The sequence below is a fragment of the Pseudomonas sp. JV241A genome, assembly GCF_900275665.1.
Lineage (GTDB): Bacteria > Pseudomonadota > Gammaproteobacteria > Pseudomonadales > Pseudomonadaceae > Aquipseudomonas > Aquipseudomonas wadenswilerensis.
Window position 1 is genome coordinate 1 of record NZ_OPYO01000020.1, and the last position, 54,565, is coordinate 54,565.

General features: G+C 64.4%; 62 protein-coding genes (1 of these 62 cut by a window edge). 40 read left to right on the forward strand and 22 right to left on the reverse strand.

Features of this window, described 5'->3' with window-relative positions; translation table 11 throughout:
• Positions 1-590 (reverse strand): aldehyde dehydrogenase family protein (locus tag JV241A_RS12160; protein ID WP_134062735.1); only part of this gene is annotated, 590 nt, incomplete at its 3' end.
• 150 nt (positions 591-740) lie between these two features.
• Here JV241A_RS12160 and gcvA point away from each other — a divergent pair.
• Both gcvA and JV241A_RS12170 read left to right on the forward strand, forming a co-directional pair.
• Complete coding sequence (gene gcvA / locus JV241A_RS12165) at positions 741-1,658, forward strand: transcriptional regulator GcvA (protein WP_115086913.1); 918 nt, start codon at positions 741-743, stop codon at positions 1,656-1,658.
• Positions 1,659-1,737: 79 nt separating this feature from the next.
• Positions 1,738-2,988 (forward strand): aspartate aminotransferase family protein, encoded by a 1,251-nt coding sequence (locus tag JV241A_RS12170; RefSeq protein WP_134062737.1) that lies wholly within the window; start codon positions 1,738-1,740, stop codon positions 2,986-2,988.
• Here JV241A_RS12170 and JV241A_RS12175 read toward each other — a convergent pair.
• Positions 2,985-3,620, reverse strand: coding sequence for a metalloregulator ArsR/SmtB family transcription factor (locus JV241A_RS12175; RefSeq protein WP_115087124.1), 636 nt, complete (start codon positions 3,618-3,620; stop codon positions 2,985-2,987). The two genes, JV241A_RS12170 and JV241A_RS12175, sit on opposite strands and share 4 nt — an antisense overlap.
• Before the next feature lie 75 nt (positions 3,621-3,695).
• Here JV241A_RS12175 and JV241A_RS12180 point away from each other — a divergent pair, with 75 nt between their 5' ends.
• Positions 3,696-4,184 carry a DUF2938 domain-containing protein gene (locus tag JV241A_RS12180; RefSeq protein WP_115086915.1) on the forward strand — a complete coding sequence of 163 codons (489 nt, stop codon included), beginning with the start codon at positions 3,696-3,698 and terminating at the stop codon, positions 4,182-4,184.
• A gap of 9 nt (positions 4,185-4,193) precedes the next feature.
• On the opposite strand, the gene JV241A_RS12185 is transcribed toward JV241A_RS12180, so the two are convergent.
• A complete protein-coding gene (locus JV241A_RS12185) occupies positions 4,194-4,481 on the reverse strand; it encodes a hypothetical protein (RefSeq protein WP_115086916.1) in 288 nt (95 codons plus the stop codon).
• A gap of 173 nt (positions 4,482-4,654) precedes the next feature.
• Between JV241A_RS12185 and JV241A_RS12190 the strand changes: the two genes are divergently transcribed.
• Entirely contained in the window at positions 4,655-5,086 is a 432-nt protein-coding gene (locus JV241A_RS12190) for a hypothetical protein (RefSeq protein ID WP_177414868.1), read from the forward strand.
• 113 nt (positions 5,087-5,199) lie between these two features.
• Here JV241A_RS12190 and JV241A_RS12195 read toward each other — a convergent pair whose 3' ends face one another.
• A complete protein-coding gene (locus JV241A_RS12195; RefSeq protein ID WP_134062741.1) occupies positions 5,200-6,144 on the reverse strand; it encodes a LysR family transcriptional regulator in 945 nt (314 codons plus the stop codon).
• Positions 6,145-6,227: 83 nt separating this feature from the next.
• Here JV241A_RS12195 and JV241A_RS12200 point away from each other — a divergent pair, with 83 nt between their 5' ends.
• Complete coding sequence (locus JV241A_RS12200) at positions 6,228-7,280, forward strand: Gfo/Idh/MocA family oxidoreductase (protein WP_134062743.1); 1,053 nt, start codon at positions 6,228-6,230, stop codon at positions 7,278-7,280.
• A gap of 59 nt (positions 7,281-7,339) precedes the next feature.
• The gene (gene aroQ, locus JV241A_RS12205) at positions 7,340-7,810 is read left to right on the forward strand and encodes a type II 3-dehydroquinate dehydratase (RefSeq protein WP_115086920.1); all 471 of its coding nucleotides are present in this window, start codon (positions 7,340-7,342) and stop codon (positions 7,808-7,810) included.
• On the opposite strand, the gene dsdC is transcribed toward aroQ, so the two are convergent.
• Entirely contained in the window at positions 7,803-8,735 is a 933-nt protein-coding gene (gene dsdC, locus JV241A_RS12210) for a DNA-binding transcriptional regulator DsdC (RefSeq protein WP_115086921.1), read from the reverse strand. The genes aroQ and dsdC overlap by 8 nt on opposite strands.
• 2 nt (positions 8,736-8,737) lie before the next feature.
• On the reverse strand, positions 8,738-10,090 hold the full coding sequence (locus JV241A_RS12215) for a D-serine ammonia-lyase (RefSeq protein WP_134062745.1): 1,353 nt from the start codon (positions 10,088-10,090) through the stop codon (positions 8,738-8,740).
• A 179-nt stretch (positions 10,091-10,269) separates the two neighbouring features.
• On the opposite strand from JV241A_RS12215, the gene fusA reads away from it, so the two are divergent.
• The 8 genes from fusA (at position 10,270) to JV241A_RS12255 (ending at position 20,490) form a co-directional block, all read left to right on the forward strand.
• Positions 10,270-12,375: an elongation factor G gene (fusA, locus tag JV241A_RS12220; RefSeq protein ID WP_134062747.1), complete on the forward strand. Its 2,106-nt coding sequence runs from the start codon at positions 10,270-10,272 to the stop codon at positions 12,373-12,375.
• A 197-nt stretch (positions 12,376-12,572) separates the two neighbouring features.
• The gene (ligD, locus tag JV241A_RS12225) at positions 12,573-15,053 is read left to right on the forward strand and encodes a DNA ligase D (RefSeq protein ID WP_134062749.1); all 2,481 of its coding nucleotides are present in this window, start codon (positions 12,573-12,575) and stop codon (positions 15,051-15,053) included.
• Complete coding sequence (locus JV241A_RS12230) at positions 15,053-15,325, forward strand: hypothetical protein (protein WP_134062751.1); 273 nt, start codon at positions 15,053-15,055, stop codon at positions 15,323-15,325. Before ligD ends, JV241A_RS12230 begins: the two co-directional genes overlap by 1 nt.
• Positions 15,326-15,380: 55 nt before the next feature.
• Positions 15,381-16,145, forward strand: a complete 765-nt coding sequence (locus JV241A_RS12235; RefSeq protein WP_134062753.1) for a PIG-L family deacetylase — start codon at positions 15,381-15,383, stop codon at positions 16,143-16,145.
• Between the two features lie 279 nt (positions 16,146-16,424).
• A complete protein-coding gene (locus tag JV241A_RS12240) occupies positions 16,425-17,519 on the forward strand; it encodes a serine hydrolase domain-containing protein (protein ID WP_205125911.1) in 1,095 nt (364 codons plus the stop codon).
• 238 nt (positions 17,520-17,757) lie between these two features.
• A complete protein-coding gene (locus JV241A_RS12245; RefSeq protein WP_166675685.1) occupies positions 17,758-18,720 on the forward strand; it encodes an alpha/beta hydrolase in 963 nt (320 codons plus the stop codon).
• 13 nt (positions 18,721-18,733) lie between these two features.
• Positions 18,734-19,942 (forward strand): saccharopine dehydrogenase NADP-binding domain-containing protein, encoded by a 1,209-nt coding sequence (locus JV241A_RS12250; protein ID WP_115086928.1) that lies wholly within the window; start codon positions 18,734-18,736, stop codon positions 19,940-19,942.
• Positions 19,939-20,490, forward strand: coding sequence for a hypothetical protein (locus JV241A_RS12255; protein ID WP_166675686.1), 552 nt, complete (start codon positions 19,939-19,941; stop codon positions 20,488-20,490). The genes JV241A_RS12250 and JV241A_RS12255 overlap by 4 nt, the downstream gene beginning before the upstream one ends.
• A gap of 10 nt (positions 20,491-20,500) precedes the next feature.
• On the opposite strand, the gene JV241A_RS12260 is transcribed toward JV241A_RS12255, so the two are convergent.
• Positions 20,501-21,145 carry a TetR family transcriptional regulator C-terminal domain-containing protein gene (locus JV241A_RS12260; RefSeq protein ID WP_166675687.1) on the reverse strand — a complete coding sequence of 215 codons (645 nt, stop codon included), beginning with the start codon at positions 21,143-21,145 and terminating at the stop codon, positions 20,501-20,503.
• Positions 21,146-21,235: 90 nt separating this feature from the next.
• Between JV241A_RS12260 and JV241A_RS12265 the strand changes: the two genes are divergently transcribed.
• Positions 21,236-22,762 (forward strand): NAD(P)/FAD-dependent oxidoreductase, encoded by a 1,527-nt coding sequence (locus tag JV241A_RS12265; protein ID WP_240047858.1) that lies wholly within the window; start codon positions 21,236-21,238, stop codon positions 22,760-22,762.
• Here JV241A_RS12265 and JV241A_RS12270 read toward each other — a convergent pair.
• Positions 22,732-23,646 carry a LysR family transcriptional regulator gene (locus JV241A_RS12270; RefSeq protein WP_134062761.1) on the reverse strand — a complete coding sequence of 305 codons (915 nt, stop codon included), beginning with the start codon at positions 23,644-23,646 and terminating at the stop codon, positions 22,732-22,734. The genes JV241A_RS12265 and JV241A_RS12270 overlap by 31 nt on opposite strands.
• 113 nt (positions 23,647-23,759) lie before the next feature.
• On the opposite strand from JV241A_RS12270, the gene JV241A_RS12275 reads away from it, so the two are divergent.
• Both JV241A_RS12275 and JV241A_RS12280 read left to right on the forward strand, forming a co-directional pair.
• Complete coding sequence (locus JV241A_RS12275; protein ID WP_134062763.1) at positions 23,760-24,956, forward strand: MFS transporter; 1,197 nt, start codon at positions 23,760-23,762, stop codon at positions 24,954-24,956.
• Positions 24,957-24,965: 9 nt separating this feature from the next.
• Positions 24,966-25,361, forward strand: coding sequence for a nuclear transport factor 2 family protein (locus tag JV241A_RS12280; RefSeq protein ID WP_134062765.1), 396 nt, complete (start codon positions 24,966-24,968; stop codon positions 25,359-25,361).
• On the opposite strand, the gene JV241A_RS12285 is transcribed toward JV241A_RS12280, so the two are convergent.
• Entirely contained in the window at positions 25,362-26,225 is an 864-nt protein-coding gene (locus JV241A_RS12285) for a Ku protein (RefSeq protein WP_115086934.1), read from the reverse strand. It abuts the gene before it with no gap.
• 55 nt (positions 26,226-26,280) lie between these two features.
• On the opposite strand from JV241A_RS12285, the gene JV241A_RS12290 reads away from it, so the two are divergent.
• The 3 genes from JV241A_RS12290 (at position 26,281) to JV241A_RS12300 (ending at position 27,744) form a co-directional block, all read left to right on the forward strand.
• Complete coding sequence (locus JV241A_RS12290; RefSeq protein ID WP_233674788.1) at positions 26,281-26,547, forward strand: DUF4142 domain-containing protein; 267 nt, start codon at positions 26,281-26,283, stop codon at positions 26,545-26,547.
• Positions 26,548-26,561: 14 nt separating this feature from the next.
• On the forward strand, positions 26,562-26,849 hold the full coding sequence (locus JV241A_RS12295; RefSeq protein ID WP_115086936.1) for a hypothetical protein: 288 nt from the start codon (positions 26,562-26,564) through the stop codon (positions 26,847-26,849).
• Positions 26,850-27,129: 280 nt separating this feature from the next.
• Complete coding sequence (locus JV241A_RS12300; RefSeq protein WP_115086937.1) at positions 27,130-27,744, forward strand: Yip1 family protein; 615 nt, start codon at positions 27,130-27,132, stop codon at positions 27,742-27,744.
• A 20-nt stretch (positions 27,745-27,764) separates the two neighbouring features.
• On the opposite strand, the gene JV241A_RS12305 is transcribed toward JV241A_RS12300, so the two are convergent.
• Entirely contained in the window at positions 27,765-28,037 is a 273-nt protein-coding gene (locus JV241A_RS12305) for a DUF1652 domain-containing protein (RefSeq protein WP_115086938.1), read from the reverse strand.
• Between the two features lie 293 nt (positions 28,038-28,330).
• On the opposite strand from JV241A_RS12305, the gene JV241A_RS12310 reads away from it, so the two are divergent.
• The 3 genes from JV241A_RS12310 to JV241A_RS12320 all read left to right on the forward strand — a co-directional run bounded on the left by JV241A_RS12310 (position 28,331) and on the right by JV241A_RS12320 (position 29,441).
• The gene (locus JV241A_RS12310) at positions 28,331-28,504 is read left to right on the forward strand and encodes a KGG domain-containing protein (RefSeq protein ID WP_080764720.1); all 174 of its coding nucleotides are present in this window, start codon (positions 28,331-28,333) and stop codon (positions 28,502-28,504) included.
• A gap of 49 nt (positions 28,505-28,553) precedes the next feature.
• Positions 28,554-29,114 carry an ATP-dependent Clp protease proteolytic subunit gene (locus JV241A_RS12315; RefSeq protein ID WP_115086939.1) on the forward strand — a complete coding sequence of 187 codons (561 nt, stop codon included), beginning with the start codon at positions 28,554-28,556 and terminating at the stop codon, positions 29,112-29,114.
• A 99-nt stretch (positions 29,115-29,213) separates the two neighbouring features.
• Positions 29,214-29,441, forward strand: coding sequence for a DUF6555 family protein (locus JV241A_RS12320; protein WP_115086940.1), 228 nt, complete (start codon positions 29,214-29,216; stop codon positions 29,439-29,441).
• 1 nt (position 29,442) lies between these two features.
• On the opposite strand, the gene JV241A_RS12325 is transcribed toward JV241A_RS12320, so the two are convergent.
• The 4 genes from JV241A_RS12325 to JV241A_RS12340 all read right to left on the reverse strand — a co-directional run bounded on the left by JV241A_RS12325 (position 29,443) and on the right by JV241A_RS12340 (position 32,847).
• Entirely contained in the window at positions 29,443-30,360 is a 918-nt protein-coding gene (locus JV241A_RS12325) for an AlkA N-terminal domain-containing protein (RefSeq protein WP_134062767.1), read from the reverse strand.
• Between the two features lie 142 nt (positions 30,361-30,502).
• On the reverse strand, positions 30,503-31,129 hold the full coding sequence (ycaC, locus tag JV241A_RS12330) for an isochorismate family cysteine hydrolase YcaC (protein WP_010223830.1): 627 nt from the start codon (positions 31,127-31,129) through the stop codon (positions 30,503-30,505).
• A gap of 51 nt (positions 31,130-31,180) precedes the next feature.
• Complete coding sequence (locus JV241A_RS12335; protein ID WP_115086942.1) at positions 31,181-31,867, reverse strand: hydrolase; 687 nt, start codon at positions 31,865-31,867, stop codon at positions 31,181-31,183.
• Positions 31,868-31,956: 89 nt separating this feature from the next.
• Positions 31,957-32,847 (reverse strand): pirin family protein, encoded by an 891-nt coding sequence (locus tag JV241A_RS12340; protein WP_115086943.1) that lies wholly within the window; start codon positions 32,845-32,847, stop codon positions 31,957-31,959.
• A gap of 96 nt (positions 32,848-32,943) precedes the next feature.
• Between JV241A_RS12340 and JV241A_RS12345 the strand changes: the two genes are divergently transcribed.
• Together JV241A_RS12345 and JV241A_RS12350 are read left to right on the forward strand one after the other, a co-directional pair.
• On the forward strand, positions 32,944-33,852 hold the full coding sequence (locus tag JV241A_RS12345; RefSeq protein WP_166675694.1) for a LysR family transcriptional regulator: 909 nt from the start codon (positions 32,944-32,946) through the stop codon (positions 33,850-33,852).
• 97 nt (positions 33,853-33,949) lie between these two features.
• Positions 33,950-34,732 (forward strand): helix-turn-helix transcriptional regulator, encoded by a 783-nt coding sequence (locus JV241A_RS12350; RefSeq protein ID WP_134062771.1) that lies wholly within the window; start codon positions 33,950-33,952, stop codon positions 34,730-34,732.
• Here the strand turns inward: JV241A_RS12350 and JV241A_RS12355 are convergent, their stop codons facing one another.
• The 7 genes from JV241A_RS12355 to JV241A_RS12385 form a co-directional block, all read right to left on the reverse strand.
• On the reverse strand, positions 34,733-36,247 hold the full coding sequence (locus tag JV241A_RS12355; protein ID WP_134062773.1) for an MDR family MFS transporter: 1,515 nt from the start codon (positions 36,245-36,247) through the stop codon (positions 34,733-34,735).
• Positions 36,237-37,364, reverse strand: coding sequence for an HlyD family secretion protein (locus JV241A_RS12360; protein WP_115086946.1), 1,128 nt, complete (start codon positions 37,362-37,364; stop codon positions 36,237-36,239). Before JV241A_RS12360 ends, JV241A_RS12355 begins: the two co-directional genes overlap by 11 nt.
• On the reverse strand, positions 37,361-38,818 hold the full coding sequence (locus JV241A_RS12365; protein WP_134062775.1) for a TolC family protein: 1,458 nt from the start codon (positions 38,816-38,818) through the stop codon (positions 37,361-37,363). The genes JV241A_RS12360 and JV241A_RS12365 overlap by 4 nt, the downstream gene beginning before the upstream one ends.
• 105 nt (positions 38,819-38,923) lie before the next feature.
• Complete coding sequence (locus JV241A_RS12370) at positions 38,924-39,796, reverse strand: alpha/beta hydrolase (RefSeq protein WP_115086948.1); 873 nt, start codon at positions 39,794-39,796, stop codon at positions 38,924-38,926.
• A gap of 17 nt (positions 39,797-39,813) precedes the next feature.
• The gene (locus JV241A_RS12375; protein WP_177414870.1) at positions 39,814-40,443 is read right to left on the reverse strand and encodes a LysE family translocator; all 630 of its coding nucleotides are present in this window, start codon (positions 40,441-40,443) and stop codon (positions 39,814-39,816) included.
• 98 nt (positions 40,444-40,541) lie between these two features.
• Complete coding sequence (locus JV241A_RS12380) at positions 40,542-41,132, reverse strand: 2-hydroxychromene-2-carboxylate isomerase (protein ID WP_115086950.1); 591 nt, start codon at positions 41,130-41,132, stop codon at positions 40,542-40,544.
• Between the two features lie 47 nt (positions 41,133-41,179).
• Positions 41,180-41,911 carry an SDR family oxidoreductase gene (locus JV241A_RS12385; RefSeq protein WP_115086951.1) on the reverse strand — a complete coding sequence of 244 codons (732 nt, stop codon included), beginning with the start codon at positions 41,909-41,911 and terminating at the stop codon, positions 41,180-41,182.
• Positions 41,912-42,002: 91 nt separating this feature from the next.
• Here JV241A_RS12385 and JV241A_RS12390 point away from each other — a divergent pair, with 91 nt between their 5' ends.
• Together JV241A_RS12390 and JV241A_RS12395 are read left to right on the forward strand one after the other, a co-directional pair.
• On the forward strand, positions 42,003-42,557 hold the full coding sequence (locus tag JV241A_RS12390; protein ID WP_115086952.1) for a TetR/AcrR family transcriptional regulator: 555 nt from the start codon (positions 42,003-42,005) through the stop codon (positions 42,555-42,557).
• Positions 42,544-43,140 carry a DUF4157 domain-containing protein gene (locus JV241A_RS12395; protein WP_134062777.1) on the forward strand — a complete coding sequence of 199 codons (597 nt, stop codon included), beginning with the start codon at positions 42,544-42,546 and terminating at the stop codon, positions 43,138-43,140. Before JV241A_RS12390 ends, JV241A_RS12395 begins: the two co-directional genes overlap by 14 nt.
• Before the next feature lies 1 nt (position 43,141).
• Here JV241A_RS12395 and JV241A_RS12400 read toward each other — a convergent pair whose 3' ends face one another.
• The gene (locus JV241A_RS12400) at positions 43,142-43,738 is read right to left on the reverse strand and encodes a TetR/AcrR family transcriptional regulator (RefSeq protein ID WP_115086954.1); all 597 of its coding nucleotides are present in this window, start codon (positions 43,736-43,738) and stop codon (positions 43,142-43,144) included.
• 110 nt (positions 43,739-43,848) lie between these two features.
• Here JV241A_RS12400 and JV241A_RS12405 point away from each other — a divergent pair, with 110 nt between their 5' ends.
• The 13 genes from JV241A_RS12405 to JV241A_RS12465 all read left to right on the forward strand — a co-directional run.
• The gene (locus tag JV241A_RS12405) at positions 43,849-44,904 is read left to right on the forward strand and encodes a sugar phosphate isomerase/epimerase family protein (protein WP_115086955.1); all 1,056 of its coding nucleotides are present in this window, start codon (positions 43,849-43,851) and stop codon (positions 44,902-44,904) included.
• Positions 44,905-44,931: 27 nt separating this feature from the next.
• Positions 44,932-45,798 (forward strand): alpha/beta hydrolase, encoded by an 867-nt coding sequence (locus JV241A_RS12410; protein WP_115086956.1) that lies wholly within the window; start codon positions 44,932-44,934, stop codon positions 45,796-45,798.
• Between the two features lie 92 nt (positions 45,799-45,890).
• On the forward strand, positions 45,891-46,937 hold the full coding sequence (locus JV241A_RS12415) for a class I SAM-dependent methyltransferase (protein ID WP_115086957.1): 1,047 nt from the start codon (positions 45,891-45,893) through the stop codon (positions 46,935-46,937).
• Between the two features lie 209 nt (positions 46,938-47,146).
• Positions 47,147-47,737: an amino acid synthesis family protein gene (locus tag JV241A_RS12420; protein ID WP_115086958.1), complete on the forward strand. Its 591-nt coding sequence runs from the start codon at positions 47,147-47,149 to the stop codon at positions 47,735-47,737.
• Between the two features lie 26 nt (positions 47,738-47,763).
• The gene (locus JV241A_RS12425; RefSeq protein WP_134062779.1) at positions 47,764-48,597 is read left to right on the forward strand and encodes an alpha/beta fold hydrolase; all 834 of its coding nucleotides are present in this window, start codon (positions 47,764-47,766) and stop codon (positions 48,595-48,597) included.
• Positions 48,594-50,075 (forward strand): aldehyde dehydrogenase, encoded by a 1,482-nt coding sequence (locus tag JV241A_RS12430; protein ID WP_134062781.1) that lies wholly within the window; start codon positions 48,594-48,596, stop codon positions 50,073-50,075. The genes JV241A_RS12425 and JV241A_RS12430 overlap by 4 nt, the downstream gene beginning before the upstream one ends.
• A gap of 12 nt (positions 50,076-50,087) precedes the next feature.
• Positions 50,088-50,573, forward strand: coding sequence for a flavin reductase family protein (locus JV241A_RS12435; protein ID WP_115086961.1), 486 nt, complete (start codon positions 50,088-50,090; stop codon positions 50,571-50,573).
• A gap of 18 nt (positions 50,574-50,591) precedes the next feature.
• A complete protein-coding gene (locus tag JV241A_RS12440; protein ID WP_100783306.1) occupies positions 50,592-50,981 on the forward strand; it encodes a carboxymuconolactone decarboxylase family protein in 390 nt (129 codons plus the stop codon).
• 44 nt (positions 50,982-51,025) lie between these two features.
• The gene (locus JV241A_RS12445) at positions 51,026-51,778 is read left to right on the forward strand and encodes a GntR family transcriptional regulator (RefSeq protein ID WP_115087128.1); all 753 of its coding nucleotides are present in this window, start codon (positions 51,026-51,028) and stop codon (positions 51,776-51,778) included.
• A 2-nt stretch (positions 51,779-51,780) separates the two neighbouring features.
• Positions 51,781-52,347 (forward strand): NUDIX hydrolase, encoded by a 567-nt coding sequence (locus JV241A_RS12450; protein ID WP_134062783.1) that lies wholly within the window; start codon positions 51,781-51,783, stop codon positions 52,345-52,347.
• Positions 52,348-52,439: 92 nt separating this feature from the next.
• Complete coding sequence (locus tag JV241A_RS12455; RefSeq protein WP_115086963.1) at positions 52,440-53,111, forward strand: GntR family transcriptional regulator; 672 nt, start codon at positions 52,440-52,442, stop codon at positions 53,109-53,111.
• Positions 53,112-53,357: 246 nt separating this feature from the next.
• Positions 53,358-54,290 (forward strand): 4-hydroxyproline epimerase, encoded by a 933-nt coding sequence (locus JV241A_RS12460; RefSeq protein ID WP_134062785.1) that lies wholly within the window; start codon positions 53,358-53,360, stop codon positions 54,288-54,290.
• On the forward strand, positions 54,287-54,565 hold the 5' portion of the coding sequence (locus JV241A_RS12465; RefSeq protein WP_134062787.1) for an FAD-dependent oxidoreductase. Its footprint extends 837 nt past the window's final position; only the first 279 of its 1,116 coding nucleotides appear in the window; it begins with the start codon at positions 54,287-54,289; its stop codon lies beyond the right edge, outside the window. The genes JV241A_RS12460 and JV241A_RS12465 overlap by 4 nt, the downstream gene beginning before the upstream one ends.

The window sequence follows — 54,565 nt, forward strand, 5'->3', positions numbered from 1 at the left end:
CCAAAGGCTTTCAGGGCTTTTTCGAACAGCGCCTGGCAGGCCAGCGCGGTCAGCGGGGTTTTCTCCGACGGCTTCCACACCACGGCGTTGCCACACACCAGTGCCAGGGTGGTGTTCCAGGCCCAGACCGCGACCGGGAAGTTGAAAGCGCTGATCACCCCGACCACCCCCAGCGGATGCCAGGTTTCACGCATGTGGTGGCCCGGGCGCTCGGAGGCGATGGTCAGGCCGTACAACTGACGCGACAGACCGACGGCGAAGTCGCAGATATCGATCATTTCCTGCACTTCGCCCAGGCCTTCCTGGGTGATCTTGCCGGCTTCGATCGACACCAGTTCACCGAGTTCGGCCTTGTGCTTGCGCAGCACTTCGCCAAACAGGCGCACCAGTTCGCCACGGCGCGGCGCCGGCACATCGCGCCAGTGCAAAAAGGCCGCATGGGCGGCGTCGATTCGGCGGGTGACCGCCTCTTTGCTCTCCAGGGTAAGCGCTGCGATCTGGCTGCCGTCGATGGGCGTAAAAACAGCATGAGTGCCGCCGTTATATAAACTTTCGGGCACGCCCAAACGGGTAAGTAGTTCAGCAACCATCTTATTATTCTCCTACAGCGGATACGGGTTGAAATCATTGATGCAGGTCAGTATTAATCTATAGGGCCGCTGCTCACAAACGACCTTTTAGAAGCACATGATTCCGTAACGGAATGACCTTATCTCTTTTTCGCCCGGTTGATCCCGCCCATGTCCAAACGCCTGATGCCCTCCACCACCGCCCTGCAGTGCTTCGAAGCCGCCGCCCGGCACCTGAGCTTTACCCGCGCCGCGCAAGAGCTGCACCTGACCCAGAGCGCGGTGAGCAAGCAGGTCGCGCAGCTTGAAGAGATGCTCTCGCACCCGCTGTTCCAGCGTATCCGCCGGCGCCTGCACCTGACCCCGGCCGGCGCCCTGTACCTGGCCGAGGTGAACAAGATCCTGGTGCAACTGGACATGTCCAGCCGCTACATCCTCAGCTACGGCGGCGAAACCGAGGTGCTGCGCATTGCCACCCAGCCGACCTTCGGCGAGCGCTGGCTGGTGCCCAACCTCAAGGGTTTCGGCGAGCGCCATCCGCGAATCCACCTGGACATTCGTAACGAACTGGAGCCCTTCGACCTGGTCCAGGCCAAGGCCGACATCGCCTTCTTTTTCGGCCAGGGCACCTGGCCCGGGGCAACCTGCATCGAGCTGTTCAAGGAGCAGGTGGTGCCGGTGTGCGCGCCGGAGCTGCTGGCCCGACAGCGTTTCGACAGCGCCGAATCGCTCACCGAACACCGCCTGCTGCAGTGCACCTCGCGGCCCGAGGCCTGGCACGAGTGGTTCCTCGGCCAGGGCCTGCACACGCAGAACAGCTACCACGGCCCGCGCTTCGACACCTTCTACATGTGCATCCGCGCCGCCCAGGCCGGCTGCGGCATCGCCCTGATCCCGCGCTACCTGGTGGCCGAAGAGCTGGCCGAGGGCAAACTGGTGATCCCCTGGAACCACCCCAAAACCAGTGAAGGCTCGCACTTCATCGCCCATGCCGAGCATGCTGCCGAGGTGCCCAAGGTACGTGCCTTTGTCGAGTGGATTGCCGCACGTGTACGTGTGGCCGGGCAAGTTCCCGACTTGAAGGAATGATTGCAATCCTTTATTTCGTTTGCACTCAATTACCGTGCCTCGCTTAGATAATAAGAAACTGCAGCGAGGGCACGGGTAAATGAGTCACGAAACTATCAGCCAGTCTATTTCCGTAGTTCACCCTATTACACTGTCCCACGGTAAAAACGCGGAAGTCTGGGACACCGACGGCAAACGTTATATTGATTTCGTTGGCGGCATTGGCGTGTTGAACCTGGGCCATTGTCACCCGCGGATTGTCGCCGCCATCCAGCAGCAGGCCACGCGTCTGACTCACTACGCTTTCAACGCCGCCGGGCATGAACCCTACCTCGAATTGATGAACCGCCTGGCGCAGTTCGTACCGGTGTCCTACCCGCTCAGCGGCATGCTCACCAACAGCGGTGCGGAAGCGGCAGAAAACGCCCTGAAGATCGCCCGCGGTGCCACCGGCAAGACCGCGATCATCGCCTTCGACGGCGGCTTCCATGGCCGCACCCTGGCGACCCTCAACCTTAACGGCAAGGTTGCGCCCTACAAGCAGCGGGTCGGCGTGTTGCCGGGGCCGGTGTATCACCTGCCCTACCCCAGCCGGGACACCGGCGTCAGCAGCGAGCAGGCGCTTCAGGCTTTGGCGCGGCTGTTCAGCGTCGAGATCGACGTCAACGATGTGGCTGCATTCATCTTCGAACCGGTGCAGGGTGAAGCCGGCTTCCTGGCAATGGAACCAGACTTCGCCAAAGCCTTGCGCAGCTTCTGTGACCAGCACGGCATCCTGATCATCGTCGATGAGATCCAGTCGGGGTTTGGCCGCACCGGCCAGCGCTTCGCCTTCCCGCGCCTGGGCATCGAGCCGGACCTGCTGTTGCTGGCCAAGAGCATCGCCGGCGGCATGCCGCTGGGCGCAGTGGTCGGCCGCAAGGCGCTGGTCGACAACCTGCCCAAAGGCGGCCTTGGCGGCACCTACTCCGGCAACCCGATGGCGTGTGCGGCGGCCCTGGCGACCCTGGATGAAATGAGCGACGCCAACCTTTCGACCTGGGGCGAACGCCAGGAAGCCGCACTGGTCAGCCGCTTCGAGCGCTGGCAGGCCAGCAAGCTCTCGCCTTACCTGGGCCGCCTGACCGGCACCGGGGCCATGCGCGGCATCGAACTGCTCAAGGCCGACGGCACACCGGCCACCGAGCAGCTGGCGCAGCTGTTGGCAGCGGCCAGGAGCGCCGGCCTGCTGCTGATGCCCAGCGGCAGGGCCCGGCACATCATCCGTTTGTTGGCGCCACTGACCATCGAGCCTGAAGTGTTCGAAGAGGGCCTGGACATCCTCGAACGCTGCCTCGCCGAGCTGGGCTAGTCCTGCAGTAGCCCCGGCCACTGTTCGACACCCTGAAGATAGTGCCGCGCCCTGAAGCCCCCGGCTTTCAGGGCCGTCACCGCATCACGGGAAAACACGCACCAGGGCCCGCGGCAATACGCGACCACTTCGTGGCTGGCCGGCAACTCGCCCAGGCGCTGCTGCAGTTCAGTGAAGGGAATGTTGATCGCCCCCGGCAAATGCCCCTGGGCAAACTCCTCGGCCGGGCGCACATCGAGCAGGGTCACGCTGTGATCCTGCAAACGCTCCAGCAGCTCTTCCCTGCTGATCGCCTCCAGGTGCTCGGGCGCGCTCACGCTATCGCTCATCAGCTCACGGATCGCCGCGCGGTTGAACGCCGCCAACTGGCCGAGCGCCGCCAGCACTTGCGGGATCGGCCCGGGACTGAGCCGGTAGAACACACGCTTGCCATCGCGGCGGGTCTGCACGAAGCCGGCGCGACGCAAGTGCTGCAGATGCTGGGAAGCATTGGCCACCGACAGCTCGCACTGCTGGGCCAGTTGCTCGACGGCAAGCTCGCCGGCGGCGATCTGTTCGAGCAGGTTGAGGCGATGGGCGTGGCCAAGGGTCCGCGCCAGTTCGGCGATGTGCTGGTGCTGCTGGGTTTTCATATCGGTCATTGACAGGAAGGTAGCATTGGCCAATCATTCAATCAATCTATTGAATGAAGACAACTGGAGCACGCCATGCTTGAAGGATTAACCCTAGCGGTACTGATTGGCCTGACGGCCACCGCCCTGGCCGACCTCTGGTCGCTGTTCCAGCAGCGCGTGCTGGGCATGGCTGGGCCGAATTGGGGTTTGGTCGGACGCTGGATCGGCCATATGCCACAGGGGCAGTTCACCCATCAGAGCATCGCCAAGGCGCCGGCACTGGCCAATGAACGGCTGATTGGCTGGAGTGCGCATTACACCATCGGGGTGATTTTCGCCGCGTTGCTGCTCGCCCTCTGTGGGCTGGAGTGGGCGCAGCAGCCACGCTTTGTGCCGGCGTTCGTGCTTGGCCTGGCGACCGTAGCGGCGCCCTACCTGATCATGCAGCCCGGCATGGGCGCGGGCTTCTTCGCCTCGAAAACCCCCAAGCCAAATGCGGCGCGGGGCCGCAGCCTGCTGGCTCATGGGGTGTTCGGCGTGGCCTTGTACCTGGCCGGGTTGTTCTGGGCTGCTGTGCTGTAGCCCAACGGATTACAGGCCCAGTTCTTGCGGAGTAAGCATGTCGCATTCAAAGGCGATCCAGCCGCCTTCCAGCTCGGCATGGCCGTTAACGATCGGGCCGTAGTAGCTCAGGCCGTTGTCGAGGGTCACGCAGATGTGCGTCGCCTTGTCCGGAGCGGCCAGGGCACCGACAAAGTGGACCTTCTTCAGCGACTCGGTAACGGCTTCAAGACCCACCCGAATCGCAACGTTTTCCACGGCTTCAACGTCTGCATGCAGGTCGTCGCTGACGGTCACGGTGGCTGTGTAGTTGTACATGGTCGAACTCCAACGACAATTCTATCGGCGTCTGCTGACGCTCACGGGCGCATAGGGTAATGGAGCAGCACGGAAAAAGCCCGCGCCCTTCGACGAGGCGACGCACGAAGGTACCCTCGGCCCGCCCCGGCTGGTATTGTGCCCCCCGGTAAAAACCTGTCAGAGGAATGACATTGAGTGCTGAACAGAACCTGACCTCGGACATGTTCGAGGTCGACAAGCGCCTGGGGCTCAAGCCCGTGGTGGATTTCAACAACTACCTGGGCAAAGCCTTCGGTGATGGTCCGTGCACCTGCATCCGCTGCCGCACCAGCAGCGGTGACGAAACGGGCTACGAGTACCAGCATACCTTCGTCCTCGACGGCCAGACCCTCAACCGCCGCTTTGCCAACACGGCGGGCAGCGATGTGCTCAATGCGTTGAAGAAAGCCTGGCTCTCGTACACCAAGGCCGACCTGCCGGCGCTGGGTGCGCTGGACCTGACGGCAGTGAAAGGCTTCGTCGAACCGCAGCTGCACAATCGCTTGCTGCCGTTGTTCCTGGCCAGCGGCCTGGTGCGTGAGGTTGACGGGCAATGGATGCTGCAGGTGCAGGCCGGCGATTGAGTACCCGGGGCTGCTCTTCGCAGCCCATCGCCGGCAAGTCCGGCTCCCACAGTTCTGTGGCACCTGTGGGAGCTGGCTTGCCAGCGATTAGGCCTGTCCTGCCAAATGCGCCCTCACCCGCCCACCGCCAACGCAAACGGCCCCTCAGCCAGTTGCTCACGCAAGAACGCCACGCAACTGCGCACCTTCGCCGAACTGCTCGAACGCGCCGCCGTCACCGCCCAGACATCCGCAGGCTGGTGATACGCCGGCAGCACCCTCAGCAATGAGCCCTCCTGCAAGCTGCCAGCCACGTCCCAATACGAGGCCATGATGATGCCGTGCCCGTCCATGGCCCACTGGCGCACGATATCGCTGTGGTTGGCGGCCATGGGCCCGGTAACCTTGACCGTTTCCGGCCCGCCCGGGCCAACCAGCCGCCACACGCCGAAACGATCGTCGCGGCTGCGAAACAGCAAGCAATCATGCTGGGCCAGTTCCGCCGGTACCCGCACCGGGCCGCGCCGGGCCAGGTACTCCGGCGATGCCGCCAGCACCCGCTTGTTCTCGGCAATGCGATGGGCGATCAGGTGTTTTTCCTGCACCTCACCGACGCGAATGTCGATATCGAAATTTTCGCCAATCAGGTCAACCCGCCGGTCGAGCAGCTCCAGCCAGATATCCAGGGTCGGATAACGCTTGCGCAACAGCGACAGGATCGGCGCGATGTGCTCACGGCCCAGGCGCAGGCTGGTGCTGATGCGCAAGGTGCCGCGCGGCTCGCTGTGGGTCCCGGACAACGCCTCGAGCATCGACTCGACGTTCTCGAGAATCTTCTGCGCCCAGATGAACGCCGCCTCGCCATCGCTGGTGATGTTCACCCGCCGCGTGGTGCGGTTGAACAGCTTGACCCCGAGCAACGTCTCGAGGGTGGCGATGCGCTTGCTGACGTGGGCCGGCGACAGGCCGATCTCGGTAGCCGCGGCGATGAAGCTGGAACGCCGCGCCACTTCGCAGAACAACTGCAGGTCGCGCAACAGCGGTTCATTATTCGCTAGTAGCGCATTCTGAATCTTCATCTGGCCCGATTATCTCCTGGGATTTTTTTATTAGCCTCTCACAAAACCGCTGTCGCGGTCCGCATAACAATAATGAGAGCGCCATGCACAAGATCCGTATTGCCGTCGCCGGTGCCGGCCTGATCGGCCGCCGGCATATCGAACTGATCCAGGCCAGCGCCGAGTGCGATCTGGCCGCCCTGGTCGACCCGGCCCCGGCCGCCGCCGAATTGGCTGCCGCCCACGGCGTTGCCCTCTACCCTTGCCTTGAGCAGTTGTTCGCCGAGCAACGCCCGGACGGCGTGATCCTGGCCACGCCCAATCACCTGCATGTCGAAGGCGCCTTGGCCTGCGTTGAACACGGTGTCGCCGCGCTGATCGAAAAACCCGTGGCCCACACCCTGGAGGAAGGCAAGCGCCTGCTGGCCATCGCCGAGCAAACCGGGGCGCGGCTGCTGGTCGGCCATCATCGCGCCCACAGTGCGATCCTCGCCAAGGCCCGCGAAGTGATCGACGAGGGCCTGCTCGGCAAGCTGGTGGCGGTCATGGGCAGCGCGCTGTTCTACAAACCCGACGACTATTTCGACGCTGCGCCCTGGCGCCGCCAGATCGGTGGCGGGCCAGTGTTGATCAACATGATCCACGAAATCGGCAACCTGCGTTCGCTGTGCGGCGAGATCGTCGCCGTGCAGGCCCAGGCTTCCAGCACCACCCGCGGCTTTGCCGTCGAGGACAGCGTCGCCATCAGCCTGCGCTTTGCCAGCGGCGCCCTGGGCACTTTCATGCTGTCCGACACCGCCGCCTGCGCCCGCAGCTGGGAACAGACCGCACGGGAGAACCCCGATTACCCCAGCTACGCCGACGAAGACTGCTACGTGATCAGCGGCACCCAGGGCACGCTGTCAATCCCGACCATGCGCCTGAAGTTCTACGAGCAGCGGGCCGAGCGCTCGTGGTGGAAGCCCTTCAGCACTGCCGTGGCGCCGCGGCAAAACGCCGACCCGCTGGCCCGCCAGCTGGCGCACTTCTGCCAGGTGATTCGCGGCGAGCAACAACCGCTGGTAACCGTGCGTGACGGTCTGCGCAATTTGCAGATCGTCGAAGCCATCAGCAGCGCCGCGCGCAGCGGCCAGATCGTCCACACCGCCAGCCTCTGAGCCCTTTGTACCCGCCTACGACGCCCTGTGCGCCAACCCCCTGACTGGAAACCTGCACCATGAAAACCCTGCTCGTGCTCAACGGCCCCAACCTGAACATGCTCGGCCTGCGCCAACCGGAGGTCTACGGCCGCGAGACCCTGGCCGATGTCGAAAGCCTCTGCCAGCAGGCGGCCAGCCGGCTGGAACTGAAGCTGGAATTCCAGCAGACCAACCACGAAGGCCAGCTGATCGACTGGATTCACCAGGCCCGGGGCCGGGTCGCCGGGATTGTCATCAACCCCGGGGCCTGGACCCATACTTCGGTGGCGATTCATGACGCCTTGATTGCCGCCGAGGTGCCGGTGATCGAGGTGCACATCTCCAACGTCCACCGCCGTGAAGCCTTCCGCCACCACTCCTATGTGTCGCTGGTGGCCAAGGCAGTGCTGGCCGGCTTCGGCAGCCACGGCTATGTGCTGGCGATCGAACATTTTGCCCGCGAGCTCACGCCATTGGCACGCCTGTGCACGACGGCCGAGGTCAGCTGAGCACACACCCCTGCAACCACTCAATCATCACCCGCAAGCGCAGCGGCAAAGGATCGTGCGGCGGATGCACCAGGTAATAGCCCTGCCCCGGCGTCTGGCTGAAGCCGACCAGGGGCAGGATCAGCGCGCCTTGATCAAGCAACGGCTGCACCAGGCGCTGGCGCCCCATGGCCACACCGGCATGATGGCTGGCGGCGGCGCTGCACAGGTCGGAGCGGTCGAAGGTCAGGTGGCTGGCGGGCAGGTGCTGCTGCACGCCCTGCTCGCGGGCCCAGCGTTGCCACTCGGCATCAAAGGCGGCGTGTTCCCAGGCCAGGGCATCGTGCAGCAAGGTGCACTGGGCCAGACGCTCGGGGTGGCCGATCAGGCCGTGGCGTTCGGCGTACTTCGGGCTGCACACCGGGGCGACCCGCTCGTCCATCAACAATTGGCTGACCAGCCCCGGAAACTCGCCGTCGCCATACAGCAAGGCCAGGTCCACCGGCCGGGTGCGAAAATCCACCGGGTCGTTGCCGGTGCGTATGTCCAGGCTGACCTGCGGATAGCGCTGCTGAAAATCCGCCAGGCGCGGCACCAGCCAGTGCTGGGCCACCGAAGGCCGCACATAGAGGCTCAGGGATCCGCTGACTTCCTGCGTCGAAGGCTGCAGGGCTTCCTGCAGTTGCGCTTCGAAGCCTTGCAGCACCTGATAGAGCCGCTCGCCTTCGACGGTCAGGCGGATGCGCCGGGTCAGGCGTTCGAACAGGCGTAGCGCCAGGGCCTGCTCCAGGCGGGCGATACGATGGCTGACGGCGCTGGCGGTCAGGCACAGCTCCTGCGCCGCCAGGCTGAAGCTCAGGTGCCGGGCGACCGCGAGGAAGGTGTGCAGGTTGGCGAACTGGGCGCCGCTCAAGCGGGTGCCGAGCCGATCGGGCAGGTTGAGCATGCTCAATTGCCGGCCAGCACGGCGCGGCCCTTGGCCAGGTAGCGGTCCATCTCGTCGCGCGGCACCATGCTGCCGCCGGTGCCCCAGACCAGGTGGGTGGCGCGGGCCATGCGCTCATCGCTCAGACCCAGACGCTGACGGTAGCCTTGCTGCTCTTGCAACACGCTGAACATGCCCGCCAGCCCGGCCAGTGCCGACGGTTCCAGCTCGATGCCTTCACACGCCTGCATTTGTGCGAGCTGGCGGTACAGGGTGGCATCGCTGACGGTGTAGTAGCCGTCGATCAGGCGCTGTAGCGAGCGCCCGACAAAGCCCGAGGGCCGCCCCACCGCCAGGCCGTCGGCGGCAGTCTGGTTGTCGATGCCGAAGTCATACACCGACACACCGTCGTGCAAGCCGGTGTACACGCCAAGGAACATGCACGGTGAATGGGTCGGCTCGGCGAACAGGCAATGCACCGCATCGCCGAAGATATGCTTGAGACCGAAGGCCACGCCGCCAGGGCCACCGCCGACGCCACAGGGCAGGTAGACGAACAGCGGATGCTCGGCGTCGACCTGTATGCCCTGCGCTGCCAGCTGGCGCTGCAGGCGCTCGGCCGCCACGGCGTAACCGAGGAACAGGTTCAGCGAGTTTTCATCATCGACAAAATGGCAGTGCGGGTCGGCCTCGGCCTCCTGGCGCCCCTGCTCCACCGCCACGCTGTAGTCGGCGCTGTACTCACGCACCTCGACACCGCAGGCGCGCAGGCGATCCTTCTTCCACTGGCGGGCATCGGCGGACATGTGCACCGTGGCCTTGAAGCCCAGGCGCGCACTGATGATGCCGATCGACAGGCCCAGGTTGCCGGTGGAGCCGACCGCCACACTGTACCGGCTAAAAAAGGCCCGGGCCTGATCGCTGTCGAGCTTGGCGTAGCTGTCGCCCGGCTGCAGCAGGCCACCGGCCAGGGCCAGGTCTTCGGCGTGCTTGAGCACTTCATAGATGCCGCCGCGGGCCTTGATCGAGCCGGAAATCGGCAGCAGGTTGTCGGCCTTGAGCCACAGGGCGCCGGTTGGCGGCAGTTGCTGTTCGGCACAGAGCACCGCCTGCAGGGCATGCAGCGGCAACAACGGCGATTCGATGATGCCGGCAACGGCTGCGGTCTCGGGGAAGGCCGAGGCGATGAACGGGGCAAAGCGTTCGAGCCTGGCGCTGGCCTCGTGAATATCTTCAGCGCTCAGCGCCACATCACCCAGGGCTTCGGCGCTCGGCGCCAGGGCCGGGTTGAACCAGCTGGTCGGGCGCAACGCCACCAGTTCGGCGATCAGCGGATGGCTCTGGCACCAGGCGTTCACGGATTTTTCCAGCGGCATTGTCGTACTCCAGCAGGCATCGAATAGAACGATTAAGCGTCAGCACCACTGGCTTTACAACCGATGGTTACTCAGGCCATGGATGAAGCCTGTTCAGCCATGCCGCGCCGTGCAAGCCGGCGCACTTCTGCTACCTTGGGAGTACCCTCTTCATCCGCATCACACACAGGTGACCCCTCATGGCGCGCACCACCCCCATCGAGCTGTACCGCAACATCGGCATCGTCGCCCATGTTGACGCCGGCAAGACCACGACCACCGAACGCATCCTGTTTTACACCGGGGTCAACCACAAGATGGGCGAGGTGCACGACGGCGCCGCGACCATGGACTGGATGGCCCAGGAGCAGGAGCGCGGCATCACCATCACCTCGGCGGCGACCACGGCGTTCTGGCAGGGCTCAAGCAAACAGTTCGCCGACAAGTACCGCTTCAATATCATCGACACCCCCGGCCACGTCGATTTCACCATCGAGGTGGAGCGCTCGCTGCGCGTGCTCGACGGCGCGGTGGTGGTGTTCAGCGGCGCCGACGGCGTCGAGCCGCAATCGGAGACGGTCTGGCGCCAGGCCAACAAGTACCATGTGCCGCGCCTGGCCTACGTCAACAAGATGGACCGCCAGGGCGCGGATTTTCTGCGCGTGGTCAAGCAGATCGACCAGCGCCTGGGTCACCACCCGGTGCCGATCCAGCTGTCGATCGGCGCCGAGGAGCACTTCGCCGGGCAGATCGACCTGGTGAAGATGAAGGCCATCTACTGGAACGAAGACGACCAGGGCACCAGCTACCGCGAAGAAGAGATTCCGGCCGACATGTTCGAGCTTGCCAACGAGTGGCGCGCGCACATGATCGAAGCTGCTGCCGAGGCCAATGACGAGTTCATGGAGCTGTACCTCAACGGCCAGGAGCTGAGCAACGAACAGATCAAGGCCGGCCTGCGCCAACGTACCCTGGCCAACCAGATCGTGCCGGCGATCTGCGGCTCGTCATTCAAGAACAAGGGCGTGCCGCTGATGCTCGACGCGGTCATCGACTACCTGCCGGCGCCGTCGGAAATCCCGGCGATCAACGGCACCGACCCGGACCACGAAGACAAGCACCTGGAGCGCCACGCTGACGACAACGAACCGTTCTCGGCGCTGGCGTTCAAGATCGCCACCGACCCCTTCGTCGGTACCCTGACCTTCGCCCGGGTCTACTCCGGCGTGCTCAGCTCCGGCAACGCCGTGCTCAACTCGGTCAAGGGCAAGAAGGAACGCATCGGCCGCATGGTGCAGATGCACGCCAACCAGCGCGCCGAGATCAAGGACGTATGCGCCGGCGACATCGCCGCGCTGATCGGCATGAAGGACGTCACTACCGGCGACACCCTGTGCGACATCAACCAGCCGATCATCCTCGAACGCATGGACTTCCCGGACCCGGTGATCTCGGTGGCGGTCGAGCCGAAGACCAAGGCCGACCAGGAGAAAATGGGCATCGCCCTGAGCAAGCTGGCCCAGGAAGACCCGTCGTTCCGGGTGCGCACCGATGAAGAGACCGCGCAGACCATCATCTCCGGCATGGGCGAATTGCACCTGGACATCATCGTCGACCGCATGCGCCGCGAGTTCGGCGTCGAGGCCAATATCGGCAAGCCCCAGGTGGCCTACCGCGAGAAGATCCGCAACACCTGCGAGATCGAAGGCAAGTTCGTTCGCCAGTCTGGCGGGCGCGGCCAGTACGGCCACTGCTGGATCCGCTTCGCCCCGGGCGAGGAAGGCAAAGAGGGCCTGGAATTCGTCAACGAAGTGGTCGGCGGCGTAGTGCCGCGCGAGTACATCCCGGCGATCCAGAAAGGTATCGAAGAGCAGATGCAGAACGGCGTGCTGGCCGGCTATCCGCTGATTGGCCTCAAGGCCACGGTGTTCGATGGCTCGTACCACGACGTCGACTCCAACGAAATGGCCTTCAAGGTCGCGGCGTCAATGGCCACCAAGCAACTGGCGCAAAAAGGCGGCGCGGTGCTGCTGGAGCCGGTGATGAAAGTCGAAGTGGTGACTCCCGAGGAGTACCAGGGCGACATCATGGGTGACCTGAGTCGCCGGCGCGGGATGATCCAGGAAGGCGGCGAGACCCCGGCGGGCAAAGTGGTACGCGCCGAGGTGCCATTGGGCGAGATGTTCGGTTACTCCACCCAGATGCGCTCCATGACCCAGGGCCGCGCCAGCTACACCATGGAGTTCACCAAGTACGCCGAAGCGCCGGCGAGCATCAGTGAGGCGATTATCAAGAAACAGGGCTGATACGGCGACCGCTTCGCGGTCGATCGCCGGCAAGGCCGGCTCCCACAGGATAGCGGCGCACTCGAATTCTGTGGGAGCCGGCCTTGCCGGCGATGGGGTGCGCAGCAGCCCCACCTCGAACAAAAGCCGATTGAACTCCCAGCCCTGCCGCCCAATCCCAATGCTTAGGACCCGTCCAAAAGCCGCAGGACACCGCCATGGCCAAGCCGTTGCAGGAGTACGCGCGCAAGCGCAATTTCGACGCCACACCGGAGCCGGCTGGAAACCCTGTCCGAGGCAAAGAAACCGCCCATGCCCTGCAATACTGCATCCAGAAACACGACGCCAGCCACCTGCACTACGACTTTCGCCTGGAGCTGGACGGTACCCTGAAAAGCTGGGCCATCCCCAAGGGCCCGTCGCTGGACCCAAAGGTCCGGCGCCTGGCCGTGCACGTCGAAGACCACCCTCTGGACTACGCCAACTTCGAAGGGCAAATCCCCGAAGGCCATTATGGCGCCGGTGACGTGATTGTCTGGGACCGTGGTGTGTGGATCCCCGAAGAAGATCCGCACACGGCCTATGCCAAGGGCAAGCTGCGCTTTCGCCTGCAGGGCGAGAAACTCTCGGGGATCTGGAACCTGTTTCGCACCCACCTGGCCGGCAAGCAGGAGCAGTGGCTGCTGATCAAGTCCGACGATGCCCAGGCGCGCCCGCAGGCGGACTACGACATCCTCGAGGCCGAACCGGACAGCGTGCTCAGCGAACGTACGCTGATCGCGCGCAAACCCAAGGCCGCGACGAGCAAAGCCACAAGCAAGACCAGGCCCGCGAGCAAAACCGAACTCAGCGGCGCCAGGAAAGCCGCCCTGCCCGATTCGCTCAAGCCGGAGCTGGCGACCCTGGTGGAAACTCCGCCCGAGGGCGACTGGCGCTACGAAGTGAAATTCGACGGTTACCGCATCCTCGCCCGCATCGACGGCGACGCGGTGCGCCTGTTCACCCGCAACGGCCATGACTGGACCGCCAAGCTGCCCAAACAGGCCAAGGCCCTGGCCAAGCTCGGCGTGCAATCGGCCTGGCTCGATGGCGAGATGGTGGTGGCCAACGAACATGGCGTGGCGGATTTCCAGGCCCTGCAAAATGCCTTCGACCAGGCCCGCGACGAGCAGATCCTCTACTACCTGTTCGACCTGCCGTACCTCAACGGCATGGACCTTCGCCAGTGCCCGCTGGAGCAGCGCCGCGCGGCGCTGGCGAAGGTGCTGGAGAAAGCCGATGAAAAACGCCTGCGCTTTTCTGCCGACTTTGACCAGACCGTCGAGTCGCTGCTCGACAGCGCCTGCAAGATGGCGCTGGAGGGCCTGATCGGCAAGCGCCTGGGCAGCAGTTATCTGAACCGGCGCAGCAGCGACTGGATCAAGCTCAAGTGCAAGCAGCGCCAGGAGTTCGTGATCGTCGGCTTTACCGACCCCAAGGGTTCGCGCGAGGCCTTCGGCGCACTGCTGCTGGCCCTGCACGATGAGCGTGGCGAGCTGCGCTATGCCGGCAAGGTCGGCACCGGTTTCAACAGCGCGACCCTGGCGCAGATTCACCAGCGCCTGGCGCCGCTTGAAGTCGCCAAGCCGCAGTTCCGCAGGCCGCCAACCGGCGCCGAGGCCAAAGGTGTGCACTGGCTCAAGCCAACGCTGCTGGCCGAGGTCGCCTATGCGCAGATGACCCGCGACGGCGTGGTGCGCCATTCGGTGTTCCATGGCCTGCGCGACGACAAACCGGCCAAGGCCATCGGCCTGGAGCAGCCCGTGAAAACCCCGGCAAGCCACCCCTCCAACCTGCACCTGACCCACCCGGAACGCGTCATCGATGCCAGCACCGGCATTACCAAGCGCCAGGTGGCCGAGTACTACGCCCAGGTCGCCGAGTGGATCCTGCCCCATCTCAAGCGCCGCCCCGTGGCCCTGGTACGGGCACCCGATGGCCTGGCCGGCGAGCTGTTCTTCCAGAAGAACGCCGCGCAACTGAACATCCCCGGCCTTGAAAGCCACGACAAGGCCGAAGCCGGCCAGGCGCTGATGATCATCGACCAGGCTGAAACCCTGCTGGGCGCAGTGCAGATGAACACCCTCGAACTGCACACCTGGAACGCCACCGCCAAGGACTTCGACAAGCCCGACCGGCTGATCCTCGACCTCGACCCGGACCCGGCGTTGCCGTGGAAGGCCATGCTCGAAGCCACCCAACTGACCCTGGCGCTGCTCGACGAACTGGGGCTGCAGTCGTTCCTCAAGACCAGCGGCGGCAAGGGCATGCACATTGTCGTGCCGCTGACCCGCCGCGCCGGCTGGGACGAGGTCAAGGGCTTCAGCCAGGCCATGGTCCAGCACCTGGCCGGGCTCTTCCCCGAGCGCCTGTCGGCGGTGTCCGGGCCGAAGAACCGGGTCGGACGAATCTTCATCGATTACCTGCGCAACGGCAAAGGCGCGACCACGGTCTGCGCCTATTCAATCCGCGCCCGCGAAGGCCTGGCGGTGTCGGTGCCGATTCGCCGGGAAGAGCTGACCGCGCTCAAGGGCGCCAACCAATGGCACCTGCTCAACCTCGGCGAACGCCTGGCCGAGGGCGATGACCCCTGGGCCGACTACGGTCAGGTACGCCAGTCGATCAGCAAGGACCTGCGCCGCCGCCTGGGGCTTGAATAATGGACGGCCTGGACTGGATCGACCTGCTGCAATGGCCGGCCATGCTCGCAACGATCCTGGCCGCCTGGTGGATCGGCTCGCGTCAGCCGCGGCGGCGGCGGATCGGTTTTGTCTGCTTCATCGCCAGCAACCTGCTGTGGGCAGTCTGGGGCTGGCACGCTCAGGCCTGGGCGCTGATCGTGCTGCAGGTATGCCTGTGCGCGATGAACCTGCGCGGCCTGAAAAAGAACACCAACGGCACCCCCCCTTCGCCCCGGGAGTCGACTTCATGAACGATGCTCACCTGGGCCGGCAATTGAGTGCAGCACCCGACGGAGGCTGGCAGCTATGACCCTGCAGCAATCGCAAAATCCGATGCGCGCACCCGGTACGCCGCTGGTGCACTGGCAATCCTCGGCGACGCTGCAGGCGGTGCCGGCCATCACCCATGCTCAACTGGTACCGGTTGGCCGCCGCCTGGTGGTGGTCGCCCCACACCCGGATGACGAGGTGCTCGGCTGCGGCGGCGTGCTGGCCGGCATGCGTGGCCGCGAGCAGGATCTGCTGCTGATCTCAGTCAGCGATGGCGAAGCCAGCCACCCTGATTCGCGCCACTGGACCAGTGAACGCCTGCGCCAGCAACGCCCGCGGGAAAGTGCCGACGCCCTGCGTCGCCTGGGCCTGGATCTGACCCGCTTGAACTGGCTGCGCCTGGGCCTGGCTGATAGCGCCGTGGCCAACCATGAACGCTGGCTGGCTGAACGCCTGGTGCAGCTGTTAAGCGCCAGCGATCAGGTACTGACCACCTGGCGCCTGGACGGCCATTGCGATCATGAGGCTGTGGGCCGCGCCTGTGCCCGGGCCTGTGAAACCGTCGGCGCGCGCTTGATCGAGGTGCCGGTCCGGGCCTGGCACTGGGCCCGTCCGAGCGATCCGCGGCTGCCCTGGCAGCGCGCCCACAAGCTGTTTCTCGACCGCGCGGTGCTGGCCCTCAAGCAGCAGGCCATCGCTGCCCATACCAGCCAGCTGCAGGCCGACGAGCAGACACCGCCGGTACTCGACCGCGAGGCGCTGGCACGGCTGCAGCAACCTTTCGAGCTGGTATTCACATGAGCGTATCGGCGAGCTATTTCGAGCAACTGGGTGATCCGACCCAGGCGTCGTGAACAGCACAGCGTAGAAGCCATAACCGCGCGGTGCACTTCTTCACAAAATCCCTCAGGTTAAAAACCATCATAACCATTATGATTTTTTCGCTTGCCTGACGCCTGTCCGACGGTTGCGCAGCATTGAACCGACACGACAGGCAGCAGGTTGAAGTTTCTCAGGTTGTTAACCAACGACCTGCAATTCTGATCGTTGCACCTGTAAAAAATCGTAAGGGAGAACACCATGGATGTCAGTTGGCTGTTTCTGAGTACGCCGGCAGCCGAACATTTTAGCCAGGTGGTTCAGACCACACCTGCGCAAGTCAAAAACGACATGGGCCGAATTTTCAAGGAGCTCTCCAGAAAAGCTGGCCCAGGTTGTGTGTTCAGTGCCGAGAAAGAGAATGCCTTTGTCATACAAGGCGCGACAGGGTTTGCTGACATCGAGAAGAAAAAGCCGCTGACTGCAGATTCGGTATTCAACCTCGCGTCCGTGTCCAAGCAATTCACCGCGTTTGCCATTCACCTCTTGGCCACTGAGAAAAAACTGTCGCTGGATGACTCTGTTCGCCAGTACGTTCCTGAACTGGGCAGCTACGCCGATCCGGTGACCCTGCGCCATTTACTCCATCACACCGGTGGCCTGCCAAGCTACGAGGACGCGGCCGAGGCGCAAGGCATACCTGATACCAAGCCACTGAGCCAGGCCACGGCGTTGCAATTGCTGGCAGCGGAGAAACAACCGTTATTCGCTCCCGGCACCCGGTTTTCGTACAGCAATACCGGCTACTTCATGTTGTCGCTGGTGGTCGAGAGGGTCAGCGGAAAAAGCATTCGCCAGTTCTCCGAACAGGCCATCTTCAAGCCGCTGGAGATGAACCACACCCAGATCGTCGACACCTACCCTTTGACCTTCGAGGTCGCCCGCGGCTACAAGCGCTCGTTCTGGGGGGGCGCTCGATTGTATGAAAGCCCGTGGGAGGTGACCGGCGACGGACAAGTGCACTCCACCGTCGGTGACTTGATGAAATGGGGCGCCAATCTGCAAAACGGTACTGTCGGTGGCCCCAACCTGTTGGCCGTCATGTCCAGAGCCGGCCCACGGGTCGCCATCGATCATGAGGATTATGCGATGGGCTTGTCGCCCAAACTGTACAAAGGGACGCGGCTGCTCGAACACTCAGGCGGCTGGGCCGGTTACTCGACTCAGTTCCTGGATTTCCCCGACGCCCATATCACCGTCGCAGTCCTGTGCAACGCAGAAGACCTCGATGCCGCAACCTACAGCGAGAAAATCGCCGATGTACTGGCCGTGGAAAAGTGGGCCAGCGCGCGTTAAGCAGGCGCCCTGAATCTGTTGCTCAGCCATGAACCGCCGGCCTGCCACGCCTTGTGGCAGCTCGGCGGCTGATTACCTGCCCCGCCCCCAGGCCGTCAGGGCCGCTGCCAGCCTTGCCGTTTGACCATGGCCCTTGCCGGCCGGCTTGAGATGTTTGGCCTGCTGCTTGCGAAAAACATAATAACCGTTATGATCTTTTTTGTTGAGCCGTGTTGTCCATCCACAGCGGAGAACGCCATTGACCCCTCACCCGAGATTTGCCCGCATCGGCCGCATCACCCTCGCCTACGAGACCCTCGGGCCCGAACATGCGCCACCGGTGCTGTTGGTCCATGGCCTTGCCCAGCAGCTGACCGCATGGCCCGACGCGCTGGTACACAGCCTTGTCAAAGCGGGCTTTCGGGTGATCCGTTTCGACAACCGCGACATCGGCAAGTCCAGCCGCATGTGCGGTACACCGCACCTGGCCTGGCACTACCTGAACGCACAGGTTGGCCGCCGCAGCCGCGCGCCCTACTCGCTGGATGACATGGCCCATGACACGCTGGGCTTGATCGACAGTCTCAAGCTGGGCCCGGTGCACCTGGTCGGCGCATCGATGGGCGGCATGATTGCCCAGATCGTCGCCGCGCGTTTTCCCTATGCGGTGCGTTCACTGACCTCGATCATGTCCAGCTCCGGTGATCGACGCCTGCCCAACGCCCGTGCCGACGTGCGCAAGCTGTTGCTCAACCCGGTGCGCCAAACCTCCTTGCAGCGCGAGATCGACCATAACCTGCAGCTTTGGGAGCTGATCGCCAGCCCAGGCTACCCGACACCACGCGAACAATTGCGAGCGCGGCTTGAAGACGATCTCAGGCGCAACGCACCTGCGGCCGGAGGCATCGAACGACAGTTCGCCGCGATCCTGGCCTCGGGGTCGCGCGTGCCGTTGCTGTCGCAGATCGACACCCCCACCCTGGTGCTGCATGGCCTGGAAGACCCGCTCATACCTTTCGAGGCCGGACGCAGCACCGCCGAGCACATCCCCGATGCGGTGTTCGAAAGCATCGCCGGAATGGGTCACGACCTTCCAGCGGCACTCCTGCCGACACTGGCTGAGCGCCTGCTCAAGCATTTTCGCCAAGCCGTTCGCGCACAGCTGCCCCCTCTGCAGTCGCGGCAGTGCGCCAAGCCCCTGACCTACAACAAAACCAACTGACAGGAACACGACCATGAAGGTGATTGCATTAGGCGGCTGTGGCCATATGGGCCGGCATTTTGTCGAGACGGCGATCCAGCTCCAGGCCTTTTCCTGGCTGACGGTAGCCGACCGCAACGCCGAGGAGGCGCTACGCTACGTGGCCAGCCTGGGCCGATCGAACATTGATGCGCTGCAGGTCGATGCGCGCAATCCCGAGGCCCTCACCCGGGTCTTGCGCAACTACGATGTGGTGGTCTCGACCATCGGGCCTTACTACCTGTTTGGTACGACGGTGCTGCAATGCGCCATCGACGCGGGCTGTCACTACATCGATATCTGTGATGACCCCGAACCCACCCTGGCAATGCTCGACCTCGATGCGCGTGCACAAGCCGCGAACATCACCGCCATCGTCGGCATGGGCGCCAGCCCAGGCGTGGCCAACCTGCTGGCCAGCAAAGCCATCCGCCAGGTCGGTGCCCCGCACCGCGTGGTCACCACCTGGGGCAGCGCCTCGCGTGCCAAGGAAGCAGCCAGTCACGATACCGACATGGGCGCGGCACTCGATCACTGGGTCGAACAACTGACCGGCAACATCCCGGTGTTTCGCGGTGGTCGCATCGCCAGCGGCCTGCCATTGACCGAAATAGACCTGCTGGTGCCCGGCATCGGTGCGGTGCGCGCCCATACGGTGGGGCATCCGGAACCTGTGACCTTGCCGACGACTTTCGCCTCGATCCGCGAATGCGCCAACGCGATGGTGTTTTCCAACAGCCTGATCAGTCTGCTGAAGTTGATCCAGGCCCGCGTCGACCAGCGCGGCCACAGTGTCAGCCAAGCGGCGTCCGAATTGCGCAAAGTCGCGCTGAACAACGACCTTTCGGGCCTGAGCCTGGGTGAGTCCCTGTCCCTGCTAGTGGGTTCGGCAAAAGAAAGTCTGTTTGGCCGGCGTTACATTCCAGCGGAAATGTCCGCTATCGCCGAAGGCCTGAGCCAGGGCCGGCGACATGTGTGCAGCGCCTGGATCAATGGCGAAATCCCCGGCGGCATGGGGCCCAACACCTGCATTCCGACGGCAGTAGCCCTGCTCATGCTGGTGCAGGGCAAAATCAGCCGCAAAGGTGCGTTCGCCCCCGAGGCCGGCATCGATGCCGACCAGTTTTTCACCTTGCTGCAGCCCTTCATCAAGGCCGAGGATACCCAGCAACCGGTGATCACGCTGCGTGAGGTCGTACTGTGAAAGGCGCGCCGCCGGGGCTGGTGTTGACCCGCGAACGCCAAGCCATGCTGACGGAGCTTGAACAACTGCTGGAACAGCCGGTGCACGCCTATGTCTGGGCCTTTCGCCAGATCCACCCCGGCTGGCTACTGTTCTTCAGCTTCATGACTTCACAGGTCATCAACGAACTCATCATCTACGAGCTTTTCGAGGCGCGTGGCCGCTACGGCATCGAGCGCACCCTGTTTGAAATCATCTCGCCGCTGCTGCTGTGGTTTCTGCTCGACACGGCCATCCAGCTCGCCTTGACGCTGGCCGGCCGTGGCCATCGCCTGCTGGTACAGACGTTGAATGGCGAACTGCTGGTGTTTCATCGCCGGCTCTTCAGCGCCAGGCCCGAACGCCTGGAGCGGCGCATCAAGGGTTCATTGGCGCTGAATGCGCAACTGATGGGCTTTGCGATAGACCGCCTGGACACCGACATCGGGCGCTTTTACGTGTGGGGCCGTTGGCGCGACGTGCGGGTGCTGATGCGGCCTGCCAGGGAGGCTTGCGATGCGCACCACTGAAGCGTACGCCTCAGGCCTGTGGGGTGAGAAACGCCGCGATGTGGCGCGTGACCAGCATGCGCTGCTGCTCAGGATCAAAGCGCTCGGGATCGATGACTCGCCCAACGCCCAGGCCGTCGGCCAGGGCAACCATGGCATCGGCTTCGAGCTTCAGGTCGAGGCCGGCCCGGATCGCCTTTTGCGCCTGCAGGCGGGTCAGTTCGTCGACCAGCGCACTGCGCATGAAGGCATACCGCCGTTGGTGTTCGGCACCCAGTTTTTCATTGCCCACGCACGTACGCAGGAACGCCAGCCAGATACGCCAGGCAGTTTCACCGGCCTCATCGAGCGGCAACGAGGCGTGCAGGATGCACTCCAGGCGAGCGATACCCTCGACACCTTCAAGGCACTGGGTCACCTCCTCGACCATGCCGGTAATGAGGTGGTCCAGCGCATACAGAAGCACTTCGTCCTTGGTCCTGAAATAGTGCACGACCGCCCCGGTGGTGGCCTGCAGTTCACCCGCTATCTCGCGGATCGTGACGTTCTCGACCCCCACACGAAGAATCGCTCGCCACGTGGCCTCCAGCACCTCCTGGCGCTTGCGTTCATTGTTGGAAACCGCAGCGCCCGCCTTGCGTCGGGTGCGGGCCGGGGCTTCTCGGGATATCGCCATGGGCATTGATCTCGCTGTTGGCAGGTTCGACTCGTCGCACATCATAACAATGATGATCAAACAATAAGATGCTCGATAACGGAGAACGCTGTGATCAATCAACCAAGAGCCAAGCTTTCGACGGAACTGGACGCCGACGTGATCATCGTCGGCAGCGGCTTCTCCGGGCAGTGCATGGCGATCAAGCTTCGCGAGGCCGGTTTCCACTCCGTATTGCTTCTGGAGCGCGGCGCCACGGTGGGCGGCACCTGGCGTGACAATCACTACCCCGGCGCAGCCTGCGACATCCCTTCGCACCTGTATTCCTTCTCGTTCATGCTCAACCCGAATTGGTCACGCACCTATCCGGGCCAGGCCGAAATCCTCGGTTATCTGCATGCCACTGCCGAACGGCACGGGTTGCTCGAACACATGCGTTTCAACACCCTCGTCAGCGGCGCAAGCTTTGATGCGGGCCGCCTGACCTGGCAGGTAGAAACCGACGGTGGGCCACTACGCTGCCGCTTCCTGATCCTGGGTACCGGCGGTTTGAGCGAGCCTGTGGTACCCCGCCTGGCGGGGCTGGACACCTTTGCGGGACGCACCTTCCACTCGGCGCGCTGGGACCACGACTATGCCCTGCAAGGCAAGCGCGTGGCGGTGATCGGCAGCGGAGCCAGCGCCATCCAGTTCGTGCCGCAGATTGCGCCGCGCGTCGAGCGGCTCAGTGTGTTCCAACGCACCCCGGCGTGGATCGTACCGCGCCAGGACCGCCCGTTCAGCGCCTTGCAAAAAGCGCTTTACCGCTACCTGCCGGGGGTGATGCGGCTCAAGCGCTGGGGCATTCACTGGCTGAACGAAGTGCAGGCCCTTGGCACGGTGGTCGACCCCAAGTACATGGCCCTGGGTGAGAAAATCGCGCTTCAACACCTGCACCGGCAAGTCGCCGACCCCCAGCTGCGGGCCCGCCTCACGCCCGACTATGTGATGGGTTGCAAGCGCATCCTGATCTCTGATGACTGGTACCCCGCCCTGCAACGGGCCAATACCTCGCTGGTGAGCGATGCCATCGAACGCATCACCCCCACCGGCGTCTTGACCTGCGATGGCCGCTTGCACGAAGTCGACGCGATCATCTTCGGTACCGGCTTCCAGGCCACCGAAGCGCTCGGCAAGCTGCGTATTCGCGGGCGCCTGGGACGTGAACTGAACGAGGTCTGGGCCCAGGGTGCCGAAGCCTATGTCGGCGCCAGCGTCAACGGCTTTCCCAACCTGTTCCTGATCACCGGGCCGAACACCGGATTGGGGCATAACTCGATGGTGTTCATGATCGAGGCAAACGTGGCACACATCGTCGGTGCGCTGAAAGCTGCCCGGCAAGCCGATGCCCAGGTAGTAGAGGTCAAGCGTGAGGTCCAGGCGCGCTACAACCAGAATCTGCAGCGGCGCCTGGAAAAATCGGTCTGGGTGACCGGCTGCAAGAGCTGGTACCAGGACAAGGCCAGCGGCAAGGTCACCACGCTCTGGCCTGGTTTCAGTACTCAGTATTGGGCAATCGCCCATCGCTTCAAGGCTGACGACTACCTGCTGCTGGCAGCAGGTTCGCCTCAGGCCCCCGCGCCCGTTTCGGCGAGGTAAGCCTTGATGAAATCGATCCAGGCACGGACCTTGCGCGGTACATGGCGGCTTGCCGGATACAACGCGTAGACACTTTGTCGGGCGAAGCGGTAAGCGGGCAACGCATCGAGCAACTGTCCACTCGCCAGGTCATCGGCCACCAGCCATTCCGGCAGCAAGGCGACACCCGCACCCTGCACGGCGAAAGCACGCAGGATTGACGCGTTATCGGACACCAGCAAGGGCGTGCCGTGCGTCTCAAACACCGCACTGCGGCCAGCGTCCCCCTGCAGTTCCCAGCGGCTGTTCTGCTCGAAGCGGCTGTGCACCAGCTGCGCCACGGCGGCCAGGTGCGAAGGTGAGTCGATGATCTGCCGGCCATGGGCGGCCAGCAGGCTGGGCGCCAGCACCAGGCGCACGTCGTAAGTGGCCAGGCACACGCCACGGTAGCTGGAGTCCTGGGCCTGGCCCAGGCGGATGGCGACATCGAAACGCTCGCGCACCAGGTCGACCTGGGACGTGTGGGTTTCCAGGCGCACGCTCAGGTCAGGGTGCAACCGGCAGAACGCCTGCAACGCCGGGGCGAGGACTTTCAGCCCGTACTCGACGGTGGAGGTAATGCGCAGGCTGCCCTGCAAGCCAGCATGCTCGGCGCGCGCCTCGTCGATGGCGACGCGCGCATCTTCGACCACCTGCAGGCAGCGCTGGTAAAAGCGCTCGCCGGCATCAGTGAGGGCAATTCGGCGGGTGGTGCGGGTCAGCAAGGTCACGCCCAGTTCAGCTTCCAGCTGCTTGATGCTGAAGCTGACGGCGGCGCGGGTTTGCTGCAGGCGCTCGGCGGCGCCGGTGAAGGAGCCGGCCTGGACCACCGCGCAGAACAGTTCGAATCGGTCGAGACTGACCATGCAATGCCTTCGCCATTGTCAAAATAATTTGACCAATCTGCCGGTTTTTTGCGTCTTATTCAAGCACCTGCAAGCCTCTAGACTGCGCCTTTCTCCGGCCCGTCGAACTGCTCATGCCCTATCGCTCGAAAGTCACCCTGATCTATTTGCTGGGTTTCACCCTCGACCTGCTCAACATGTTCGCCCTCAACGCCGCCTACCCGGCGCTGGGCCAGGAACTGCACGCCTCGGTGGCGCAACTGAGCTGGACCAGCAACCTGTACATGCTCGGCCTGACCCTGGTGATACCGCTGGGCACCTGGATGGCCGCACGGCTGGGCGAACGCCAGACACTGCTGCTGTCGCTGGCGCTGTTCGGCCTGGGCTCGGCACTCGCCGGCAGCGCCGGCACCATCGACAGCCTGCTTGGCTGGCGGTTGTTGCAAGGGCTCGGTGGTGGCTTGTTGATTCCGGTAGGCCAGGCCATGGCTTATCGCTTGTATGCGCCTGAGCAACGCCACCACCTGACCTCGCTGGTAATGATGGTAGCCCTGCTGGTACCGGCCTTGTCGCCGGCACTGGGTGGCGTGGTGGTCGATCAGGGCTCGTGGCGGTGGATCTTCTTTGCCATGCTGCCGCTGACGTTAATGGCTGGCGTACTGGTGCTGGCCTGGCTGCCTGCAAACCAGCCGTTACCGGCCCCTCAGCCAATCCTTGACCTGCACCTGCTCGGCCAGCCGCTGCTGCGTACGGCGATGCTGGTCTACCTGTGCGTGCCGGGCGTGTTCATCGGCGCCAACCTGGTCGCAGCCCTGTACCTGCAACAACGCCTTGGGCTTAGCGCCACGGCCACCGGAGCGCTGATGTTGCCCTGGTCGCTGGGCGCCCTGGGCGCCATTGCTTTTGTGCGCTGGCGTTTCAACCTGACCGGGCCCAAGTGGCTGCTGAGCGCCGGCATACTGATCCAGTGCGCCGCACTCCTGTGGCTGGCCTTGCCCTGGGTAGCCGCGCATCACGCCTGGCTGGCGCTGATCTTCGCCCTGCTTGGGCTGGGCAGCAGCCTGTGCAGCAGCAGTGCGCAAAGCCTGGCGTTCCTGGCCATAGCGCCGGAGCAGATGGGCCAGGCCAGCGCCCTGTGGAACCTCAACCGGCAACTGAGTTTCTGTCTCGGTGTGGCCGTGCTCGGCGCTGTGCTCAATCAGCTGCTGCCGGCGCCGCAAGCGTTTGCGCACACGTTCATCCTGGCCGCGCTGCTAACCCTGCTACCGCTGCCAATGGTTTTCAAACTGCCCGGGACTCGCGCCCTGGGGCTTATCACCCGCACTCACTGAGACCTGCCCATGAGCCAACGCAACCCCGCCTTCAAGGAAGTCCTCGATGCCCACGTCGCCATCCAGCAATGGTTGTCCGGCACTGCCCCGGCCGATCGGTTCGATGCGCTGATGGCGCGTTTCAGCCCGCTGTATTCGATGATCACCCTGCCCGGCCAGGTGCTCGATTACCAAGGCCTGCGCGCGCTGTTTCAGCAAGCCCACGGCAAGCGTGCAGGTCTGGAAATAAGCATCGATGAACTGCACCTGATCGCCGAAGGCCCGAGCCTGGCGGTGGTCGGTTATCGCGAGTGGCAGGCCGATGCCGCAGGCAACCGCTCAGTACGCCGTTCGACCGTGGTGTTTGAACGCGCCAATGGCGCCTTGCGCTGGCGCCATCTGCACGAAACGCAGGCATCCGGCTGATCAGGCCTTTTTGCGCGGCTTGCTGGTGCCCGCGGGCTTTTTCGCCGCTGGCGCCGCTTTCTTCGCCGCCGGCTTGCGCCCACCCAGGCTGCGTTTGAGCAGTTCGGTGAGGTCGATGATGTCGGCGCTTTTCTGTTCGCCTTCGCCTTCCAGCGGCTCGACCGTGGCGATCTTGCCCTGGCTGGCTTTTTCTTCGACCAGGCTCATGATGGTGTCCTTGAAGTCATTGCGGTAATCCTCCGGCGTCCAGTGCCCGCTCATGTCCTCGACCAAGCGCTTGGCCATCTGCAGCTCGCGCTTGTCGATACTCGCGTCGCGCACGCTGGCATCCAGTTCCAGGCTGTCCAGACCACGCACTTCCTCAGGCCAGCGCAGGATGATCATCACCATGGCATCCTCCAGCGGGCGCAGCAGCGCGAGGTGCTGCTGGGTGTGCAGCACCACCTTGGCCAGGGCGACCTTACCGGTGCTCTCGAGGGTTTCGCGCAGCAACGCGTACACCTTGCCGCCGCGACGGTCGGGGCTCAGGTAGTACGGGGTAGCAAACTGCTGCAGGGGGACTTCGCCGCTGTCGACGAAAGAAAAGATATCGATGGTCTGGGTCGCCTCCGGCCGGGCCTGGCGGATCTCCTCTTCGCTGATCACCACGTACTGGCCCTTCCGGTACTGCACGCCCTTGACGATATGCTCACGGGCGATCTCCTTGCCAGTGACCTTGTTCACCCGCTTGTAGCCCACCGGCTCCATGCTGCGCTCGTCGAGCCAGTCGAAGTCGACCCGGTCGCTGCTGATCGCGGTACTCAACGACACCGGGATGTGCACCAGGCCGAAGCTGATTGCACCTTTCCAGATGGCTCTGGCCATGACGTTCTCCCACAGGCAATTGAAAGGCCCTTTGTCAGTCTGACTGCGCCGGGCCGTGAAGGTTTGCCGCAGCCCGCACCAGGGCCACAAGATCCAGACCCGCCAGCTGCCTTTGGAAAAAACCGAATCGGCTGAAGTAAAGGCGTTTGCCCCGCAGATGATCAAGGATCACACTAAAGCCAATCAGCACCTGCTCGATCTTGCCAAACAGCACGATTTCAGCGTCCCGGATGACGCCCATGAACAGGCGGTGCGCCTGTTCGATGAAGAGAGCCGGTCCACCTCGGACCCTGACGAGCAGAATGCGCACCGCCCGAACTGAAGGAGGCCTCTGGTATGAGAAAGGTCAGCCCGGCCTGCCCGACCTGCCTGCAGATCGATTTTGTCCAGGACACGCTGTTCGGCCCCGTGGCCCACAGCGCCGAATGCGAGGTGCAACTGGCGCCGCTGAACATCAACGGCCTGCCGGGTTTGCGCATGCAGGTGCGGGCGCCCGTGCCCGCCAAGCTCGAGCGCTCGCACAGCGTGGCGTTTGTCTGGGAAGGCCGTACCTATCGCGGGATCGTCCAGTATCACCGGCGCTGTGATGACGGCGGCTTGCAGCTGCAGCTGGAACTGCAGTAACCGCTTCGCTGGCAAGCCAGCCACCACAGGTCCGGCTTACACAAACCGATTGTGGGAGCTGGCCTTGCCAGCGATGGGCCCAGCGTGGTCGTCAGCCCTGCGGCTTGGCCGCACAGCCACAACCACTGCCGTTGCACGGCCTGCCGGACAGATGGTGGTCGTCACTTGTCAGTGACCGGACGCTGCGGTGAGTGGTTCAAAAAAAATGAAACCCCAACGCCGCCCAGGCCTCCATAGAACAGGGAGAGGTGTTTCCTGCCCTGCTTACCCGGAGGTCACCATGAGTACCCATCTGGTTCAACTGTTCACCCACCCCGATGACGCCTGGATGGAAATCCGCCAGGAAGAAGAACTGCACCCGCGTCACTACCTGCCGCACCTGCTGCTGATGGCGCTGATTCCCGCCTTGTGCCTGTTCATCGGTACCACCAGCGTGGGCTGGAGCCTGGCCGGTACCGAGCGGGTACGCCTGAGCGTGGCCAGCGCCGCCGAGCTCGGCGTGTTGCTGTACGCCTGCAGCGTGGTCGGGGTGATGATCATGGGCGGGTTCATTCGCTGGATGTCGCGCACCTTCGATGCGCGGCCAAGCCTGAACCAGTGCATCGGCTTTGCCGCCTATACCGCCACGCCGTATTTCGTTGCCGGTATCGCCGGGCTCTATCCCGGACGCTGGCTGGCGCTGATCGTGCTGGGCGCGGCTTCGGCCTATGCGACCTTCCTGCTCTACGTCGGCCTGCCAACCTTCCTGCGCCTGCGCAAGGAAGACGGCCTGTTGTATTCGACCAGTGTGTGGGCGGTCGGGCTGCTGGTGCTGGTGACCATCCTGGTGTCGATGATTCTGTTCTGGTTCAACGTGCTCAGCCCTGAATACCTGCGCCCGGCCAGCCTTGGCTAACCGGTGGCAGACTGCGTGGTTCAGGCCATCGCCTGGGGTTTGAACGGAATCTGGCTACGCCCCAGGCGCTGTTCTTCGCGCACCTGGGCAACCAGGGTGGCAAGCTCGTGGCAGGTGGTCAGGCTGTGCACATGGATACCTGTGACGGTCAGGCAATCGCCCAGGCTATCGCCCTGCCCCAATTGAATGGTCAGGTGCTCGCCATCGGCGCAGGATACGACACAGCGATCAGGCAGGAACGCCTGTTCGATCAGATGGCACAACTCAAGGGTGGAAACTCCAATCAGTGACATGCTGCGATCCTCGTATCGGAGGGCCCGACTATTGAGTTAGTACCCAGCCAGTCCTCGATGCCAATTGAATTTGCCGATGCCGCGCCGTTGCCCCCATGCAGTGCAGCAATGATCTCTCGGAAGAGCCGTCTGCCCTTGGCCAAGTTCCAGGTATTCGGGCCTGTGGCAGATGAACGGCATGCCTTTACCGTTCGTCTCGCATCGCTGAAATATTTAAAACTTTGCCCACGGCGGTCGCCTCCCAACCTGTGTAAGGCAAACGCCTTGCGAATATTCACAAGAGGAAGAGAATCATGGCTAACAAAGGCACTTCGAATCCCGGGAATTTCGCTAACGACAAGCAAAAAGCGTCTGATGCCGGGAAAAAAGGTGGCCAGGCCTCCGGCGGTACCGCAGGTGGCCAGACCCGCAAGCCTGACATGGACAAAGACCAGGCCCGCAAACCAAGTGGTGGCGGCCGTAGCTAACGGACGAAAGACCGGCGCACTGCACGTGCGTCGGTCCTGAGGCACTGCAATGAGCCAACAGGTGATCCACTTTCATTGCCAGATCGACCAGGACACCACCGAGCGCTTTCGCGACCGGTGCCTGCAGGCCGTCGATGACGGTGCTACCTCGTTGCTGCTGTTTCTCTCGACCACTGGCGGCAGCACCAACTTCGGATTCTCGCTGTACAGCTTTCTCAAGTCCTTGCCGGTGCCGCTTTGCGCAGTCAATGCCGGCAACATCGAGTCCATGGGCATCATCATGTACCTGGCCGCCGCCGAGCGTGTCGCCGCTCCCCATTCTCGCTTTCTCATCCATCCCATGACCTGGCACTTCAGCCAGAGCGCGGTGGACCATTCGCGCCTGCGTGAATACCTGTCGAGCCTGAACAACGACCTGGAGCGCTACGTGCGTATATTCGAACTGGAGACCGCCCAGGCCGAGCGCAAGCTGGACATCTTTCATTGCCTGTCGACCGAAGAAAAAGTCATCCCCGCCTACGACTCGCTGCCCTACGGCATTGCCCATCGCCTGGAGCAGGTGGTGTTTGAAAAGGACGCCCGGCACCTGACCGTCAGCGGCGCCCATTGACCAGGGAAATCCGATGGAATTTTTTCCATCGCCCAGCACTCACTAGAGGCATTGAAGGGATTTTCTTGGTCACTGCTCTGTAAGGATCCTGCCAGCCCCATGAACAACGCAAAACTATTCGTCATCGACTATCAGCTGCACGGCGATCACAAGTCTTTCATCATCCGCGCCGAGACGATGGACAACGCCGAAGCCTGGCACTGGGCAAGCTGCGACGCCGGGCTCGGTCGAATAGGCCGCTACGGCCGCGAGAAGGTCAGGAAAGTCAGCAAGCCCCTGGCCGAGCGCTACGGCATTACCGATGTGAAGTGGCGCCAGTCCAGCTAAGTCAGCTCAATGACGCCCACAGGTGCTGGGCGGCATAGGCGCGCCACGGGCTCCAGGCCTGAGCACGCTGGGCCAGTTTTGCGTCGGCGCCTTCAAGCAGGCGCAAGGCCTTGATCAGGGCCACATCCCCCAGCGGCAAGGCGTCGGCCGCGCCCATCTGGCGCAGGGCCAGATAGTGGGCGCTCCACGGGCCGATGCCGCGCAAGCGGCACAGCCGCTGGACCCAGGCCTCCAGATTGCGCTCAGGGCGTAACAGCTGCGGGTCCTCCAGCAATGCCCGGGCCAGGGTCGACAAGGTCAAGGCCCGCGAGCGCGGCATGCCCAGGCCACTGAGGTCGGCGTCAACAATGGCCTCGGCCCTGGGGAACACATGGGTCAAGCCGGGCCACTGCTGGACATGCGCGGGGAGTCGCTGGCCGTAACCCGCCACCAGGCGCCCGGCCAGGGTGATAGCACCGGCCACACTGATCTGCTGGCCCAGCACGGTGCGCATGGCCTGCTCGAACGCGTCCCAGCCGCGCGGCACACGCAGCCCCGGACGCAGGTTGATCAGTTGCGCCATCAACGGGTCACGACTGAGCTGTGCCTGGATCTTGTGCAGTTCGGCATCCAGATCAAACACCCGTCGGACCCTGGCCAGCAAACCCGGCAGTGCTCGCGCAGAAGCACCGACCACGGTGACCTTCAGCCGGGACCCACGCGCCTGAGACACCTGGACGATGCCCTGGCCCTGGGCGAGATCAAAACTGCGCGTATACACCCCCGCCGCCACCGTCTCGACCCCGGTGATCGCCCGCGCGGCAAGAAACCCCAGCAGCGATGGCCAGTGCAACGGTGGCTGATAGGGCAGCCAGAAGCTGATGACGCTGCCGGGCCGCACGGTGCGACGATGGCCAGCGAAGGTGGGAGGAGGTTTCATGCGCTGATCATCACCTGCGCAAACGTCACCACACCAGCGGTTTCGCAGAATTTCGGCACCGCAAAGGTCTGCCCTTCAGGGCGATGTCGAGACGACGACGGCCGGGCTACGCTAGCGCCCGGCCGCCGATCGGTTAACGGCGTTACTTGCCGTTGGTGAGGGTGTTGTAGCTGGTCATCAGGTTGCGGTAGTCGGGGATGTGGTTGGAGAACAAGGTACCCAGGCCTTCGATGTCGTTGCGCCAGTCGCGGTGCAGCTCACAGGCCAGGCCGAACCAGGTCATCAGTTGGGCGCCGGCTTGCGACATGCGATTCCAGGCCGAGTCGCGGGTCAACTCGTTGAAGGTGCCGGAGGCATCGGTGACCACGAACACGTCAAAGCCTTCTTCCAGGGCCGACAGCGCCGGGAACGCCACGCATACTTCAGTTACCACACCGGCGATGATCAGTTGCTTCTTGCCGGTGGCCTTGACCGCCTTGACGAAGTCTTCGTTGTCCCAGGCGTTGATCTGCCCCGGACGAGCGATGTACGGCGCCTCGGGGAACTGCGCCTTGAGCTCGGGCACCAGCGGGCCGTTGGGGCCGGTTTCGAAGCTGGTGGTGAGGATGGTCGGCAGCTTGAAGTACTTGGCCAGGTCGCCAACGGCCAGCACGTTGTTCTTGAACCGGTCCGGGTCGATGTCTCGAACCAGCGACAGCAGGCCGGTCTGGTGGTCGACCAGCAGGACGGCGGCGTTGTTCTTGTCCAGGCGGACGTAGGGCTTGGTCATGGTCTTACTCCTTGCATTGAGACGCCGGTGCCGGGCACCGGACATGAGGGATCAGCGTTGGGAATCGAGCAGTTCGTTGTCGCGTGCGACCTGTTGCGCCTTGAGATAGCTTTCGATCAGCAACTGGTAATGCGGGAACACAGCGCTGTAGGCTTCGGCCCATTGCTGGGCGTCTTCACGGTTCCAGGTACGCTGGACTTCCGAGCACACCGCGGCGGTGTCCATCGGCACCACGCCGGCCTGCATGATGCGCGCCAGGGTGATTTCCTGAGCCATCTTCGAATAGGTGCCGCTGGCATCGATCACCGCAAATACCTTATAGCCCGCATTGACCGCGCTGATGCTCGGGAAGGCCATGCACACACTGGTGATGGTGCCGGCGATGATCAACGTCTTGCGTCCGGTCTGCTCTACCGCGGCAACGAACTCGGGATTGTCCCAGGCGTTGATTTCACCTTTGCGTGCCACGTACCGGGCGTGGGGGGCGGCTTCATGGATTTCCGGGATCAGCGGGCCGTTGGGACCTTGCGGCACGGAAGCGGTGGTGATGACCGGGATCTTGGCGAGCGATGCGATCTTTGCCAGGGTAATGGCGTTGGCCCGCAGCTCGGTCATGGGCATGTCCTTGACCGTCTGGAACAGGCCGCTCTGATGGTCGATCAACAGCATCGCGGCGTCATCGGGGTCGATGCGCGGCACCTGGCCGTTGAAGTTGGCAACGTTGGCAAAAGTACTCATGGCACGTTCTCCTTCGGGATCAGGCTGGGCGTTTTGCGCGCAGCCCGGGTCGAAGGCCGACCCTGCGGCCGACCTTCGGGTTAATGAGACTAGTTGTGGTGTCGCGGACCGGCCTGCCCGCTCATCTGGCCGAAGCGCCCGGCGCGGAAATCGTCGAAGGCTTCGGCGATTTCGGCATCACTGTTCATCACGAACGGGCCGTAACCGACAATTGGCTCATCCAGCGGCTCGCCGCTGAGCAGCAGCACCGACACATCGCTTTGCGCTTCGAGCAGCAGCTCGTCACCGGCGCGGTCGAACAGCACCAGTTGCGCGGCACCGACCTGACGCTCGCCGTTGACCAGCAACTGACCGCGCAACACCACCAGCGCGGTACTGCGCCCGGCGGCACTGGGCAGGCGCACGGGCGCGCCGGCCTTGAGCTGCAGGTCCCAGACATCCATGGGCGAGAAGGTCTGGGCCGGGCCCTGGTGGCCGCGGAACGCACCGGCAATCACCCGCAGGCTGCCGGCACCGTTGCCCAGCGGCACCACCGGGATGTCGGTGCCGAGCAAGGTCTGGTAGCCGGCGGGCGCCGATTTGTCCTTGGCCGGCAGGTTGACCCACAACTGGACCATCTCCAGGGTGCCGCCTTGGGCGGCGAAGGCTGGCGAGTGGAACTCCTCATGGAGAATCCCGCCGGCGGCGGTCATCCACTGCACATCGCCCGGGCCGATCAGGCCGCCGGCGCCGGTGGAGTCGCGGTGCTCCAGTTCGCCCTGGTAGACGATGGTCACGGTTTCGAAACCGCGATGGGGGTGCTGGCCGACCCCGCGACGTGCCGTGGTCGGGGTGAAGTCGTGGGGGCCGGCATAGTCCAGCAGCAGGAACGGGCTGATGTGCTGGGCCAGGTTGTCGTAGGTGAACAGGCTACGGACCGGGAAGCCATCACCCACCCAATGTGGGTGCGGGCTGCTGTAGACGCCTTGGATCTTTTTCATCAGATGCCTCCTCTCGTGCATGGCTATAACCATACGAGCGCAACGACATCGGCGGTAGATCAGTTAAACTGCCTTCAGCGTTCCATATGGAGAACACTGATGGAAGACCTCAACGACCTTTACTACTTTGCCCAGGTGGTCGATCACGGCGGCTTCGCCCCGGCCGGTCGCGCCCTGGACATGCCCAAATCCAAGCTCAGCCGGCGCATCGCCGGGCTGGAAGAACGCCTGGGCGTGCGCCTGATCCAGCGCTCGACCCGGCACTTCTCGGTGACCGAAATCGGCCAGGCCTACTACCGCCATTGCGTGGCCATGCTGGTGGAAGCCGAAGGCGCCGCCGAGTTGATCGAGCGCAACCGCGCCGAGCCGCAAGGCATCGTGCGCTTGAGCTGCCCCACTGCCCTGCTGGATTTCTGGGTCGGGGCCATGCTCACCCGCTTCATGGTCCAGTGCCCGCTGGTGCAGCTGCATATCGAAAGTACCAACCGCCAGGTCGACCTGATCCAGGAAGGTATCGACATCGCCCTGCGCGTACGCGTGCCGCCACTGGAAAGCAGCGACCTGGTGATGAAGGTGCTGGCGCGTAGCACCCAATACCTGGTGGCCGCGCCCTCCTTGCTCGAGCGCCTGCCACAGCGCCCGGTGCCGGCTGACCTGAGCGCCCTGCCCAGCCTGCACTGGGGTTACCCGCAGCGCGATTACCACTGGCACCTGCTCGGCCCCGACGGCGCCCGTGCCAGCCTGCGGCACAACCCGCGGCTGGTGACCGATGACCTGATCGTCTTGCGCCAGGCGGCGGTGGCTGGCGTGGGGGTGGTGCATTTGCCGCTGGTGGTCATACGCGAAGAACTCGAAGCCGGGCGGCTGGTGCAAGCCACGCCGAACTGGGCACCGGAGTGCGGCGTGGTGCACGCGGTATTCGCCTCGCGGCGCGGGTTGCTGCCGTCGGTGCGCAGCTTGCTGGATTTTCTCGCGGCGGAGTTCGAGGCCAGTGATATCGCCTGACTGTGGGGGCTGGCGTGCCGGCGATCGAGCGCGCAGCGGTCGCAGCCAACGCCCTTTTTGCTACCATCGCGCTTCCCGCTCAACACGGCCCTTGCTCATGTCGCCTGCCGCCCGCCAGGAAAAGCCCATCCTCACCCTGGCCGAAAACTACCGCCACGGCGAACGCATTGCCGCGCACTGCCACAACCGCGCGCAGTTGATCCATGCCCTGAGCGGGGTGATCACGGTCAATTCGCTGCAGGGCAGCTGGGTGGTGCCGCCCGGGCGTGGGGTGTGGGTGCCGAGCGCAGTCGAACACGACCTGAAGATGGCCGGAGCAGTACGCATGCGCACCCTGTTCATCGACCAGAAAGCCCGCACCGACCTGCCACAGGACTGCCAGGTGATCGACATCTCGCCGCTGCTGCGCCAACTGATCATCAGTGCCATGGACATTCCCGCCGACTACCCGCCCGGCGGTCGCGATGAGCGGGTGATGCAGCTGATCCTCGATGAGATCCGCGTGCTGCCGATCATGGCCCTGCATGTGCCCACCCCCCGCGACCCGCAGTTGGCCGAGCTGTGCCAGGCCCTGCGCAATGCGCCCGGTGAAGACTGGAACCTTGCCCGCGCCGCCCGCCTGATCGGCAGCAGCGCCCGCACCCTGACCCGCGCCTTTCAGCGCGAGACCGGCTTGAGCTTCATCCAGTGGCTGCGGCGCATGCGCCTGCTGGCCAGCCTCGACTCCCTGGCCGCCGGGCATCCGATTCTTGATGTGGCGCTGGACCTGGGCTACGACAGCCCCAGCGCCTTCAGCGCCATGTTCCGCCGCACCCTGGGGGTTTCGCCCTCGGCCTATTTCGGCAAGGCCCAGGCCTATGGCACGGCACAGCCGGACTGATCAACCGTCCTTCTGGCGCAGCAGCAATGCAGCCAGGGCGCAGACGGCCAGGGCCAGGCAGGCCAGGTAGAAGGCATCCGAGTAGGCCATCAGGTAGGCCTGCTGGCGCACACTGTGGTCGATCAGGCTCAGCGTCTGCATCACCGCCGGCGACTGCACATCGACCAGCCCGTCCGGCAGGCGCTGCTGCAAGGCGCCATCGAACATCGTCAAGCCCTCGCCGATACGCTCGGAATGAAAACGCTCACGCTGGGACACCAGTTGCGTAAGCAACGCCGTGCCCACCGCGCCACCGAGGTTGCGCAGCATCGAGATCAGCGCCGAGGCCGAGCCTGCCTGGGCCTTGTCCAGGCCTTTGACCGCCAGCACCGAGAGCGCCACCATGATCAGCGGCTGGCCGATACCGCGCACCATGGTAGAGGGGATGATCACGTTGGCGGCGGCATCGTCCGACAGGTGCGCCCCCAGCCAGCAGCCCAGGGCCATGATCGCGAAGCCACTGGCGACCAGCAGTTTAGCGTTGAGCCAGCGCATCAACCGCGGCAGCAACGGCGCCAACAGCAGCTGGACCATGCCGTAGGCGATCAGGCTGATGCCGATCTCGCGGGCGTTGTAACCCTGCACCAGCGACAAGTAGTTGGGCACCAAAAATACCAGGCCGAACGTCGCCGCGCCGAACACTGCCATGGCCAGGCTGGCGACACCAAAGTTGTAGCTGGCCAGCAGACGCAGGTTGATGAACGGGCGATCCCCCCATAACTGCCGCTGGATGAACAGCGCCAGGGCAAAACCGGCAACCAGGCTGAAGGCGATGATGAACGAAGAATCGAACCAGTCCTTGCGCCCGCCCTCTTCCAGCACGATCTGCAACGCCCCCAGGCCCAGGGCCATGGCGGCGATGCCCAGCCAGTCGGCCTGGCGCAGCTTGCGCCGGTCCCCGGCCTGGGCGCCGATCGACCAGGCCACCGCCGCAATCAGCGCCACCCCCGGGAGCAACTGCAACAGGAAAATCCAGCGCCATGAATAAGCGTCGGTGAGCCAACCGCCAATCGACGGCCCGGCCGCCTGGGCAACGCTGTTGGACAGGCTGAACAAGGCCATGCCCAGGGGGATCTTGCTGGCCGGCAGTTCGGTGATGATCAGTTGCATCGACAGCGGAATCAGCACCGCTCCCGAGGCGCCCTGGATGACCCGGATGGCGATCATCGCCTGCAGGCTTGGCGCCAGGGCGCAACTGACCGAACTGAGCAGAAACACCACCGAGCCCACCAGCATTACCCGGCGCAGGGAGAACACCTGCACCAGCCAGGCGGTGAGCGGGATCATGGTAATTTCGGCGACCAGATAGGCCGTTGAGATCCACGAACCTTCCTCGAAACTGGCACCCAGCGCACCTTCGATCTCCGGCAAGGCGGCGCTGGTGACGTGCACGTTCATCCCGGCCATGAAGCAGCCGAACAAGCCGCCGATTACCGCCACCCAGGCGCGTAACGAGACCTTGTCTTCAACTGCCATGGCGAGCCTCGCGGGTATCGACCGTGGCGATCACCGACATGCCGGGCAGCAGTTGCGCTTCACCGGCGGGCGGCGCATCGAGCTGGATGCGTACCGGGAAGCGCTGGACGATCTTGGTGAAGTTGCCAGTGGCGTTGTCGGGCGGCAGCAGCGCGAACACCGCGCCGGAGCCGGGCGACACGCTGTCGACGGTCCCCTGCCAGTGACGGCCAAACGTGTCGACTTCCAGGGTGACCCGCTGGCCGGGGCGCAAGTGCTCAAGCTGGGTTTCCTTGTAGTTGGCGACCACATAGGCCTGAGCCACCGGCACCACCGCCAGCAACGGCAAACCGGGGGTGACGTACTGCTGCTGGCGAACCTTGCGCTGGCCGACCACGCCATCGAAAGGCGCGCGAATCTCGGTGTCGGCCAGGGCATTCTCGGCCAGACCCAACTCCGCTTCGGCCTGCTCCAGCGCAGCCTGGCGCGAAGCCAGGTCGGCCCGAGCCTGTTGCCGCTGGCTGCTCAGCACCTGTTGCCGCGCCTGCTGGCGCTCAAGCTCGGCAGCGGCCCCGCGTAACAGCGCCTGGGCTTTGACCCGGCTGGCGGTGGCGCTTTCCAGGCGTTGGGCGCTGGCGGCTTGTTGCCCGGCCAGTTGCCGGTAGCGCTGCCAGTCGAGTTGCGCACGCCGGGCCTCGCCTTCACTGGCAGCGCGTTCGGCCTGGGCACGGGCGATGGCCTGGCGCTGCTCATCAAGTTGCGCGCCAAAGGTAACCAGGTGCGCCTGTTGTGCCTGCACTGCCGCTGCGCTGGCGGCCTGTTGCGCGCGGGCCTGGCGCAAGCGCTGCCGGTAGTCGCGATCGTCCAGGCGCACCAGCACGTCGCCGGCCTTGACCCTGGCGTTGTCGGCCACGCGCACCTCGGTGACATAGCCTGCCACCCGCGCGCTGACCGGTGCCCAGTCGGCACGCACATAGGCGTCGTCGGTCTGTTCAAAGAAGCGCGCGCTGCTCCACCAGTAACCGCCATAGGCCAGCACGGCCAACAACCCGGCAGCGCCGAGCACATGGATGGCTTGCCGGCGGCGGGTCAGTTTCACGCTGACAATCTGCGGATCAGGGCTAACGGCCTGGTTCATGGGCGGGCTCCGGTGTGCAAGGCAAGGGATCGAGGGGTGTGGACACGCTGCCAGCCGCCACCGAGGGCACGGAACAGCGCGACCTGGCGCTCCAGCAGGCGCAAGTCGGCTTCGGCCAGTTCGGCCTGCTGGCGGACCAGGGTGCGTTGACTGTCGAGCAGCTCCAGGCCATCCACGGCGCCGGCGTCCAGGCTCAGCCGGGCCAGTTCATAGGCGCGCTGGCTCTGGGCCGTGGCGCGGGCCAATGCCGCGCGCTGCTGGCGTTCTCCGGCATACAGCGCCAAGGCCTGCTCGGTGTCGCGCAAGGCTTCCAGCACCACGCTGTCGAAACGCGCCAGGGCACCCTCGCTGCTCGCTTGCGCTTGCTCGACCCGGGCATGGGCCTGCTCGCGGTTGGGAAAGCGCCAACTGATCAAGGGGCCGATGGCAAAGGTCAGCGCCTTGCTGTCACCCATCGCACCGAAGGATGCCGCTGACGATTCCAGTGCCGCGCCAAAGTGCACCTGCGGATACAGTTCGGCTTTGGCGGTGTCGATCCGTGCCCGAGCGGCGAACAATTGGCGTTCGGCCTGGCGGATATCCGGGCGGCGTTGCAGCAGGCTCCAGGCGTCGCCCACTGGCAATGGCCGGGCAATGCTGGGCAGGCGCTGGCAATGGCTGGCCTGCTCATCCAGATGCTGCGGCGGCTGGCCGCTGAGCACCGCCAGTTCGAACAAGGCTGCCTGACGCTGGCCCTGCAACCAGGGCAACAACGCGCGGGTCTGCTCCAGCAGGCTTTGCTGGCGGCTGACATCCAGCTCGGTGAGGACCCCGGCGGCTTGTTGCCGGCGCGTCAGGTCCAGGCTGCTTTGCAGCAACGCCACTGACTGCTGCTGCACCTCGCGGCGAGCGCCCAGGGCACACACCCGCAAATACGCACGCGTGGTTTGCGCCGCGACGCTGACCCGCAACAGGTCACGGGCGGCCTGCGCCGCTTCAGCATCGGCGCGGGCCGCAACGATGCCAGCGGCAACCCGGCCCCACAGATCAAGCTCGTAATCCAGCCCCCATTGCGCTTCATGCTTGAACTGGCTGTCCGCATGGCTGGCGGTGGCGTCTGCCAGGGTCTGGTCATCCCCATCACGGCCGTAGCGGTAGCCATAACCCAGCCGTGTGGTTGGCCAGCGCCCGGCGGCGGCACCACGCAGGCCGCCAAGCAACACCTGCACATTCGCCTGGGCAGCGGCCAGCTCGCGGTTATGCGCAAGGGCTGCGTTTACCAGGCGATCCAGCTGCGGGTCCTGGTACAGCGACCACCAATCCTGCGGTAACGCATCCGCACGCGTACCCGCGGTGCGGCTCAGCTCGACTGCAGGCCGCTGCGCCGCGGTCAGCACCCGGCCCTCGTCGAAATGACTACACGCACCGCTCAGCACGGCTCCCACGCACAGCAACGGCCAACGCGCCTGTCCCATGCTGCTTCTCCTGTTGTTGTCATTGGAGGAGCAGCTTAGGCAAAGGCGCGCTGTCGTTCGCTCGCGATAAGGCCAGCTATCGTCGCAAAATGGACAACAGCCCGATCAACCCAGCAGGAAGGCCTCGACCCGCTCACTGCACGCCGCCGGATCTTCCTGCATGAAGCAGTGCCCGCCCGGCACCTGGGTCGCGGTCACCTGGCGATTGACCTGGGCCCAGCGTTGTACCGATTGCGGCACGAAGGGATAGGTGGATTCGCCATAGAGCACCAGGCTCGGAGTGGCCACCTGGGTCAACGAAGCCCACATGCGCCGGGGGAAGGAGCTGAAGATTTCCACTTCACGGCTGGGCCGGCACTTGAGCACCACGCCTTCACCGCAATCGCCGATGGCGTGTTCGATATAGGACTGCAACGCCGATTCGCTCCAGCCCTTGAAGATCCCCCGCCCCTCCAGCGACGCCCGTGCCGTGCCGCGATCAGGCCAATGGCTGCGACGGGTGGCGGCCTTGCGTGCCAGGGCGTGACGACGGTGCAGGCCGACCAGCGCGGCGGCCCCCATGATGCCCATCATCGCCCGGGTAAACAGCACCGGGTCGAGCAGCACCGCGCGCTGGAACAGCTGTGGCTGCTGCGCCAGCATCAAGCCGGTGAGCACCCCGCCAAAACTGTGGCCGACGGCAAAACGCGGCACCTCGCCGTACTCGCCACGGCCCGCTTCGAAGGCCTCGATGGCCAGCTGCGCAGTGCGATTCCAGCCGGCGAACGGGCCGCCATGGTCACTGTCGCCATGGCCCTGGACATCGCACAGCCATAGGTCGAACTGTTCGGCCAGGCGCGCCAGCAACGGCTGGTAGGCCAGGCAGCAAAAGCCGTTGCCGTGCAGAAAATGCAGCAACGGTTTGCCACTGGCCGGGGAGCGCCAGCCGCGCAGGGTGAAGCCAGCACTTGTGTCATGGGACCAGGGAATCAACTGCATGTGCCAGCGTACTCACGTCAGGAAAAACTCGATTCTACAAACAGCAAGGGGTACAGGGATATCACCAGCAGCGCCGCCATCAGCAAATTGAACAGCATCAGCCAGCGCGGGTTCTGCAGCACCGTGCGCAAGGCGCTGCCAAACATCACCCAGACGCACACGCTGGGCAGGTTGACCAGGGCGAACACGGTGGCGATGACGATGACGTTGGTGACGTAGCCCTGGGCCGGGGTGTAGGTGGTAATTGCGCCCACGGCCATGACCCAGGCTTTCGGGTTGACCCACTGGAATGCCGCCGCGCCCCAGAAGCCCAGGGGCTTGCGGCTGGCCGAGTCGCTGACCGACAGCGGCCCGGATGTGGCAATCTTCCACGCCAGGTACAGCAGGTAGGCGGCGCCGACATAGCGCAGCACGGTGTAGATCGGCGGGTAGGCCTTGAACACTTCGCCCAGGCCGAAACCCACCGCCAGGACCATGACCATGAAGCCCACGCTGATGCCCAGTGCATGGGGAATCGAACGGCGCACGCCGAAGTTCACTCCGGAGGCCAGCAACATGGTGTTGTTGGGCCCCGGGGTGATCGAGGAAACGAAGGCGAACAGTACGAAGGCAGTGATCAGGTCCAGTGAGCTGAGCATGGCAGGCATCCGGTTTTTTTATTGGGCTGCACTGACACTATCGGAGTCCCGACCCGCCTCGACCATACAGTTAGTGAAAATAATGCCGCTACACTTGACTGTCCTGCTCAGCCCAACGCTTCCACTACGAACTCCAGGCGGTCCTGGCCGAAGAACATCTGCTCGCCGACAAAACACGTGGGGGCACCGAACACGCCTCGGCGCACCGCTTCTTCAGTCGCATCCTTGAGCGCGGCCTTGACCTCGGGCTCGGCCGTCCAGGCCTGGTACTGCTCGGGGTCGAAACCGGCCGCTTGCAGCACACCCGCCAATACCTGCAGGTCGCCAAGATTACGCTGCTGCACCCACAGGGCCTGGAACATCGCACTCAGGTAAGCCTCGAAACGCTGCGGTTGATAGCGCTGCACGGCAACGGTGCCGCGCATCAGGCCCAGGGTATTGATCGGAAAACCCGGTGGCAACGCCAGGGTCACGCCATAGCGCTTGGCGTAGCGCTGAAAGTCGACGAACACATGCCGGGCCTTGGCCGGCACCATCACCGGCGAGGCATTGCCGGTGGCCTGAAACACCCCGCCCAGCAACATCGGCCGGTACACCAGTTGCGCATCGTGCCGGGCGCAGAGGCTTGGCAGTTGGGTCCAGGCCAGGTAGCTGGCCGGGCTGCCCAGATCAAAGAAGAATTCGACAGTCTTGCTCATGTGCAGCAGTTCCTTTCTTGTTGTTATACGGGTTGTTGTGAGAGGGCTTACCAGCGTTCCATCCACGGCCGCAGGTCGAGTTCGAAGGTCCAGGCATCGCGGGGCTGGCTGTGCAGGAACCAGTAGCTGTCGGCGATATGCTGCGGGTCGAGAATGCCGTCCTGGTCCTTGAGTGCATAGCGCTCGGGGAAGCTGTCGCGGATGAACGCGGTATCGATGGCTCCGTCCACCACCACATGGGCGACATGAATATTGCGCGGCCCAAGCTCGCGGGCCATGCTCTGGGCCAGCGCGCGAATGCCATGCTTGGCGCCGGCGAAGGCGGCAAACCCGGCAGCGCCGCGCAAGCCAGCGGTGGCACCGGTAAACAGGATAGTCCCGCGCTCACGGGTGACCATGCGCCGCGCGACGGCCTGAGCGGTCAAGAAGCCGGCGAAACAGGCCATTTCCCAGATTTTGAAGTACTTGCGCGCGGTCTCGTCGAGAATGCTGCAGGGCACATTGGCGCCGATGTTGAAGACAAAGGCTTCGATCGGGCCGAGGGTGCTTTCGATCTCCTCAACCAGCGCGGCCACCTCCTCTTCCTTGCGCGCATCCGAGGCAAAACCATGAGCCTCGCCGCCGGCGGCGCGGATCTCATCCACCAGCGGCTGCAGCTTGTCGGCACTGCGCCGGGTCACACAGGCGACATAACCTTCGCGGGCAAAACGCTTGGCAATCGCGCCGCCGGTTGCATCGCCGGCCCCTACCACCAGTACCACCTTCTTGCCTTGGGTCATCTGTCGCCTCCATTGGTAAACGATCATTTAGTAAACGAACGCTATGCTATGATTCAGGCTTCGTCAAGCCAGCCCTGCGGAGATTGCCGGCGTGCGCTATTCCACCCAGCACAAGGAACAAACCCGGCAAAAGTTGCTGGAGAGCAGCGGCGCCCTGGCCAAACGCGGCGGCTTCGCTGCCACGGGTGTGGCCGGGCTGATGAAGGCCATCGGCCTGACCGGTGGCGCTTTCTACAACCACTTCCCGTCCAAGGACGACCTGTTCAGCGAAGTGGTACGCCGCGAGCTGTCCCAGAGCCCCATCGCCCAGCAGCCGATGAACCGTGCGCGGCTGGAGCGCTGCCTGGATCAATACCTGAGCATGGCTCATCTGCACAATGTCGAAGGCGGTTGCGCGATACCAACCCTGGGCGCGGAAATCGCCCGTGCCGAGCAACCGGTGCGCGCAGAAGCCGAACACTGGCTGTGCAGCCTGCAGCAAGCCTGGGCGCAAACCCTCGAAGACCCGGGCCTGGCCTGGGCGCTGATCAGCCAGTGCGTGGGCGCACTGGTGATTGCGCGCATGCTCGCCAGCGAGCCGATTCAGGAACAGGTGCTCAAGGCCTCCCGCGACTTTATTGCCGGGGCTTTGCATGAAGCCTCTTGAGTCGCTATTGCTGAGCTTTGCCCTGACTGCCCCACTCACCGCCCTCGCCGCCTGCCCGGCCGGCCAGTACGAAATCTGCCTGGGCAGTTGCATCTGCTCGCCCATCGACCCGGGCCAGGCCGGCACCGTGCTCGACGACCTCGGGCGCATGGCCAGCAGTTCCCTGGCCCTGGCCTTGCAGCAGGCGCGCGATACTGCGGCGGCCGGCACGGTGCTGCCGATCCCCCTGCACATCCGCGCCCAGCTCGAGCCGTTCTATGACTTCCAGGTGCTCGACGCGGCGCGCTACAAGGTCGGCGATCAACAGGCCCTGGACAGCGCCAATGCCCTGCTGCAGAACCCCGACGTCAACGCCGTGACCCTGATCGACATCATCGTCTTTCGCAACGAAGCCGACGCCCAGGACAACGTCGCGCTCTGGGCCCACGAACTGCACCATGTGCAGCAGTACCAGCAATGGGGAGTGGCGGAGTTCGCCCGGCGCTATTCACGCGACTTCGACGCGGTCGAAGCGCCGGCCTACAAGATCCAGGCAAAGGTCAGCAAGGCCCTGCGTGAGCGGGCCTCGGGCCAGGCGCGCTGAATCAGGCCTGGGCCGCGCGCAGTGCGCTTAGTGCCGGTTTGATCATCGCCTGCAGGCGCGCCGTGGCAATGCCGTCGCGGGCCTGGATGGCAATGCCGTGCAGCAAGGTGGCGAACAGGTCGCCCAGTGCCTGCGGATCGGCATCGGCCTTGAGCTCGCCACGGCCATGGGCCTGCTGCAGCAAGTCGATGATCGACTGGGTGCGCTGGCGGCGCAGCTCGCTCATCCAGTCGAGCACGCCGCTGATATCCGGCCCGCCGCTGGCGGTCGATGACACCGCCAGGCAACCGCGCGGCCCGTCCGCCGCGGTGTAGGTGGCGATGGCCTCAAGGAGGATTTGCTCCACGGCCTGGCCCACTGCCAGGTCGCGGTGGATGACCCGCTCGGCAAAGCCGCCCTGCTCGGCCAGGTACAGCGCCACCACTTCGCGAAACAGCTGCTCCTTGCTGCCAAAGGCGGCGTAGATGCGCGCCGAGGCAATGCCCAGGGCACTGACCAGCAGGGCCATCGAAGTGCCTTCGTAACCGTATTGCCAGAAGGTCGCCAGGGCCTTGTGCAAGGCCTGGTCGCGATCGAATTCCCGGGGACGTCCGGCCATGGGTTGTGTGTCCATCAAATCAGGTGTGGCGGATTCTACCCTGCAAAACAGTTGACGCAAGCCTGTTGCCGACCTATTGTTTGTCGATCGACAAACAATAGGAAGTCACCATGCGTACCCTCAAAGGACCCAGCCTGCACCTGGCCCAGTTCAGCGCTGAGCAAGCCCCCTTCAACAGCCTCCCCGAGATCGCCCGCTGGGCGGCCGGCCATGGTTTCAAGGCCTTGCAGGTACCGGCCTGGGACCGGCGCCTGATTGACCTGGAACTGGCTGCCGAAAGCCAGGGCTACTGCGATGAGCTGCGTGGCATGCTCGCCGAGCACGGCCTGCAGGTCAGCGAGCTGAGCACCCATCTGCTCGGCCAGCTGGTCGCGGTACACCCGGCGTACGACGCCCTGTGCGACAACTTCGCCCCGCCGGCCCTGCACGGCAAACCCCAGGCGCGCACGGCCTGGGCGCTGGAACAATTGCACCTGGCAATCAAGGCCTCGCAACGCCTGGGCCTGACCGACATGGGCACGTTCTCCGGCTCGCTGGCCTGGCCTTACCTGTTCCCCTTCCCGCAGCGCCCGGCCGGCCTGATCGAGGCGGCCTTCGAAGAGCTGGCGCGGCGCTGGCGGCCGGTCCTCGATGCCTGCGAAGACCATGGCATCAACCTCTGCTACGAGATCCACCCCAGTGAAGACCTGCACGACGGCAGCAGCTTTGAACGCTTCCTCGACCTGGTGGATCAGCACCCGCGCTGCAACCTGCTGTTCGACCCCAGCCATTTCGTCCTGCAGCAACTGAACTACCTGGACTACCTGGACATTTACCACGCGCGCATCCGCATGTTTCACGTCAAGGATGCCGAGTTCAACCCAACTGGCCGCCAGGGCACCTACGGCGGTTACTGCGACTGGACCGAGCGGGCCGGACGCTTCCGTTCCCTGGGCGACGGCCAGGTCGATTTCAAGGCGATCTTCTCCAAGCTGGCGCAATACGACTTCCCCGGCTGGGCCACCCTGGAATGGGAGTGCTGCCTCAAGGATCAGGAAGACGGCGCCCGCGAAGGCGCAGCGTTCATCCGTGAGCACATCATCCAGGTCACCACTCGCACCTTCGACGACTTTGCCGGCGCGCCGGTCGACCCGCAACAGATCCAGACCCTGCTGGGCCTGGTTTGAATGCCCTTTTCACATGGAGTGCAACACATGTCAGCAACCCCCGAAACCGACTTCGAACATCGCTACCTGATCCTCGAGCCTGGCCGCCGCCTGCACTGCGTACAACTGGGCAGTGGCCAGCCGGTGCTGCTGATCCCGGGCTGGCCGCAGACCTGGTACACCTGGCGGCATGTGATGAAAGCCCTGGCCCGCCAGGGTTACCAGGCCATTGCCGTCGACCTGCCGGGCACCGGCCTCTCCGACCCGGCCGCCGAAGGCCATGACACCGGCAACATCGCCGCGCTGCTGCACCGGGCCATGGGCCAACTGGGCCACCAACGCTACCGGCTGGCGGGCCACGACGTGGGCATGTGGGTCGGTTATGCGCTGGCCAGCGATTACCCCGACGCGGTCAGCCAACTGGTGCTCAGCGAGGCGGTGATTCCGGGCCTGGCCGAGGCGCCGCCGATCTTTGTCAGCGCCGAGCAGAACATTTTCATCTGGCACTTCTTGTTCAACCAGTTGCAGGACTTGCCCGAAGCCTTGATCAGTGGCCGTGAGGACCGCTACCTGACCTTCATGTTCGAGCGCTGGGCGCACCATGTCGACCGCGTTGCCGTCGATACCTACATCAAGGCCTACAGCAAGCCCGGCGGCTTGAGTGGCGGGCTGGCCTACTACCGCTCGATCAGCCAGACCATCGCCCAGAACCGCCAGCGCGCCGGCAAACGCCTGAACATGCCAGTGCTGGCCATCGGCGCCGAGCATGCTACCGGCGAGGTGCCGTTGCAGACCTTGCAAGCCCATGCCGACAACCTGCGCGGCAGCGTCATCGCCGACTGCGGGCACTTCGTCATGGAAGAAGCGGACGAAGCGTTCAGCGCACAAGTGCTGGCGTTCTTCGAAGCGAACTAGACTTAAGAGTTGCCCCCGCAACACATTGGCCCGAGGTTGCCGGCCCCGCTGGCAACCCCGTTGACGTTGGACTTCTTGCAGGAGAACACGCAATGGACGAAGCCAGACTCAATGACTTCATGGGCAAGCTGGTCACCGACATGGGTGCCGCGGCCATGCTTGCCAACCTGATCCTCGGCGATGAGCTCGGTTTGTACCGGGCCATGGCCGACAGCCAATTCATCACACCCGAACAACTGGCCGACAAGACCGGCTGCAATCCCCGCCTGCTGCGCGAATGGCTGAGCGCCCAGGCCGCTTCCGGCTACATGGAACACAGCGATGGGCGCTTTCGCCTGCCGGAAGAACAGGCCATGGCCCTGGCCATCGAAGACTCACCGGTGTATGTCGCTGGCGGTGCCTCGGTGATTGCCGCGCTGTTTCACGACAAAGACAAACTGGTTGCCGCCATGCGCGGCGATGGTGCCCTGGCCTGGGGCGATCATCACCCGTGCATGTTCAGCGGCACCGAGCGCTTCTTCCGCCCTGGTTACCGCGCCCATCTGGTGGCCGAGTGGCTGCCGAGCCTGACCGGCGTGATCGACAAACTGCAGGCCGGGGCCAAGGTCGCCGATGTCGGCTGCGGCCATGGCGCCTCGACGGTGATCATGGCCCAGGCCTTCCCGGCCTCGCGCTTCAGCGGCTTTGACTACCATGGCCCATCGATCAGCATCGCTAGCGAACGTGCTGCCGAAGGGGGCGTGACCGAACGCACGGAGTTTGTCCAGGCCAGCGCCAAGAACTTCCCCGGCAACGACTACGACCTGATCTGCTACTTCGACTGCCTGCACGACATGGGCGACCCGGTCGGCGCCGCCCGGCATGCCTATGAGTCGCTGAAAGCCGACGGCACGGTGCTTTTGGTCGAGCCGTATGCCAACGACACCCTGGATGAAAACAGCACGCCGGTCGGGCGGCTGTTCTATGCCGCCTCGACCTTTATCTGTACGCCGAACTCGCTGTCTCAGGAAGTTGGCCTGGGGCTGGGTGCACAAGCGGGTGAAGGCAGGCTGCGAGCGGTGTTCGAGGAAGCCGGGTTCAAGCGCTTTCGCCGGGCGACCGAGACGCCGTTCAATTTGATCCTCGAAGCGCGCAAGTAGTCCCCCTATCGCGGGTCAAGTCGAGTCGTCGCACCGCCGCTCCGACAGGCGTGTAGGAGCGGCGGTGCGACGACTCGACTTGACCCGCGATGCTTTTCTACCTCCCACCCGTCCCCCAGGCAGAGAAATTTGCAGCAAGCCCTTGCGCGCCAAATATTATGGTATACCATCAGACAACAAGACCAACCCACCCTGCACGGGAGCTGCCCATGAGTTTCGAAATCCGCAAGATCGTCACCTACACCGAACAAACCCTGATTGAAGGCGGCAAGGCCACCGACAAGCCGGTGACCATGGTCGGCCTGGCTGTGGTGATCAAGAACCCGTGGCTGGGTCGCGGTTTTGTCGAAGACTTGAAGCCAGAGATTCGCGCCAACTGCTCGGACCTCGGTGCGCAGATGGTCGAGCGCCTGTGCGCGGCCATCGGTGGTGCCGACAAGATCGAGGCCTACGGCAAGGCCGCCGTGGTCGGCGCCGATGGCGAGATCGAACACGCCTCGGCAGTGATCCACACCCTGCGCTTTGGCAACCACTACCGCGAAGCGGTCCAGGCCAAGAGCTACCTGAGCTTCACCAACAAGCGCGGCGGCCCCGGCACCTCGATCCAGATCCCGATGATGCACAAGGACGACGAAGGCCTGCGCTCGCACTACATCACTCTGGAAATGCAGATCGAAGACGCCCCGCGTGCCGACGAGATCGTCGTGGTGCTCGGTTGCGCCGACGGCGGCCGCCTGCACCCGCGCATCGGCAACCGCTACATCGACCTGGAAGAGCTGGCCGCTGAAAAAGCGCAATAACAATAATTACGCCCTAGGAGCGACCGATGATTCAGCCTGCTGCTGAACGCACCCCGGCCGGCACCAGTTACCTGGCGACCGGCCAAGGCCAACCCGTGGTCCTGATCCACGGCGTGGGCCTGAACAAAGAAATGTGGGGCGGGCAGATCGTTGGCCTGGCCAGCGATTACCGGGTCATTGCCTACGACATGCTCGGCCACGGCCAGAGCCCGCGTCCGGCATCCGGCACCGGCCTGCCCGGCTATGCCGCGCAACTGGCCGAGCTGCTCGAGCACCTGCAAGTGCCTCAGGCAACCATCATCGGCTTCTCCATGGGCGGCCTGGTGGCCCGCGCCTTCGCCCTGCATTACCCACAGCGCCTGGCCGCGCTGGTGGTGCTCAACAGCGTGTTCAACCGCAGCGCCGAACAGCGCGCCGGGGTGATCGCACGCACTGCCCAGGCGGCCGAACACGGCCCCGACGCCAATGCCGAAGCAGCCCTGGCACGCTGGTTCAGCCGCGAATACCAGGCGGCCAACCCGGCGCAGATCGCCGCTATTCGCCAGATCCTGGCCAGCAACGATCCGCAGGGTTACCTGACCACCTACGAACTGTTCGCCACCCAGGACATGTACCGCGCCGATGACCTGGCGAGCATCCAGGTGCCAACCCTGATCGCCACCGGCGAATGGGACCTGGGCTCGACCCCGGACATGACCGTGCAACTGGCCCAGCGCATTCCCGGGGCCCAGAGCGTGGTGCTGGCCGAGCAACGGCATATGATGCCGGTAGAGTCGCCGCGCCTGGTCAACCAGATGCTCCTGGACTTTCTCGGGCACGCCCGAACCCTCTCCGATTCAGCCAAGGGGATCGTTGCATGACACTTGTACCCTTCCAGATGTGCATCGACGGCCAGTGGCGCGATGCCGTCAGCGGCAAGACCTTCGACAGCCTCGACCCGTCCACCGCGCAAGCCTGGGCGCAGCTGCCCGATGCCGCTGAAGCCGATGTCGAACTGGCGGTACAGGCCGCGCAAAAAGCCTTCGAAAGCCCCGCCTGGCGTGGCTTCACCGCCACCGCCCGGGGCAAGCTGCTGCGCCGCCTCGGCGACCTGATCAGCGACAACAAAGAGCGCCTGGCCCAGCTGGAAAGCCGCGACAACGGCAAACTGATCCGTGAGACCCGCGGCCAGGTCGGCTACCTGCCGGAGTTTTTCCACTACACCGCGGGCCTGGCCGACAAGCTTGAAGGCGGCACCCTGCCGCTGGACAAGCCCGACCTGTTTGCCTACACGGTGCACGAGCCGATCGGCGTGGTGGCGGCGATCATTCCCTGGAACAGCCCGCTGTACCTGACCGCGATCAAACTGGCACCGGCCCTGGCAGCCGGCAACACCATCGTCATCAAGCCGTCCGAGCATGCCTCGGCGACCATCCTCGAACTGGCGCGCCTGGCCCTTGAGGCCGGCTTCCCGCCGGGGGTGGTCAACGTCGTCACCGGCTACGGCCCGAGCACCGGCGCCGCCCTGACCCGCCACCCGCTGGTGCGCAAGATCGCCTTCACCGGCGGCGCCGCCACCGCCCGCCATGTGGTGCGCAGCAGCGCCGAGAACTTCGCCAGGCTGTCGCTGGAGCTGGGCGGCAAGTCGCCGAACATCATCTTCGCCGACGCCGACCTGGACAGCGCCATCAATGGCGCGGTGGCCGGCATCTACGCCGCCTCCGGGCAGAGCTGTGTAGCCGGCTCGCGCTTGCTGGTGCAGGACGAGATCTTCGATGAGTTCGTCGAGCGCCTGATCGAACGCGCCAAGCGCATCAAGATCGGCAACCCGCAGGATGAAAGCAGCGAAATGGGCCCGATGGCCACCGCCCAGCAACTGGCCGTGGTCGAAGGCCTGGTAGCGGCGGCCAAGGCCGAGGGCGCCAAACTGCGCCTGGGCGGCCAGCGCGCCGAGGTCGAAGGCGCTGGCTGGTACTACCAGCCGACCCTGTTCGAATGCGACAGCCACTCACTGAAGATCATGCAGGAAGAAGTCTTTGGCCCGGTGGCGGCGGTGATCCGCTTCAAGACCGAGGCCGAGGCCCTGGCCATGGCCAACGATTCGCAGTTCGGCCTTGCCGCCGGCATCTGGACCCGCGACCTGGGGCGGGCCCATCGCCTGGCCCGGGACGTGCGTTCGGGGATCATCTGGGTCAACACCTACCGTGCGGTGTCGGCCATGGCACCGATCGGCGGTTTCAAGAACAGCGGCTACGGCCGTGAAAGCGGCATCGATTCGGTGCTGGCGTATACCGAGCTGAAAACGGTGTGGATCAACCTCTCCACCGCGCCCATGCCCGACCCCTTTGTCATGCGTTAGGAGCGCCAGTCCATGATCGAACCCGGCATTTACAAAGACGTGATGGGCTCCTTTCCGTCCGGCGTCACGGTGGTCACCACCCTGGACGCCGACGGCGGCATCGTCGGCATCACCGCCAGTGCCTTCAGTGCACTGTCGATCGACCCGGCGCTGGTGCTGTTCTGCCCCAACTACGCCTCCGATACCTACCCGATCCTGCGCGACAGCAAGCAGTTCGCCATTCACCTGCTGGCCGCCGGGCAAACCGCCGAAGCCTACGCCTTCGCCGGCAAGGGTAAAGACAAGGCCAAGGGCATCGACTGGCACCTGAGCGAGCTGGGCAACCCGCTGCTAGGCAACGCCACGGCGATCATCGAGTGCGAACTGTGGCGCGAGTACGACGGCGGCGACCACGCCATCATCGTCGGCGCGGTCAAGCACCTGATCCTGCCCGAGCAACCGGCAACACCGATGATCTACCACAAAGGCAAGCTCGGCGCCCTGCCGCCGCTGGCCTGATTGATTGGGAGCGCAGCGATGAACAACGAGAAGTACGAAAAAGGCCTGCAGATCCGCACCCAGGTGCTGGGCCAGGACTACGTCAACAAGTCGATCGAGAACGCCGATGACTTCAACCGGCCCTTGCAGGAGCTGGTCACCGAGTACTGCTGGGGGCATGTCTGGGGCCGCGACGGCCTGTCGCTCAAGGAGCGCAGCATGATCAACCTGGCAATGATTTCCGCGCTCAACCGCCCTCACGAACTCAAGCTGCATATACGTGGCGCCTTGCGTAACGGTCTGAGTCGTGAGCAAATACGCGAAATCCTGCTTCAAGTCGGTATCTATTGCGGTGTGCCCGCAGCCGTGGACAGTTTCCGGCTGGCCCGCGAAGCCTTCGCCGAGGCCGACTCGGAGCCCACCCGATAACGACGGGCTGTGCAACCGCAACAGCCCTCTGCAGAGCACCGATGATGAAACGCCAGCCCCTCGACGACAGCTTCAAGGTCAACCGCAACCCCGTCACCCTGCGTGAAATCGTCCTCGACAAACTGCGCGGGGCGATCATGAGCTTCCAGTTGCTGCCGGGCGACCGCCTGGTCGAGCGCGACCTCTGCGACCGCCTCGGCGTCAGCCGCACCTCGGTGCGTGAAGCCCTGCGCCACCTCGAATCCGAAGGCCTGGTGGAGTTCGCCGACGCCAAGGGCCCACGGGTAGCCATCATCACCCTCGAAGACGCCCGCGACATCTATGAGCTGCGCTGCGTGCTCGAAGGCCTGATCGTTCAGCTGTTCACCCTGAACGCCAAGGCCAAGGACATCCGCGCCCTGGAAAAAGCCCTGGAAGTGAACCGCAAATCCCTGGAAGAAGGCGAACTGCAACAGGTGATCGACTCGGTGCAGGGCTTCTACGACGTGCTGCTCGAAGGCTCGGGCAACCACGTCGCCGCCACCCAGCTGCGCCAGTTGCAGGCACGCATCAGCTACCTGCGGGCGACTTCGGTGTCCCAGGAAAACCGCCGCGGCGCCAGCAACCAGGAAATGGAAAAGATCGTCGAGGCAATCAAGAGCGGCGACCCGCTGGCCGCCCACCAGGCCTCGGTCGATCACGTGCGCGCCGCCGCCAAGGTGGCGCTGGACTACCTGCGCCTGAAACAGAACGACAACAGCAAGGTGCGCGACATCGCCGCGCCGATTGCCCTCAAAGAACCCCGCATAGGCCGCTGACCATGCCCGCCGCCGTCCCGCGTTACTGCCCGCATTGCACTGCCGAGCTGCACCAGGGACGGCCCAGCGGCGATACCCACGAGCGCTTGCTGTGCAGCGCCTGTGGCTACATCCACTATGTGAACCCGAAGATCATCGCCGGTTGCATCATCGAGCAGGACGGCAAGTACCTGCTGTGCCAGCGGGCGATCCCGCCGCGGCCGGGCACCTGGACCCTGCCGGCAGGCTTCATGGAAAGCGGCGAGACCACCGAACAGGCGGCGCTGCGCGAGGTCTGGGAAGAAAGCGGCGTGCGCGGCGAGATCATCTCGCCCTACTCGATCTTCAGCGTGCCGACCATCAGCGAGGTGTACATCATCTTTCGCGCCATCGCCCTGGAGATCACCGGTCAGTACGGGCCGGAGACCCTCGACTACCGCTTCTTCGCCCCCGAAGACATCCCCTGGGACGAGATCTACTACCCGGCGATCCGGCAGATTCTCGAGCGCTACATCGAAGAGCGCCAGGCCGGGGTGTACGGGATCTACATGGGCAATGACGACACCGGCAAGGTGCATTTCATCCGTTAGCCTTACCCCAGCGCTGTCCATCGGGCATGTCTGGCGCCGTACCTGGATAGTTTCGTATACCATATCCAGAAATAACTTCGGACGACGCCACCGTGACCGTACCCCGCCTCAACGCCCCGGACCTGGGCAATACGCCTTCGACCTCGGAAATCATCACCCGTCACCTGCGCGATGCCATCATTGCCGGGCACTTCGCCGAAGATGAACCGATCCGCCAGGACGACATCGCCCGCCAGTTCAACGTCAGCAAGATCCCGGTGCGCGAAGCGCTCAAGCGCCTGGAGGCCGAAGGCCTGGTGATGTTCCAGCGCAATCGCGGGGCGATGGTCACGCGCATGTCCGAATCGGAATTGGCGCAGATGTTCGAAGTGCGCATGCTGCTCGAAGACAAGGCCCTGCGCCTGGCCATCCCGAACATGACCGAAGCGACCTTCGCCCGCGCCGAAGGCATCTGCCAGGAGTTCGTCGGCGAGAACGACGTCGGCCGTTGGGCCGAGCTCAACTGGGAGCTGCACGCCTGCCTGTACGAGCCTGCGCAGCGGCCGTTCCTGGTCAACATGATCCGCTCGGTGAACGACAAGCTGGAGCGCTACCTGCGCATGCAGATGAGCCTGTCGGCAGGCAAGGAACGCGCCGACCACGAACACCGCGACATCCTCGACGCCTGCCGGGCCAAGGATGTCGAACTCGCGGTCAGGCTGCTCGACGAACATATCGCCGGTGTCTGCAAGACCCTGTTCGAGCACCTGCCTCCCACCAAATAATGGCAACCTGGTGGACCTGTGGGAGCCGGACTTGCCGGCGATCGAGCGCGCAGCGGTCGTAGTCCAGGCGCCAGCTGTTGTGTTGGATGGACTGGCCTCATCGCGGGGCAAGCCCGCTCCTACAGGTTCTGGCAGGGCTCGGCCGCTGTGCCGATTTCGTCATGGGCGTGGCGTAAAGGCATCAAGCCTGCGCACTGGGGGACAGGCCACTCTGTCGTTCACTTCCCTGAACGGACGCGGCCTCCCATGAAACGCATTACCGTGATCGACTCCCATACCGGCGGCGAACCGACCCGCCTGGTCACCGACGGATTCCCCGACCTTGGCAACGCCAGCATGGCCCAGCGCCGCCAGCGCCTTGCCCAGGAACACGACCAATGGCGCACTGCCTGTATGCTGGAGCCGCGCGGCAGCGATGTGCTGGTCGGCGCACTGCTGTGCGAGCCGGTGGACCCGAGCGCCTGCGCCGGGGTGATTTTCTTCAACAACACCGGTTACCTGGGCATGTGCGGCCACGGCACCATCGGCCTGGTGGTGTCGCTGGCGCACCTGGGCCGGATCGGGCCGGGTGTGCACCGCATCGAAACCCCGGTCGGCACCGTGCAGGCGACCCTGCACGAGGACCACTCGGTCAGCGTGCGCAACGTGCCGGCCTACCGTTACCGCAAGGACCTGTTGCTGGAGGTGCCGGGCCTCGGCCGGGTGGTTGGCGATGTGGCCTGGGGCGGCAACTGGTTCTTCCTGATCGCCGACCACGGCCAGAAGGTCGCCGGCGACAACATCGAAGCACTGACGGCCTACACCTACGCCGTGCAACAGGCGCTGGAGCATCAGGGCATCCGCGGCGAGGACGGTGGCCTGATCGACCATATCGAACTGTTCGCCGACGACCCCGACGCCGACAGCCGCAACTTCGTGCTCTGCCCCGGCAAGGCCTACGACCGATCGCCCTGCGGCACCGGCACCAGCGCCAAGCTCGCCTGCCTGGCCGCCGACGGCAAGCTGCAGCCAGGTCAGAGCTGGCGCCAGGCCAGCGTGATCGGCAGCACCTTCGAGGGCTCGTTCGAGGTCGACGGCGAGCGCATCATCCCGACCATTCGCGGCCGCGCGCACATCAGCGCCGAAGCCACGCTCATCCTCGAGGAAGACGACCCGTTCGCCTGGGGCATTCGCCCGTGAGCGGCGCTGCCGTGGCCGATGTGATCGTGATCGGCGCCGGGATCATCGGCGCGGCCTGCGCGCAGTCGCTGGCCGCCCGGGGCTTGCGCGTGCTGGTGCTGGACGCCGGGCTGCATGGCGCCACGGCAGCCGGCATGGGCCACCTGCTGGTGCTCGACGACAACCCTGCGGAGCTGGCGCTGAGCCAATATTCGCTGCAACGCTGGCGCGAACTGGCCCCACGGCTACCCGCGGACTGCGCCTACCGCAGCAACGGCACCCTGTGGCTGGCGGCC

Coding starts and splice junctions, on each gene's coding strand:
- gcvA (WP_115086913.1), top strand. CDS start 741: ATGTCCAAACGCCTGATGCCCTCCACCACCGCCCTGCAGTGCTTCGAA.
- JV241A_RS12170 (WP_134062737.1), top strand. CDS start 1,738: ATGAGTCACGAAACTATCAGCCAGTCTATTTCCGTAGTTCACCCTATT.
- JV241A_RS12175 (WP_115087124.1), bottom strand. CDS start 3,620: ATGAAAACCCAGCAGCACCAGCACATCGCCGAACTGGCGCGGACCCTT.
- JV241A_RS12180 (WP_115086915.1), top strand. CDS start 3,696: ATGCTTGAAGGATTAACCCTAGCGGTACTGATTGGCCTGACGGCCACC.
- JV241A_RS12185 (WP_115086916.1), bottom strand. CDS start 4,481: ATGTACAACTACACAGCCACCGTGACCGTCAGCGACGACCTGCATGCA.
- JV241A_RS12195 (WP_134062741.1), bottom strand. CDS start 6,144: ATGAAGATTCAGAATGCGCTACTAGCGAATAATGAACCGCTGTTGCGC.
- JV241A_RS12200 (WP_134062743.1), top strand. CDS start 6,228: ATGCACAAGATCCGTATTGCCGTCGCCGGTGCCGGCCTGATCGGCCGC.
- aroQ (WP_115086920.1), top strand. CDS start 7,340: ATGAAAACCCTGCTCGTGCTCAACGGCCCCAACCTGAACATGCTCGGC.
- dsdC (WP_115086921.1), bottom strand. CDS start 8,735: ATGCTCAACCTGCCCGATCGGCTCGGCACCCGCTTGAGCGGCGCCCAG.
- JV241A_RS12215 (WP_134062745.1), bottom strand. CDS start 10,090: ATGCCGCTGGAAAAATCCGTGAACGCCTGGTGCCAGAGCCATCCGCTG.
- fusA (WP_134062747.1), top strand. CDS start 10,270: ATGGCGCGCACCACCCCCATCGAGCTGTACCGCAACATCGGCATCGTC.
- ligD (WP_134062749.1), top strand. CDS start 12,573: ATGGCCAAGCCGTTGCAGGAGTACGCGCGCAAGCGCAATTTCGACGCC.
- JV241A_RS12230 (WP_134062751.1), top strand. CDS start 15,053: ATGGACGGCCTGGACTGGATCGACCTGCTGCAATGGCCGGCCATGCTC.
- JV241A_RS12235 (WP_134062753.1), top strand. CDS start 15,381: ATGACCCTGCAGCAATCGCAAAATCCGATGCGCGCACCCGGTACGCCG.
- JV241A_RS12240 (WP_205125911.1), top strand. CDS start 16,425: ATGGATGTCAGTTGGCTGTTTCTGAGTACGCCGGCAGCCGAACATTTT.
- JV241A_RS12250 (WP_115086928.1), top strand. CDS start 18,734: ATGAAGGTGATTGCATTAGGCGGCTGTGGCCATATGGGCCGGCATTTT.
- JV241A_RS12260 (WP_166675687.1), bottom strand. CDS start 21,145: ATGGCGATATCCCGAGAAGCCCCGGCCCGCACCCGACGCAAGGCGGGC.
- JV241A_RS12270 (WP_134062761.1), bottom strand. CDS start 23,646: ATGGTCAGTCTCGACCGATTCGAACTGTTCTGCGCGGTGGTCCAGGCC.
- JV241A_RS12275 (WP_134062763.1), top strand. CDS start 23,760: ATGCCCTATCGCTCGAAAGTCACCCTGATCTATTTGCTGGGTTTCACC.
- JV241A_RS12280 (WP_134062765.1), top strand. CDS start 24,966: ATGAGCCAACGCAACCCCGCCTTCAAGGAAGTCCTCGATGCCCACGTC.
- JV241A_RS12285 (WP_115086934.1), bottom strand. CDS start 26,225: ATGGCCAGAGCCATCTGGAAAGGTGCAATCAGCTTCGGCCTGGTGCAC.
- JV241A_RS12295 (WP_115086936.1), top strand. CDS start 26,562: ATGAGAAAGGTCAGCCCGGCCTGCCCGACCTGCCTGCAGATCGATTTT.
- JV241A_RS12300 (WP_115086937.1), top strand. CDS start 27,130: ATGAGTACCCATCTGGTTCAACTGTTCACCCACCCCGATGACGCCTGG.
- JV241A_RS12305 (WP_115086938.1), bottom strand. CDS start 28,037: ATGTCACTGATTGGAGTTTCCACCCTTGAGTTGTGCCATCTGATCGAA.
- JV241A_RS12310 (WP_080764720.1), top strand. CDS start 28,331: ATGGCTAACAAAGGCACTTCGAATCCCGGGAATTTCGCTAACGACAAG.
- JV241A_RS12315 (WP_115086939.1), top strand. CDS start 28,554: ATGAGCCAACAGGTGATCCACTTTCATTGCCAGATCGACCAGGACACC.
- JV241A_RS12320 (WP_115086940.1), top strand. CDS start 29,214: ATGAACAACGCAAAACTATTCGTCATCGACTATCAGCTGCACGGCGAT.
- JV241A_RS12325 (WP_134062767.1), bottom strand. CDS start 30,360: ATGAAACCTCCTCCCACCTTCGCTGGCCATCGTCGCACCGTGCGGCCC.
- ycaC (WP_010223830.1), bottom strand. CDS start 31,129: ATGACCAAGCCCTACGTCCGCCTGGACAAGAACAACGCCGCCGTCCTG.
- JV241A_RS12335 (WP_115086942.1), bottom strand. CDS start 31,867: ATGAGTACTTTTGCCAACGTTGCCAACTTCAACGGCCAGGTGCCGCGC.
- JV241A_RS12340 (WP_115086943.1), bottom strand. CDS start 32,847: ATGAAAAAGATCCAAGGCGTCTACAGCAGCCCGCACCCACATTGGGTG.
- JV241A_RS12350 (WP_134062771.1), top strand. CDS start 33,950: ATGTCGCCTGCCGCCCGCCAGGAAAAGCCCATCCTCACCCTGGCCGAA.
- JV241A_RS12355 (WP_134062773.1), bottom strand. CDS start 36,247: ATGGCAGTTGAAGACAAGGTCTCGTTACGCGCCTGGGTGGCGGTAATC.
- JV241A_RS12360 (WP_115086946.1), bottom strand. CDS start 37,364: ATGAACCAGGCCGTTAGCCCTGATCCGCAGATTGTCAGCGTGAAACTG.
- JV241A_RS12365 (WP_134062775.1), bottom strand. CDS start 38,818: ATGGGACAGGCGCGTTGGCCGTTGCTGTGCGTGGGAGCCGTGCTGAGC.
- JV241A_RS12370 (WP_115086948.1), bottom strand. CDS start 39,796: ATGCAGTTGATTCCCTGGTCCCATGACACAAGTGCTGGCTTCACCCTG.
- JV241A_RS12375 (WP_177414870.1), bottom strand. CDS start 40,443: ATGCCTGCCATGCTCAGCTCACTGGACCTGATCACTGCCTTCGTACTG.
- JV241A_RS12380 (WP_115086950.1), bottom strand. CDS start 41,132: ATGAGCAAGACTGTCGAATTCTTCTTTGATCTGGGCAGCCCGGCCAGC.
- JV241A_RS12385 (WP_115086951.1), bottom strand. CDS start 41,911: ATGACCCAAGGCAAGAAGGTGGTACTGGTGGTAGGGGCCGGCGATGCA.
- JV241A_RS12395 (WP_134062777.1), top strand. CDS start 42,544: ATGAAGCCTCTTGAGTCGCTATTGCTGAGCTTTGCCCTGACTGCCCCA.
- JV241A_RS12400 (WP_115086954.1), bottom strand. CDS start 43,738: ATGGCCGGACGTCCCCGGGAATTCGATCGCGACCAGGCCTTGCACAAG.
- JV241A_RS12405 (WP_115086955.1), top strand. CDS start 43,849: ATGCGTACCCTCAAAGGACCCAGCCTGCACCTGGCCCAGTTCAGCGCT.
- JV241A_RS12410 (WP_115086956.1), top strand. CDS start 44,932: ATGTCAGCAACCCCCGAAACCGACTTCGAACATCGCTACCTGATCCTC.
- JV241A_RS12415 (WP_115086957.1), top strand. CDS start 45,891: ATGGACGAAGCCAGACTCAATGACTTCATGGGCAAGCTGGTCACCGAC.
- JV241A_RS12420 (WP_115086958.1), top strand. CDS start 47,147: ATGAGTTTCGAAATCCGCAAGATCGTCACCTACACCGAACAAACCCTG.
- JV241A_RS12425 (WP_134062779.1), top strand. CDS start 47,764: ATGATTCAGCCTGCTGCTGAACGCACCCCGGCCGGCACCAGTTACCTG.
- JV241A_RS12430 (WP_134062781.1), top strand. CDS start 48,594: ATGACACTTGTACCCTTCCAGATGTGCATCGACGGCCAGTGGCGCGAT.
- JV241A_RS12435 (WP_115086961.1), top strand. CDS start 50,088: ATGATCGAACCCGGCATTTACAAAGACGTGATGGGCTCCTTTCCGTCC.
- JV241A_RS12440 (WP_100783306.1), top strand. CDS start 50,592: ATGAACAACGAGAAGTACGAAAAAGGCCTGCAGATCCGCACCCAGGTG.
- JV241A_RS12445 (WP_115087128.1), top strand. CDS start 51,026: ATGAAACGCCAGCCCCTCGACGACAGCTTCAAGGTCAACCGCAACCCC.
- JV241A_RS12450 (WP_134062783.1), top strand. CDS start 51,781: ATGCCCGCCGCCGTCCCGCGTTACTGCCCGCATTGCACTGCCGAGCTG.
- JV241A_RS12460 (WP_134062785.1), top strand. CDS start 53,358: ATGAAACGCATTACCGTGATCGACTCCCATACCGGCGGCGAACCGACC.